Annotated in this window: 55 protein-coding genes, 3 tRNA genes and 1 riboswitch (1 of these 59 running past the window's edge); of the genes, 16 read left to right on the forward strand and 42 right to left on the reverse strand. The window is 38.0% G+C overall.

Features of this window, described 5'->3' with window-relative positions; translation table 11 throughout:
• Positions 1 to 3: 3 nt before the first annotated feature.
• The 11 genes from O3626_RS08170 to O3626_RS08220 form a co-directional block, all read right to left on the reverse strand.
• Complete coding sequence (locus O3626_RS08170; RefSeq protein WP_021154122.1) at positions 4 to 945, reverse strand: YitT family protein; 942 nt, start codon at positions 943 to 945, stop codon at positions 4 to 6.
• A 75-nt stretch (positions 946 to 1,020) separates the two neighbouring features.
• The gene (gene aspS, locus O3626_RS08175) at positions 1,021 to 2,775 is read right to left on the reverse strand and encodes an aspartate--tRNA ligase (RefSeq protein ID WP_371496311.1); all 1,755 of its coding nucleotides are present in this window, start codon (positions 2,773 to 2,775) and stop codon (positions 1,021 to 1,023) included.
• A 97-nt stretch (positions 2,776 to 2,872) separates the two neighbouring features.
• Positions 2,873 to 3,100, reverse strand: a complete 228-nt coding sequence (locus O3626_RS08180) for a hypothetical protein (protein WP_045760041.1) — start codon at positions 3,098 to 3,100, stop codon at positions 2,873 to 2,875.
• Between the two features lie 251 nt (positions 3,101 to 3,351).
• On the reverse strand, positions 3,352 to 4,620 hold the full coding sequence (gene dltD, locus O3626_RS08185; protein WP_371496313.1) for a D-alanyl-lipoteichoic acid biosynthesis protein DltD: 1,269 nt from the start codon (positions 4,618 to 4,620) through the stop codon (positions 3,352 to 3,354).
• On the reverse strand, positions 4,613 to 4,852 hold the full coding sequence (gene dltC / locus O3626_RS08190; protein ID WP_003002265.1) for a D-alanine--poly(phosphoribitol) ligase subunit DltC: 240 nt from the start codon (positions 4,850 to 4,852) through the stop codon (positions 4,613 to 4,615). Before dltC ends, dltD begins: the two co-directional genes overlap by 8 nt.
• Before the next feature lie 14 nt (positions 4,853 to 4,866).
• Positions 4,867 to 6,120, reverse strand: coding sequence for a D-alanyl-lipoteichoic acid biosynthesis protein DltB (gene dltB, locus O3626_RS08195; protein ID WP_049471788.1), 1,254 nt, complete (start codon positions 6,118 to 6,120; stop codon positions 4,867 to 4,869).
• A complete protein-coding gene (gene dltA, locus O3626_RS08200; protein WP_371496316.1) occupies positions 6,117 to 7,667 on the reverse strand; it encodes a D-alanine--poly(phosphoribitol) ligase subunit DltA in 1,551 nt (516 codons plus the stop codon). The genes dltB and dltA overlap by 4 nt, the downstream gene beginning before the upstream one ends.
• Positions 7,668 to 7,685: 18 nt before the next feature.
• A complete protein-coding gene (locus O3626_RS08205; protein ID WP_251457995.1) occupies positions 7,686 to 7,814 on the reverse strand; it encodes a teichoic acid D-Ala incorporation-associated protein DltX in 129 nt (42 codons plus the stop codon).
• A 169-nt stretch (positions 7,815 to 7,983) separates the two neighbouring features.
• Positions 7,984 to 9,243: a S41 family peptidase gene (locus O3626_RS08210; protein WP_371496319.1), complete on the reverse strand. Its 1,260-nt coding sequence runs from the start codon at positions 9,241 to 9,243 to the stop codon at positions 7,984 to 7,986.
• Positions 9,244 to 9,335: 92 nt separating this feature from the next.
• Positions 9,336 to 10,019, reverse strand: a complete 684-nt coding sequence (locus O3626_RS08215; RefSeq protein ID WP_371496321.1) for a DUF4956 domain-containing protein — start codon at positions 10,017 to 10,019, stop codon at positions 9,336 to 9,338.
• Positions 10,012 to 10,791: a polyphosphate polymerase domain-containing protein gene (locus tag O3626_RS08220; protein WP_371496323.1), complete on the reverse strand. Its 780-nt coding sequence runs from the start codon at positions 10,789 to 10,791 to the stop codon at positions 10,012 to 10,014. Before O3626_RS08220 ends, O3626_RS08215 begins: the two co-directional genes overlap by 8 nt.
• A gap of 213 nt (positions 10,792 to 11,004) precedes the next feature.
• Between O3626_RS08220 and O3626_RS08225 the strand changes: the two genes are divergently transcribed.
• Both O3626_RS08225 and O3626_RS08230 read left to right on the forward strand, forming a co-directional pair.
• Entirely contained in the window at positions 11,005 to 12,252 is a 1,248-nt protein-coding gene (locus tag O3626_RS08225; protein WP_371496325.1) for a carbohydrate-binding domain-containing protein, read from the forward strand.
• Positions 12,253 to 12,344: 92 nt separating this feature from the next.
• Entirely contained in the window at positions 12,345 to 13,007 is a 663-nt protein-coding gene (locus tag O3626_RS08230; protein ID WP_371496327.1) for a DUF4947 domain-containing protein, read from the forward strand.
• 88 nt (positions 13,008 to 13,095) lie between these two features.
• Here the strand turns inward: O3626_RS08230 and O3626_RS08235 are convergent, their stop codons facing one another.
• Positions 13,096 to 15,891, reverse strand: coding sequence for a YhgE/Pip family protein (locus tag O3626_RS08235; protein WP_371496329.1), 2,796 nt, complete (start codon positions 15,889 to 15,891; stop codon positions 13,096 to 13,098).
• A 134-nt stretch (positions 15,892 to 16,025) separates the two neighbouring features.
• Here O3626_RS08235 and O3626_RS08240 point away from each other — a divergent pair, with 134 nt between their 5' ends.
• Positions 16,026 to 16,559 (forward strand): TetR/AcrR family transcriptional regulator, encoded by a 534-nt coding sequence (locus O3626_RS08240; protein WP_315375805.1) that lies wholly within the window; start codon positions 16,026 to 16,028, stop codon positions 16,557 to 16,559.
• A gap of 349 nt (positions 16,560 to 16,908) precedes the next feature.
• Here the strand turns inward: O3626_RS08240 and rpsD are convergent, their stop codons facing one another.
• The 13 genes from rpsD to O3626_RS08305 form a co-directional block, all read right to left on the reverse strand.
• On the reverse strand, positions 16,909 to 17,520 hold the full coding sequence (gene rpsD / locus O3626_RS08245) for a 30S ribosomal protein S4 (protein ID WP_003002210.1): 612 nt from the start codon (positions 17,518 to 17,520) through the stop codon (positions 16,909 to 16,911).
• 205 nt (positions 17,521 to 17,725) lie between these two features.
• Complete coding sequence (locus O3626_RS08250; RefSeq protein WP_371496331.1) at positions 17,726 to 18,457, reverse strand: ABC transporter ATP-binding protein; 732 nt, start codon at positions 18,455 to 18,457, stop codon at positions 17,726 to 17,728.
• Positions 18,450 to 19,445, reverse strand: a complete 996-nt coding sequence (locus O3626_RS08255; protein ID WP_371496333.1) for an ABC transporter substrate-binding protein — start codon at positions 19,443 to 19,445, stop codon at positions 18,450 to 18,452. Before O3626_RS08255 ends, O3626_RS08250 begins: the two co-directional genes overlap by 8 nt.
• 57 nt (positions 19,446 to 19,502) lie before the next feature.
• Positions 19,503 to 20,261 carry an ABC transporter permease gene (locus O3626_RS08260; RefSeq protein ID WP_155200082.1) on the reverse strand — a complete coding sequence of 253 codons (759 nt, stop codon included), beginning with the start codon at positions 20,259 to 20,261 and terminating at the stop codon, positions 19,503 to 19,505.
• A 74-nt stretch (positions 20,262 to 20,335) separates the two neighbouring features.
• Positions 20,336 to 20,437: riboswitch (TPP riboswitch) on the reverse strand.
• A 34-nt stretch (positions 20,438 to 20,471) separates the two neighbouring features.
• A complete protein-coding gene (locus O3626_RS08265) occupies positions 20,472 to 20,744 on the reverse strand; it encodes a Veg family protein (RefSeq protein WP_003009183.1) in 273 nt (90 codons plus the stop codon).
• 1 nt (position 20,745) lies between these two features.
• Positions 20,746 to 22,104 carry a replicative DNA helicase gene (gene dnaB, locus O3626_RS08270; protein WP_070449606.1) on the reverse strand — a complete coding sequence of 453 codons (1,359 nt, stop codon included), beginning with the start codon at positions 22,102 to 22,104 and terminating at the stop codon, positions 20,746 to 20,748.
• A 25-nt stretch (positions 22,105 to 22,129) separates the two neighbouring features.
• Entirely contained in the window at positions 22,130 to 22,582 is a 453-nt protein-coding gene (gene rplI, locus O3626_RS08275; RefSeq protein ID WP_003002156.1) for a 50S ribosomal protein L9, read from the reverse strand.
• Complete coding sequence (locus O3626_RS08280; protein WP_371496336.1) at positions 22,579 to 24,558, reverse strand: DHH family phosphoesterase; 1,980 nt, start codon at positions 24,556 to 24,558, stop codon at positions 22,579 to 22,581. Before O3626_RS08280 ends, rplI begins: the two co-directional genes overlap by 4 nt.
• 195 nt (positions 24,559 to 24,753) lie before the next feature.
• Positions 24,754 to 26,664, reverse strand: coding sequence for a tRNA uridine-5-carboxymethylaminomethyl(34) synthesis enzyme MnmG (mnmG, locus tag O3626_RS08285; protein ID WP_003009189.1), 1,911 nt, complete (start codon positions 26,662 to 26,664; stop codon positions 24,754 to 24,756).
• 10 nt (positions 26,665 to 26,674) lie between these two features.
• Complete coding sequence (locus O3626_RS08290) at positions 26,675 to 27,130, reverse strand: NUDIX hydrolase (RefSeq protein ID WP_371496338.1); 456 nt, start codon at positions 27,128 to 27,130, stop codon at positions 26,675 to 26,677.
• Positions 27,131 to 27,272: 142 nt separating this feature from the next.
• Positions 27,273 to 27,887, reverse strand: a complete 615-nt coding sequence (locus O3626_RS08295) for a MarC family protein (protein WP_002894248.1) — start codon at positions 27,885 to 27,887, stop codon at positions 27,273 to 27,275.
• Between the two features lie 19 nt (positions 27,888 to 27,906).
• The gene (mnmA, locus tag O3626_RS08300; protein ID WP_371496340.1) at positions 27,907 to 29,028 is read right to left on the reverse strand and encodes a tRNA 2-thiouridine(34) synthase MnmA; all 1,122 of its coding nucleotides are present in this window, start codon (positions 29,026 to 29,028) and stop codon (positions 27,907 to 27,909) included.
• Between the two features lie 204 nt (positions 29,029 to 29,232).
• Entirely contained in the window at positions 29,233 to 29,775 is a 543-nt protein-coding gene (locus tag O3626_RS08305; RefSeq protein ID WP_371496342.1) for a LysM peptidoglycan-binding domain-containing protein, read from the reverse strand.
• Positions 29,776 to 30,003: 228 nt separating this feature from the next.
• On the opposite strand from O3626_RS08305, the gene sdaAB reads away from it, so the two are divergent.
• From sdaAB to O3626_RS08320, 3 genes are read left to right on the forward strand one after another with little or no spacing between them, the layout of a single operon-like run.
• The gene (sdaAB, locus tag O3626_RS08310; RefSeq protein ID WP_031574774.1) at positions 30,004 to 30,675 is read left to right on the forward strand and encodes an L-serine ammonia-lyase, iron-sulfur-dependent subunit beta; all 672 of its coding nucleotides are present in this window, start codon (positions 30,004 to 30,006) and stop codon (positions 30,673 to 30,675) included.
• Between the two features lie 9 nt (positions 30,676 to 30,684).
• Positions 30,685 to 31,557 (forward strand): L-serine ammonia-lyase, iron-sulfur-dependent, subunit alpha, encoded by an 873-nt coding sequence (sdaAA, locus tag O3626_RS08315; protein WP_371496344.1) that lies wholly within the window; start codon positions 30,685 to 30,687, stop codon positions 31,555 to 31,557.
• 1 nt (position 31,558) lies between these two features.
• A complete protein-coding gene (locus O3626_RS08320) occupies positions 31,559 to 32,188 on the forward strand; it encodes an HAD hydrolase-like protein (RefSeq protein WP_371496346.1) in 630 nt (209 codons plus the stop codon).
• A 24-nt stretch (positions 32,189 to 32,212) separates the two neighbouring features.
• On the opposite strand, the gene O3626_RS08325 is transcribed toward O3626_RS08320, so the two are convergent.
• The 8 genes from O3626_RS08325 to yfmF form a co-directional block, all read right to left on the reverse strand.
• A complete protein-coding gene (locus O3626_RS08325) occupies positions 32,213 to 32,854 on the reverse strand; it encodes a LysM peptidoglycan-binding domain-containing protein (protein WP_023919985.1) in 642 nt (213 codons plus the stop codon).
• A 157-nt stretch (positions 32,855 to 33,011) separates the two neighbouring features.
• Positions 33,012 to 33,809 carry an energy-coupling factor transporter transmembrane protein EcfT gene (locus O3626_RS08330; protein WP_371496349.1) on the reverse strand — a complete coding sequence of 266 codons (798 nt, stop codon included), beginning with the start codon at positions 33,807 to 33,809 and terminating at the stop codon, positions 33,012 to 33,014.
• Positions 33,802 to 34,644, reverse strand: a complete 843-nt coding sequence (locus tag O3626_RS08335) for an energy-coupling factor transporter ATPase (protein ID WP_371496351.1) — start codon at positions 34,642 to 34,644, stop codon at positions 33,802 to 33,804. Before O3626_RS08335 ends, O3626_RS08330 begins: the two co-directional genes overlap by 8 nt.
• Positions 34,629 to 35,453 carry an energy-coupling factor ABC transporter ATP-binding protein gene (locus tag O3626_RS08340; RefSeq protein ID WP_371496353.1) on the reverse strand — a complete coding sequence of 275 codons (825 nt, stop codon included), beginning with the start codon at positions 35,451 to 35,453 and terminating at the stop codon, positions 34,629 to 34,631. The genes O3626_RS08335 and O3626_RS08340 overlap by 16 nt, the downstream gene beginning before the upstream one ends.
• Complete coding sequence (gene pgsA / locus O3626_RS08345; RefSeq protein ID WP_371496355.1) at positions 35,454 to 35,993, reverse strand: CDP-diacylglycerol--glycerol-3-phosphate 3-phosphatidyltransferase; 540 nt, start codon at positions 35,991 to 35,993, stop codon at positions 35,454 to 35,456.
• Between the two features lie 39 nt (positions 35,994 to 36,032).
• Positions 36,033 to 36,431 (reverse strand): helix-turn-helix domain-containing protein, encoded by a 399-nt coding sequence (locus tag O3626_RS08350; protein WP_371496357.1) that lies wholly within the window; start codon positions 36,429 to 36,431, stop codon positions 36,033 to 36,035.
• A gap of 26 nt (positions 36,432 to 36,457) precedes the next feature.
• Positions 36,458 to 37,732 carry an EF-P 5-aminopentanol modification-associated protein YfmH gene (gene yfmH / locus O3626_RS08355; RefSeq protein ID WP_371496359.1) on the reverse strand — a complete coding sequence of 425 codons (1,275 nt, stop codon included), beginning with the start codon at positions 37,730 to 37,732 and terminating at the stop codon, positions 36,458 to 36,460.
• Positions 37,733 to 37,740: 8 nt separating this feature from the next.
• Positions 37,741 to 38,988, reverse strand: a complete 1,248-nt coding sequence (yfmF, locus tag O3626_RS08360; RefSeq protein ID WP_371496361.1) for an EF-P 5-aminopentanol modification-associated protein YfmF — start codon at positions 38,986 to 38,988, stop codon at positions 37,741 to 37,743.
• 155 nt (positions 38,989 to 39,143) lie between these two features.
• Here yfmF and yaaA point away from each other — a divergent pair, with 155 nt between their 5' ends.
• Together yaaA and recF are read left to right on the forward strand one after the other, a co-directional pair.
• On the forward strand, positions 39,144 to 39,506 hold the full coding sequence (yaaA, locus tag O3626_RS08365) for a S4 domain-containing protein YaaA (protein ID WP_371496363.1): 363 nt from the start codon (positions 39,144 to 39,146) through the stop codon (positions 39,504 to 39,506).
• Positions 39,506 to 40,600: a DNA replication/repair protein RecF gene (recF, locus tag O3626_RS08370; RefSeq protein ID WP_371496365.1), complete on the forward strand. Its 1,095-nt coding sequence runs from the start codon at positions 39,506 to 39,508 to the stop codon at positions 40,598 to 40,600. Before yaaA ends, recF begins: the two co-directional genes overlap by 1 nt.
• 45 nt (positions 40,601 to 40,645) lie before the next feature.
• Here recF and guaB read toward each other — a convergent pair whose 3' ends face one another.
• Positions 40,646 to 42,127 carry an IMP dehydrogenase gene (guaB, locus tag O3626_RS08375; protein ID WP_315375755.1) on the reverse strand — a complete coding sequence of 494 codons (1,482 nt, stop codon included), beginning with the start codon at positions 42,125 to 42,127 and terminating at the stop codon, positions 40,646 to 40,648.
• Between the two features lie 142 nt (positions 42,128 to 42,269).
• Complete coding sequence (gene trpS / locus O3626_RS08380) at positions 42,270 to 43,298, reverse strand: tryptophan--tRNA ligase (RefSeq protein WP_049516054.1); 1,029 nt, start codon at positions 43,296 to 43,298, stop codon at positions 42,270 to 42,272.
• A 205-nt stretch (positions 43,299 to 43,503) separates the two neighbouring features.
• On the opposite strand from trpS, the gene O3626_RS08385 reads away from it, so the two are divergent.
• Both O3626_RS08385 and O3626_RS08390 read left to right on the forward strand, forming a co-directional pair.
• The gene (locus O3626_RS08385) at positions 43,504 to 45,126 is read left to right on the forward strand and encodes an ATP-binding cassette domain-containing protein (RefSeq protein WP_368403375.1); all 1,623 of its coding nucleotides are present in this window, start codon (positions 43,504 to 43,506) and stop codon (positions 45,124 to 45,126) included.
• Between the two features lie 52 nt (positions 45,127 to 45,178).
• Positions 45,179 to 47,746, forward strand: a complete 2,568-nt coding sequence (locus tag O3626_RS08390; RefSeq protein WP_371496367.1) for a YfhO family protein — start codon at positions 45,179 to 45,181, stop codon at positions 47,744 to 47,746.
• Between the two features lie 97 nt (positions 47,747 to 47,843).
• On the opposite strand, the gene O3626_RS08395 is transcribed toward O3626_RS08390, so the two are convergent.
• The 6 genes from O3626_RS08395 to rlmH form a co-directional block, all read right to left on the reverse strand.
• Positions 47,844 to 47,917 (reverse strand) — tRNA-Asn (locus O3626_RS08395).
• A gap of 8 nt (positions 47,918 to 47,925) precedes the next feature.
• A tRNA-Glu gene (locus tag O3626_RS08400) sits at positions 47,926 to 47,997 on the reverse strand.
• A 50-nt stretch (positions 47,998 to 48,047) separates the two neighbouring features.
• Entirely contained in the window at positions 48,048 to 48,806 is a 759-nt protein-coding gene (locus tag O3626_RS08405) for a LytR/AlgR family response regulator transcription factor (protein ID WP_371496369.1), read from the reverse strand.
• Positions 48,803 to 50,143, reverse strand: coding sequence for a sensor histidine kinase (locus O3626_RS08410; protein ID WP_371496371.1), 1,341 nt, complete (start codon positions 50,141 to 50,143; stop codon positions 48,803 to 48,805). Before O3626_RS08410 ends, O3626_RS08405 begins: the two co-directional genes overlap by 4 nt.
• A 338-nt stretch (positions 50,144 to 50,481) precedes the next feature.
• A tRNA-Arg gene (locus tag O3626_RS08415) sits at positions 50,482 to 50,555 on the reverse strand.
• 42 nt (positions 50,556 to 50,597) lie between these two features.
• A complete protein-coding gene (rlmH, locus tag O3626_RS08420; RefSeq protein WP_003009233.1) occupies positions 50,598 to 51,077 on the reverse strand; it encodes a 23S rRNA (pseudouridine(1915)-N(3))-methyltransferase RlmH in 480 nt (159 codons plus the stop codon).
• 204 nt (positions 51,078 to 51,281) lie between these two features.
• Here rlmH and O3626_RS08425 point away from each other — a divergent pair, with 204 nt between their 5' ends.
• The 5 genes from O3626_RS08425 to O3626_RS08445 all read left to right on the forward strand — a co-directional run bounded on the left by O3626_RS08425 (position 51,282) and on the right by O3626_RS08445 (position 56,421).
• Positions 51,282 to 52,463: a S1C family serine protease gene (locus tag O3626_RS08425; protein WP_371496373.1), complete on the forward strand. Its 1,182-nt coding sequence runs from the start codon at positions 51,282 to 51,284 to the stop codon at positions 52,461 to 52,463.
• A gap of 71 nt (positions 52,464 to 52,534) precedes the next feature.
• Positions 52,535 to 53,296: a ParB/RepB/Spo0J family partition protein gene (locus O3626_RS08430; RefSeq protein ID WP_049514971.1), complete on the forward strand. Its 762-nt coding sequence runs from the start codon at positions 52,535 to 52,537 to the stop codon at positions 53,294 to 53,296.
• Between the two features lie 266 nt (positions 53,297 to 53,562).
• The gene (gene dnaA / locus O3626_RS08435) at positions 53,563 to 54,921 is read left to right on the forward strand and encodes a chromosomal replication initiator protein DnaA (RefSeq protein ID WP_371496375.1); all 1,359 of its coding nucleotides are present in this window, start codon (positions 53,563 to 53,565) and stop codon (positions 54,919 to 54,921) included.
• 159 nt (positions 54,922 to 55,080) lie between these two features.
• Entirely contained in the window at positions 55,081 to 56,217 is a 1,137-nt protein-coding gene (gene dnaN / locus O3626_RS08440) for a DNA polymerase III subunit beta (protein WP_371496377.1), read from the forward strand.
• A gap of 12 nt (positions 56,218 to 56,229) precedes the next feature.
• Positions 56,230 to 56,421 carry a DUF951 domain-containing protein gene (locus O3626_RS08445; protein WP_003002008.1) on the forward strand — a complete coding sequence of 64 codons (192 nt, stop codon included), beginning with the start codon at positions 56,230 to 56,232 and terminating at the stop codon, positions 56,419 to 56,421.
• A gap of 35 nt (positions 56,422 to 56,456) precedes the next feature.
• Here the strand turns inward: O3626_RS08445 and O3626_RS08450 are convergent, their stop codons facing one another.
• Positions 56,457 to 56,954 carry a DUF1307 domain-containing protein gene (locus tag O3626_RS08450; protein ID WP_371496380.1) on the reverse strand — a complete coding sequence of 166 codons (498 nt, stop codon included), beginning with the start codon at positions 56,952 to 56,954 and terminating at the stop codon, positions 56,457 to 56,459.
• 178 nt (positions 56,955 to 57,132) lie between these two features.
• On the opposite strand from O3626_RS08450, the gene ychF reads away from it, so the two are divergent.
• On the forward strand, positions 57,133 to 57,671 hold the 5' end (the start) of the coding sequence (ychF, locus tag O3626_RS08455) for a redox-regulated ATPase YchF (protein WP_371496382.1). Its footprint extends 577 nt past the window's final position; 539 of the gene's 1,116 nt are visible here — the first part of the coding sequence; it begins with the start codon at positions 57,133 to 57,135; its stop codon lies beyond the right edge, outside the window.

Raw genomic sequence — 57,671 nt, forward strand, 5'->3', positions numbered from 1 at the left:
TTTTTATTCTTCTGTTTCCACAAAGCGTCCGATGATATGAACGTTTTCTGAAATGGTGATAAAAGCCTGAGGATCAGCTTTTTTCATAATATATTTGAATTCATTAAACTCTGCACGCGTAATAACTGTCAACAGAACCGCTTTTTCCTGATGGTTATAGGTTCCTTCTGCATTGTGGATAATGGTTGCTCCACGATGCAATTTTTTATGAATCTTTTCAATAATGGCATCCGGCTGGCTCGTTACGATCATGGCCTGCATCCGTTTTTGCTTGGTAAAGACAGCATCCGTTACTCGACTCGATACGAAGATGGTAATCATAGAGTAAAGAGCATACTTCCAACCAAAGGTCAGACCAGCGATCAACATAATGGTCCCATTGACCAAAAAGGAGATACTGCCGACATTCTTTCCTGTCCGTTTTCGAATCGTCAAACTGACAATATCCGTTCCCCCACTGGAAATGTTGTTCCGAAGAGCAAAACCAATCCCTGTTCCCATGACAACCCCACCAAATAGGGCATTCATGATCGGATCGTTGGTCAACGTAATCACTGGCACGAACTGAATAAAGAGGGAACTCATCGAAACCGTAATAAAGGTAAAGATGGTAAATTTATGGCCAATTTGATACCAAGCCACAATCATCAAAGGGATATTGATGGCATAAAAGGTCAAGGAAACGGGAATCGTAAAGCCAATAAAGCGTTGGCTCAGAACAGATAAAATCTGAGCTAGACCTGTTGCACCGCTGGAGTATACATGTCCTGGTTGAAAGAAGAAGTTGACGGCAATCGCTGATAGAAAACCATACAGCAAGGAAGCTGACACTTTTTCATCGTATTTCTCACGGGAGATGCTCTTCAGCACGCGCAATAATTTAATGTTATAAGCTAGTCGTCGCACATGATAGCGAAATAGCTTATGAAAGCGAGTTTTTTTCATTTTCAATCCATCGATTAGAAGAAAAGGAAAATTTTAGAGCAACTGATTCCTAGACTTTCCCTTTTCTCTCTTGTCCTATTCTTGCTCTGCTACTTCTACTTGAAGATTTAACTCATCCAATTGCTTTTCAGAAACGACAGAAGGAGCTTGTGTCATTGGATCTGTCGCCTTGTTATTCTTAGGAAAGGCAATGACTTCCCGAATATTATCTTCCCCTGCAAGAAGCATCACGAAGCGGTCTAATCCAATCGCCAATCCTCCATGTGGTGGGAAACCATAATCCATTGCTTCTAACAAGAAACCAAATTGTTCATTAGCAGCTTCTTTTGTAAATCCAAGCGCCTTAAACATCCGTTCTTGTAAATCTTTATGATTAATCCGTAGGCTTCCTCCACCTAATTCATAGCCATTTAAGACGATATCATAGGCAATCGCTCGAACTTTTGAAAGATCGCCTTCCAATTCATGCTCTGTTTCAGCTTGTGGAAGTGTAAATGGATGGTGAGCAGACATATAACGGCCTTCTTCTTCAGACCATTCAAACATTGGCCAATCCACTACCCAAAGGAAGTTGAATTGATTGTTGTCAATCAAGTCAAGCTCTTTCGCAAGACGAACACGCAAAGCACCAAGTGTTGCATTGGCTACTTCAAGAGTATCTGCTACAAAGAGGACTAGATCTTTGTCTTCTAATTGTAAAGCAACTGTCAAATCACTTGTCAATTCTGTCAAGAACTTCGCAACAGGACCGTTCAAGGCACCTTCAGCATATTTGACCCAAGCAAGACCTTTTGCACCGTATTGCTTCGCAACTTCTGTCAATTTATCGATGTCTTTACGAGAGTAATGATCCGCTGCACCTTTGACAACGATCGCCTTAACTGCTGGAGCTTCTGAAAAGACTTTGAAGTCTACACCCTTGACAAGCTCTGTCAAGTCTTGAAGCAACATTTCAAAACGTATATCTGGTTTATCTGAACCATACAAGGCCATGGCATCATCATAATTCATCCGTGGGAATGGGAGTGTTACCTCAATTCCCTTGGTTTCTTTCATGACACGTGCAATCAAGCCTTCTGTGATATCTTGGATTTCTTGATCACTCAAGAAAGAGGTTTCCAAGTCGACCTGTGTAAATTCAGGTTGACGGTCTCCCCGTAAATCCTCATCCCGGAAACACTTCACGATTTGATAATAGCGGTCAAATCCAGCATTCATCAACAATTGTTTTGTAATCTGAGGACTTTGTGGAAGGGCATAGAAATGGCCTTTGTTGACACGGGAAGGAACCAAGTAGTCACGTGCTCCTTCTGGAGTTGACTTAGAAAGGAACGGTGTTTCCACATCAATAAACTCTAATTCATCTAAATAATTGCGGATTGAATGAGTTACTTTTGCACGGAGTTTGAGGTTTTCCAACATCTCAGGACGACGAAGGTCTAAGTAGCGGTAACGAAGACGAGTATCATCATTGGCTTCAATTCCGTCCTTGATTTCAAATGGCGTTGTTTTGGCAGTATTAAGAACCGTAATAGCCTCTACCTTAAGTTCTACTGCTCCAGTTGGCAAGTTCGGATTCGCTTGTTCACGAGCTTCCACAAGACCTGTCACTTCTACAACATATTCACTGCGGATGCTTTCAGCTGTGGCCATCACTTCTGCACTAACTGTTTCTGGATTGATCACCAATTGCATGATTCCTTCGCGGTCGCGTAAATCAATAAAGATCAAACCACCCAAGTCACGACGACGGCTAACCCATCCTTTCAAGGTAATATGAGTTCCAATGTGTTCTTCACGAACACGTCCAGCATACATTGAACGTTTCATTTCTAATTAATCTCCAAACTAATATTCTTCCTTCTATTTTACCATAAAGACCAGCAGAAAGTGGCCTTTAGCTCAACTTTTTCAGTTACCAACTTCTTTAGTTATCGTGGCCAACTTCTTCCTTCTTTTTGGGATCATCGTAGAGAGTGGGGGCTATCACCTTCATTAAAGTCGCTGTCCCAAATCTCAAGACAGCTGCTGCTAGTCCAAAAATAGGGGATAAGTAACGGAAAAAGAAATCTCCCCTAAGTGCGTAGGTCATGCCACCCACAATAAAAAAGATCACAATCCCCTGAACAATTGCGTAAAACCAAATTTTTTTCACACTACTTCTCCTTTTCACATGCTAGCTGACTTATCCACCGTTTTTCATCACTTATCCACAAAAATGTGGATAACTTTTACCTATTTTCCCCTTAAAAGAGGAAGGTTCATCAGCATCAGGACCTGTTTTCATCCATTTACAAGTAAGTTTCCCACAGCCTGTGGATAACTATCTTGCTTACTTGTGACTTTCCGTCCCTTTCCTCACAAATCAAGGAGCCAGGATTCGATCCTGCCCCCTTTGATCAAGCATTATTTAAATTCGTCTGGTGCTCCTTTATATTGGGCCCAATCTTTACTGAAGAAGCGATCATTTAGATGGTAAGTTGGTGCTTTTTCAGCCTTTGTGACAAAGGGATTTACCGCTTTATCAAAGGCTAGCCAACCATTCCATCCCATATGAATCGTGTCTTCCATAAAGTAGGGCTGATCACCATCTTTAGAAAAGTCTGCAATATTAGTGAAACCTTGACTTTCTAATTGGTAACGAATCTTTTGAACAGCCTGTTCATACTTTTCTTGGCTCAAGCCTGTGTATTTCATCCATTTGGCATTGACTGGAGGAATCACAAAGATGACATTGGTCCGAGATTTAGCAAACTGGTCTAGAACCAACTGCAAGTCATTGTACTCTGGAGATTGAACATAGGATTCGTTTTTTTGGAAACCTTTTAGTTTCTTCAACTTCATTTTTAAACGAGTATTGTAAAAATGATTGCTGATTCCAAGGTCGTTATTATTGGTTTTGACTTTTGCTTCAGCCGTTGCAATTTCCTCCAATTTCTCATATGAGAATTGGTCTGGCAAATCTTGTAGACGTTTTTTGACCTTCTTATCGTAATTCCCGTTTGTACGAGTTGCAAGATTACTAAACAAGGCATCTTCGCGCTGAACCAGATGGGAAACAAACTGGTTTAAAGACTGATCAAATCCTGAAATTTTCTCTCCTTGAGAAATTTTGCTCACAACACTTTGAAAGGCGACATTTGGATACTGTTGTAACAGACGCTTCGCGGCATACTGGGATGCAGCATCCTGTTGGTGATTGGCAATAAAGCTATTCAACTGATCGCTATTAAAGAATTGTTGAAAGGCAGAGGAATCATAGCCCTTCTTGGTAAACCATTGCGGAGAAACCACATAAACAGCTGTATTGTCCTTGAGTTCTGGCAAAATCTGTTGCATTCCAAAATACTGGTTCAAAGAAGCCGCACCACGTTCTCCTAAAAAGTAGGGTCTGTAATTACGGTCATATTTTTCAGCCAAAACTGCTGGATGCACCACATCAAAACGCAACCACTCACTTGATCCGAAATAAGGAACAAAGCGATGGTTTGGATCCGAAAGTGCTTCTTGCTTCTTTGTACGACTCTTGAAGCCTTCTGCATTCAGACTAACCGCAGCTTTTTTCTCTTCGGTATAGTTGTGCTTATGATTGATTGGATAAAAGAATAATAAAGCTGCTACCATGAGGAGCGCGCAAAATACGGGCCCTAAAATCAGCCACAAACGCTTAAGCATTCTGAAGCTCCGTTACACCTTCTACGATCTTGTTAGCAGTGTTCCAATCATCGCGTCCAAATTCAGATACAGGAACACGGATGCCAAAGCGGTTTTCCAATTCCACGATCAATTCAACTGTTCCCATACTATCAAGAACACCCGCATCAAAGAGATCCTCATCCATCATGTCTGAGACATCTTCCATAAACAATTCGTCAATAATTTCAATTACTTGTGATTTAACATCCATTTTTTATTCTCCTTTTATTTCACTTTTGGGAACCATTGCTGATCCAAGAATCCTGAGAAGATCAGGAAGGACAGCATCACTGTATTAAAGGTGATAAAGATCCCCAAAGCCTTGGTCCAACGATTGTCCGGTATCGGATCCAATCCTTTTGCTTTTCTTTCTTTATTGATGGTCTTTTTCTTGCGAATCCAAGCATCATTGATAACCATTCCAAGCCCATGGAAGAGCCCATAAGCGATATAGTACCAGGTCACTCCATGCCAGAAGCCCATGACCAACATATTAATAATGTAGGCAACATTTGAGGTGGTAATCCGGCTCTTGAACACTTTATTGCGCATCAATACCATCACGAGACGCATAAAGACAAAATCACGGAACCAGAAAGATAAACTCATATGCCAGCGGTTCCAGAATTCCTTTAAATCACGTGATTTAAAAGGACGGTCAAAGTTGATGGGACTTTTAATCCCCATCAAATTGGAGGCCGCTAAAGCAAACATCGAATACCCTGCGAAGTCAAAGAAGAGGTCAAAGCCATAAACATACATGACTCCCAGTGTTCCGATGTTGAAGAATCCACCTTGAGACAAGGCATAGGTCTGCACATGACCTAACAATAAGTGGCCAAAAATATGAGCTAGGATAAATTTATAAAGGAAGCCATACATAATGTACTTAACAGCTTGCTCCAACATATCCAATAATTCTTCGCGCTCAGGAATGGCTTTATAATCCTCATTAAAACGCTTGAAACGATCAATCGGCCCACTTGAGAAGGTCGGCATAAAGAGCATAAAACGTAAGAATTCCCAGAGCGTGAATTCTTTCAAGACACCATCTCGCATTTCGATGATCATTCCGACAGCTCGGAAGGTCAAATAAGAAATCCCTAAAAATCCAAACAAGGATTGGTGTCCATTCTTGATCGCTGGCTCTACCTTAACAAAGATCAAGGGCAAGACAGACAAGAAGGAATGAAGATAGAAAATCCACTTATTGTCCGCTTTCTGACGATAAAATTTGTAGGAATACACAATCAAGATTTGCCAGACTACGTAAAAGAGTAAGGCATAAATTTGCTTGAGATTCGAACCTGTCAGCATCAAAATGATAAAGATCAGACTCACAAGTCCTTCATATACCGGAAACCGCTTTTTGAAAAAGAGACCCACAAAGATCGGCAAAAAAGCTAGAATGAGGTAGATAAAATAGATCGGTGTTCCATAGTGTTCTAAATGAGGGAGCTGTTTCAAAAACTCGATCATCGGTTGTTAACCTCGCTAATCAACCCTTTGATGTCGATTTTCCCGTTTGGTGTTAATGGCAGGCTGTCACGATAGAGGAATTTTGAAGGCATCATATAAGACATCATAATGTTTTCTAAATCTTCCTTAATGGCTTTCGTGATATCAATCTCGCGCTCAAATTGTTCCTTGACCCCATCTTTTAAGATGACATAGGCCAAGAGATTTTGAACCTTGTGATCTTTATTATAGCGCGGTACCGCAACTGCTGAATCAATATATTTTGATTTATTCAAATTTTGAGAGACATCCTCTAGCTCGATACGGTAGCCGTTAAACTTGATTTGGAAGTCCATCCGTCCACCATAGAGAAGAAGGCCTTCATCTGTCATGGTTCCGACATCTCCCGTATGGTAGGCTGGAAGTCCTTCAAATTCGAAGAAGGCTTCTGCTGTTTTCTCTGGATTATTCATATAACCTTTTGAAACGGCTGGACCAGATACGATAATTTCCCCTTGCTCACCATTTGGCAATTTATTTCCTGCCTCATCAATGATGAAGGTTGGAGAATCTTCTTTGGTATAACCGATTGGCAGACGTTTCAAGGTAGCTAACATCTCATCTGTTACGGCTACAGCTGAAAGAGCTACAGTTGCTTCCGTTGGGCCATAAGCATTGATGATGCGCGCATTTGGAAAACGCTCGCGCAGTTTCTGAGCGGTTTTCACGGTCAACTCTTCCCCATCAAAGTAGAAATGGGTGATCCCTGGCATCTTTTCAGCATTGAAATCCTCAGACAACATGGCCATATCTGCGAAAGATGGTGTCGAAGTCCAGATCGCAATCGGAAGAGAAAAGATCGTCGCAAAGAGTTGTTTGAAGTCTTGAGTAATGGCTGATGGAAGGGCAAAAAGCGTTCCTCCAAGAGCTAAGGTCGGTGCCCAGTACATGACAGACAAATCAAAGGAGTAGGGCGGTTGCGCTAACATCTGCGGACGCTCTGGCGTCGCAAATTCCTTGTCTGTAATCATCCAGTTGGTGAAGCTGAGCAAGTTATCATGCGAAATTTGCACCCCTTTTGGTTTCCCAGTTGTCCCTGAAGTAAAGATGATGTAGTAGTTATCATCCCCTTTGACCGGATGTTGCAAATCATAGGCATGCTGAGCCGCATAAGCTTCACGCACTTGCTCCAAGGACATGATCGGAGCAACTGGGTTTTCCAATGGAAATTCATTGATGGCAATAATCAGGCTTGGCTCTGCTACTTCAACAATGGCAGACACGCGCTCCAAGGCAGAGTGGCTATCAATTGGGATATAAGCATGGCCAGATTTGGTCAAAGCCACAAAGGTTGCTAACATTTCATATTCTTGTCCACCAAAGACAACAACAGGTGACTTTTCAGGAAGTCCCATTTGGTCAATATGGGCAGCCAAGCTATCTGAATCAGCCTTCAATTGCCCATAGGTATGCTCCTCACCAAGGACATTGTAGACCGGATAGTCTGGTTGTAGTTGCGCATAACGTTCAATTGTCTCGATCATATCGTGAATAGGTTGGTTTGACACGGCTAGGAGTCTCCTTTTCTAAAATTCGTTGTAGATAAAGCCACCCTGACCTTGACCAAGGTAACTAAAGAAATAAAGTAGGGCTAGGAAAATGGCAAAATACAAGACCGTCTGCCCGATAAATTTATAAAGTGTTTGATGTTTCATAAGTTTCACTCTTCATTTTGATTATTACTCTCTATTTTACCATTTTTTATACCAAGTAAGCAATTTTAAACATAGTGAGAACCCTCTGGAAAACGTTATCATTTCAGACATTTATCCCTTCTAACCAAAGAATTTTTCTTTAATCAGTTTTTCTGATTGAAATCCTGTTTTATTTTACATTTCCCCGATGAATCAACTCCAGACACTTGTCTAGATCTACATCTCTTTCAAAATGATCGGGACTCCAGGGAACCTCTATATCGGGTTCAACACCTTGATCCGTCATTCCTTTTCCTTGATCCAGGCTTAGACAGCGAGAGGTAGGAAACATCAATCGATAATCACCATAATCAACGGTACAACAATTGGAATAGTCTAAAATTCCGAGAGTTGGTCTACCTACCACCGTTACCTTCTTAAATTGCTTCATCATCTGGACAAAATTATCTCCAGAAGAAGCGCAGTAGATGTCTGATAAGACAAAGATCCGCTCGGGATAGTGGCCTCCTCTAACCTCTGGGAAGAATTCCTCGCTTTCTTGCTGATACGGTACATAGCCTTTTCCCCGATGGCGGAGTAACTCCTCTTTCATCTCTTCCAGCAGTTTAATGGTTTCAGGACTAATTTCTTCCTGTTGCATCCAGTCCTCAAAGTCTTTCAAGCGCAGGTCAACATTGCGTTCCGTGTAGAGAATTTCCATGCCATCATCGTCCCAGTCAAGCGAATCATAGCCCTGATCCTTCTCTAAACCTAGATGTAATAGAGGGATATATAAAGAATCTGTCCCTCCGCCGTTCTGTCGGACATCAATGATAAGAAACTTGACTTCCGTCATCATCGGTAAGCACTCTTGATATACCCGACTAATGGCTCCTTCATCCATAAAGTTATCCAGACGAAGATAAAGAATCTCATCGTCTAATCTTTTCCAAAAAATCTGATCTTGGATCGGTTCTCGACTAGGGACTACTTCAATGGTCTTTTCTACCCCTTTCCGGAGAAGAGTGACCCTTCTTGACTGAGAGACCAAATCTGCCCATTCTCGGTAGTGTCTTTCAGGGGTCTTACTGATAAAATAGTCTTTATGAAGAGAAACTATCTGCTCCAAGTCACTTCCATCCAAAGTTAGGATCTGATCTCCTACTTGAAGACCCGTATCTTCATTAGCTTCCTCAACATACAGTTTCTGTCCATTTATTCTCAAAAGAAAACCTTTTTGACTGGCCTTTTTATCTCGAAAGGAAACATGCCCGATCACACCAAAACTAGCTAGGTAAGCCTTAACTTGATAGAGAAAGGCATCATCCGTCATATCATCTGTCATTTTTTCTCGAAAGCGATCGGGGTCGCATCCTTTTCGATCCTTGATGGTAGATGAATCATGGCTCATAATCGAGATGACATCTTCAAAAATAGCAGTCTTTTTCATAAAGGATTCCTTCAATTTTTTAGAAACAGTATACCACTTTTTCTTAAAAAGTTCTTAAAATCCTAAAAAACTATCCTAAAGTAGGATAGTAGTTATAAATTCTTTCTTTTCTTGGCTTTCTTTGTCAGAGCAACATCACAATTTTCAATCTTGTTAATCAATAGATTAGCAAGGGCAAAATCATCGATGTTCGATTTCATATTCACCTCATAGTTCAAGGTCAGTTGTTCTCCAGCTTGGGCCGTTGTTACAGAAATAAAGTCAACTTCTGAACAACTTTGGTCTAACAACTGACTGATTTGTTCTGCAACAGCATCTTGTTTTGAGACTGTAATGGTCAAATCACGGCGCCGTTGATGATCTGCCTTACTCTGTTTGTTCTCCAATACAAGCCAAACCCCTAGTAAAGAGAGGGTTGATAAAATGGCCAATAAAAGATAGCCCGATCCTGCTGCTAGTCCTATAATCATGGCTAGAAAAATCGCAATCAACTCTCTCGAACCACTCGTAGCTGACCGGAAACGAATCAAACTAAAGGTCCCTGCCACTGCAATCGAGGTTCCCAAACTTCCATTGACCAAAAAGATCACTAAGGTCATCATACAAGGAAGCAAGGTCAAACTAATGACAAACTCTCGAGTGTACAGTGTCCGGTATTTATAGGTCCAAGATAGGGCCATTCCTAGAAAGAGGCTGATCAAAAGGGCCAGCAGTAAGCGCAAGGGATCCACCGTTGCTGTGGCATTATTAAAAATAGAATCAAATAGATTAGACATAGGCAGCACCTACCGTTTCTTCCACTGGTCTTGGGGCATAATCCAATCCTTGTGATTTATGATAAGCACAGCTATATTTTGAAAATTTCTGCTTGACCAAACCATACTTCTCTATAATATCCTTTAACCATTGAGGTTCTTGTCCGGGAGCCTTAATTTCCATGATCACGAAGTCATCCTCTAACAAAGGTTCTCCTTTCTTCCCATGAAAAAGACTAACAGCTTGATCACGAAAGACTAAGTTTTGATCGATTGTCACGCGAATTTTCTGATAAGGATAGCCCTGAATGGATTTCTTTTCTTTGAGAGACAAGCGATCATAGTAAATGAACATCCGTGGTTCCAATCGATGACCATAGCGTTTACACAATCTCTGAATCTCTTGCACTAAGTCTGGATCTTGTATCTGCTGATCTACTGTCCCATCTGTCATCAAGTTAATAATGGCTTGTGAAGTAGCGACTAGACGGAATTTATGGCCAATTCCTTCTTCATCTTTTGACTTCACCTCTAGAAATACCGGACTGTCTGCTTGAGGTGTTTCTATATAAGTCCGCATCCGAATTTTTTCACGGCGGTGTTGTTTCGCAAGAGCATCTTGAATGACCTCAAAATTTTCCGTATCAAAATAAATGTTTGAAATAGTTGAAGTTGGGTAATCATCTTCTACGACGTATTCTTTTAAGTCTTTGATCAAGTCTTTTACGTCATCTTTTGCGACGATATATTTTGTTTCGATTCGTTTAAAACTTGTCTCAATTGTTTTTTTCATGTTTCTACTCCTTTAAGGGGGGATATTGCTTCTAATCTTCAGTAAGTATGGATACGACTTACGTGTTTTCTAGTTTAATGGGACTTTCTTAACTGGTCATTAAGCCAAACTTAAAGAAAACTAAAGTTAAGATTCCTTTCAGAAAAACTTTAGGAAACTTTCAGCTAGCAACTTTAGACTAGGAGCATATCAATTGAACGAGAGGAAAAGCTCATGAAATCAAACAAATGGAAATTTTTATTAACGGGGGCCGCAACCCTCACCCTACTAACAGCGTGTAGCCAAGCATCATCTCAATCAGCTACAAAAAGCAATACTGCACAAACAACCGCTACTTCTACTTCAAAAAATAAAACAAACAATTCCAACTATTTTACAGATAAGGACAAGGACACCTCTTATGATGAAAGCAAAGCCTCTACTGTAAAACTGTCTGGATCTTCTGCAAGTGTATCAGGTGACGGCGTAGCTGTATCTGGATCAACTGTGACCATCTCAAAGGCTGGAACCTATGTCATCTCTTGTGAATCCGATGGGGTTCAAATCAAGGTCGAAGCAGGTGACTCAGATGATGTTCACATCGTCTTGAAAGGCATTACCATGACCAACACCAACGCACCAATCTCTGCTACAAAAGCAGGACATGTCTACCTCACTTTAGCAGATGGCACGACCAATACCTTGTCTGATTCAAGTTCAAACAATGATGAAGATGCTGATGCAGTCATCTTCTCTAAAGGAGACCTTACCATCAATGGTTCAGGTACACTCAACATTGATGCCAAGAAGAACAATGGGATCAAGGCAAATGATACCCTCCACATCACAGGTGGAACCTATAAGATCACGGCTGTAGGAGATGCCTTCAATGTCAATGACGAACTCAATATCACTGGCACGACCATGACCATCGATGCAGATGAAGATGCAGTCAAGGTGGATAATGATGAAGATACTTCGGTCGGAACCATGTACCTTTCAGATAACAAAATGACCATCACAGCAGGAGACGATGGCATCCATGCTTCTGGTGATCTGATCATCGATAGCGGAACCTATAAGGTAACCGAGTCTGTCGAAGGTCTCGAAGGAAAATCGATCACCATTAACGGTGGAGATATCACCATCTATGCAACCGATGATGGTGTCAATGCAGCCAATGCCAATGCCAACCAAGATGAAATTTTCTTCACTATGAATGGTGGAACCCTCAACGTTGAAGTTGGCCAAGGCGATACCGATCCAATTGATTCGAATGGAAATATCACCGTTACCGGAGGAACCATTAAATTAACAGGTCAATCTGGATTCGACTTTGATGGTACCGCTACCTACACCGGTGGAGATATCTATATCAATGGTGAAAAACAAACAGAAATTGTCAATTCCATGCCTGGAGGCGGTGGTGCTCCCGGCGGTGGCGGACCTCAAGGTGGTGGACCTGGAGGCGGACATCCATAACAACAAATAAAGGCAGGATTTCTTCCTGACCTTTTTTTGTTACTCTTTTTATGATAGAATAGAAAATCAATCAACTTGTTGAAAGGAATATGATGAAAAAACAGACACTACCTCTTTTCTTCACACTCTTGCTGTCTCTTCTTTTTCTATCAGCCTGTGTGCCGGACCTTAAGATCAATTTTAAACAAGAGCCTACTACTACCAGCTCAAAAAAGAAAACCACTAAAAAAAGTAGCTCGAGTCGTTCAACTAGCTCAACTAGCACAGGTAATTCCTCTAGCTCTCCCTCAACTACTACGGAGACCACTTCTGACATCATCACAACCGAAGGGCTCCCTAGAAATGCCCAAGAAGCACCCAAGGATAAAATTTATGCAACAGGGAACTTAAAAGTAGCCTACTCTAGAAATGACGACAATATTTTTGTACAAACGCCGGATTATGAAGGGTATACCACTGCTCTTGTCCAAAAAATCCTTGGAAATCCAGAGAAACAAATAACAGACCCTGCTTATATTAGCGAATCTTTTCAAAATATTGAACTAGAAAATATTAAAAATCTCTACCGTAAGGGGAAAATTACAGAAGAACAAGCTCATGCCTTTTTATTGGGAGCTGTTGATCTGAAACAAGCTTCTAAATTCGGAGTAGATTACACCATTTACACCTATAAAAACAACACCATCCAACTGGTCTTTGAAAACGACCAACTCCTCTTTATTACGCCAAATCCTGATGTTGTCTTCTTTAAATAATGAATATTCTCGCTTAAACAAGCGAGAATTTTTGTTTCACATGAAACAAAGAACTCTCAACTCCAAATGAGTTGAGAGTTCTTGACGATTAGTCCTCTTCATATTTTTTTGGATTGTAAAACCACATCCCTAGTCCCGCAAATAGAGCAATGGTCATCAAAAGAAAGACCACTTGATTTCCAATTTCTCCTGTCATCGAAATCGTTTGACGAAGACCAGAGACGGTATAGCTCATTGGCAAGAATGGATGAATGGCTTGGAAAAATCCATTTGTCAAAGCAAGAGGATAAGTTCCTGCACTAGAAGCCAATTGCAAGAGCAAGAGGATCAACGAGAGGAAAGCACCGACCTTTCTTTGCCATGTTGTTAAAGCGGTCACGATAGACATGAAGGCTAGACTACCGATCACACAAAGGAAGAGGGTAGCCATCTCATGATTGGCAGATAAACCAATCAAGTGAACAGCACCATAGACCAAGATTCCTGCAACCACCGCAATGGTTCCATTGACCTCAAAGCGAGATTTAAACCATGCCCAACGACTTTCAGGATGACGACCGGATGGCAATTTTGCAAAGATCATATTGGTTGACAAGGCACAAACAAAGAGTGCTACAGAGATCATATAAGGAGCCATTCCGACCCCGTTTACAGGGACATTATCTTGATCTGTTTTAGAAGTCGTAACAGGATTGGCTAATGTTTTTGCGTTTTCTTTTTCAGTTGTAGCAGCATTCAATTGTCCCTTAGCATCGTTTAATCCTTGACTCAAGGTTTGGCTTCCTGTTGCTAATTCACCTAAACCGTTTGTCAATGTTTGGCCACCCGTTGCTAATTTGCTGGATCCTTCTGAGATTTGATTTGCTCCGTCAGCTAGTTTATCAGCCCCCGTCACCAATTGACCTGATTTCTCTGTCAACTGGTTAACACCTGTGACAAGTTTGTTGACACCACCTGCCAACTCTGGAGTTTTGCTGTTCAATTGCCCTACTCCATCTGCTAATTTTCCAGCACCAGCAATCAATTCACCAGATTTACTTGTCAATTGTGTTGCTCCTGAAGCCAGTTGATTCATACCTGATGTCAAAGCAGGCATCTTACCATTTAACTCACCTAGTCCAGAAGTTAATTGATTACTTCCTGCAAGCAATTCCGATGATTTACTATCTAGTTGGCCAACACCTGCTGCTAACTGACTAGCACCATCCGTTAAAGTGCTACTATTGGTCTGAAGTTGGCTTGCCCCACTAGCGATTTTATCAACACCAGCTGTATAAGCGCCGATTCCTTGACTGATGGTTTGACTAGCTGGTAACAATTGTCCACTAACTGCGGATTGGATTTTAGACAAGCCACTTGACAAGTCTGTCAAGGTTGAAGAAGCTGTCGGTAAAACTTGATTGGCTGCAGTTTGCAACTGTGTCAAGCTATTTCCTGTATTCAAACTACTTTGGATCGTTTGGATCGTTGTCAAGATCCCTTGAGCCGCCGTTTCACTAGAGCTTGGGCTAGATGAGATCGCCGCACTGATTTCCGCTTGTTGATCAGCTGTCATTGCTTGATAAGCTGCTGTCCCTTGCACACTTGCAAGGGCATTTGCACGATCCGCTTGGGCTGAAGCAAGGATCGCTTGGGCTGAATTCGCAATACTCGTCAAGCCAGATGAAAGTTGACTGGTATCTACCGAAGCATTTTGAATCGCTGCATTTAATTGGTTCAAACCAGCTGCCAATTGATCAATCTGAGCTGATTGGCTTGTAGAAGCTTGTAGCTGGCTTGATAATGTTTGAATACCTGATTCTAATTGAGAAACTCCATTTCGAAGAGTAGTAGATTGACTACTTAATTGACCCGCTCCCTCTGATAATGTAGCGACTCCATTTGTATAGGTCACTAAACCATTTGAAAAGTTAGATAGACCCGAATTCAATTGACGCACGCCATTAGTATAATTCCCAAGACCGTCATTGAGTGTCCCCATACCGCTGGTTAATCGACCAACTCCTGAGGCCAACTGAGGGGTTTGACTCGCCATTTGATTGAGACCATTTCCTAATTGATCCACTCCGGTAGCGTAAGCCATCAATCCTGTATTAAAAGTGCCAAACCCATTATTTAATTGATTGACTCCAGATACCAAGTTTGGAAGTTGACCGGCCATTTGATTGAGACCATTTCCCAATTGCCCAACACCATCTGTATAGGCTGCTAGACCAGTTCGGAGAGTGGTTGCACCATCTGAAAATGCCAAGCTTGAACGAGCCAATGTATTCAAATTAGTGGTCAACGTTTGACCACCATCTTCCAATTTACTTGCGCCATCTGCTAATTTAGCACTTCCATCTGCCGCTGTCCCCATACCAGTTTTAAGCGATCCCATTTTGGAAAATAAAGCAGTTGTATAAGTATTGGTCACTTTTTCAGCCACCGACTGCTGCATTTTTGTCATCGCAGAGTCACTCATTTTTCCTGCAATGAAACTATGACCACTGGACGTTTGGTAATCAATAGTCATCTGTTCCGGATGATTGGTTAAGATGGAGCTAGCTTTTTTTGAAAGATCCTCAGGTAGCGTTACAATCATATAATAATCGCCATTTTTTAGACCATCTTTCGCAGCTTTCTCATCTACAAAATGAAAATCAAGCGAATCGTTATCCTTTAAATTGGACACCATGTCTTTCCCGATTTCCATTTTTTGTCCATTATATGTAGCAGATTGATCCTTGTTGACAACCGCTACAGGAAGATCCGAAACCTGACCATATGGATCCCACATGGAAGATAGAAAAATAATATTATAAAGAGCTGGAATCAACGCAACTCCAATCATGACAATAATAAATGTTGGCTTTTTAAGAATAGCCTTCCATTCTTTCATCATATTTTTTTGTCTCCTTTTTATACACATTGTCTAAATTTCTGATATAATAGATTATACAGTTTCTAGAAATTTTCACAAGTAGAAAATCTCATTTTTAGACACTGTGTATAATTTTGTGCAAAAAGGATTAACAGATGACTGAGAGCAATAAACGATTAAAAACAAAACGAAATATTGAGGAAGCGATGGTTCGACTACTCGAAAAGGAATCATTCGACCAAATCACAACGGTTGAGTTGGCGCAAGAATCCGGTATTAGTCGCTCTAGTTTTTATACCCATTATCGAGACAAGTACGACATGATCGAGCGCTACCAACAAGCACTCTTTCACAAACTTGAATACATCTTTGACAAACACCAAGACGACAAGCGCCAAGCGATTACAGAGGTGTTTGAATTTCTAACCAAGGAGCCCCTCTTTGCGGTTCTTCTGACAGAGAATGGAACCAAGGAGATTCAAACCTTCTTACGACATAAATTGCAGATTCTTCTGGTTGATAGCTTGCAAGAGCGCTATAGTCATAAATCATTAACAGATATTGAAAGAGTCTACAGTTCTGTCTATCTGGCCAATGCCTTCTTCGGAGTCTGTCAGATGTGGGTTTCTCGCGGAAAAAAAGAAAGCACTCAACAAATGGCTGAGTTTTTAATGAAAATGTTACGGTAACAGTGAGAGTGGGACAGAAATCGGTCATTCATTAGAATTCGATTTCGTCGTCCCACCTCCGCACAGTTGAGTAGGGCTGTAAAAGCTGATGAAATCAGCGTAGTAGAGCCCACTCAACCACTGCGTCTTGCTCGATAATCCAATAATAATTAAGAGGCTAGGACTTTTGTCCCAGGCTTTTTTTATTAGAATATTACGGTTTTAAGAAAACAAAAAAACCGCTTCATTTTATGAAATAGCCTTAGAGAATTTATAACTGAACAAAAAGGGGAGCAAACCCAGAAATCAAGGATTTAAGACAAAACAAAAAGCCCACTGTTGTAGGCTTTCTGAAAGTTTTTTCTTAAAATTAAAGCATTTTGTTATAGAATTCAACGACAAGTGCTTCGTTGATTTCTGGGTTGATTTCATCGCGTTCTGGAAGGCGAGTCAATGAACCTTCAAGTTTGTCAGCATCGAATGATACGAAGGCTGGACGTCCAACTGTAGCTTCAACAGCTTCAAGGATAGCTGGAACTTTAGCTGATTTTTCGCGAACTGAGATCACTTGACCTGGAGTTACACGGTATGAAGGAATATCAACGCGTTTTCCATCAACAAGGATGTGACCGTGGTTAACGAATTGACGAGCTTGACGACGAGTAGTCGCAAGTCCAAGACGGTAAACAACGTTATCCAAACGACGTTCCAAAAGAAGCATGAAGTTGAAACCGACAGTTCCTTCTTTAACTTTAGTAGCTTGTACGAACAAGTTACGGAATTGTTTTTCACCAAGTCCGTAAGAGAAACGAAGTTTTTGTTTTTCAGCTAATTGCAAACCGTATTCTGACAATTTTGAACGGTTATTTGGTCCGTGTTGTCCTGGTACGTAGTTACGACGTGCCAATTCTTTACCTGTACCTGTAAGTGACAAGCCAAGACGGCGAGATTGTTTCCAAGATGGTCCTGTATAACGTGACATGTGAAATGTCCTCCTATAAAAATAATTTTTGTAGGAAATAACGTTTTAGACAAACCTGATTCGTTCAGAAAGCCTTCGCCCAAACAGCAAAGGTTACTTTTCTAGCTGGCTTCCTGTTGACGAGCTTCATTTTGTCCTGCTGTCATTTCGCACAAATTCTATTCTATCACGGAATAGAAACTTTGTAAAGTCCTTCAAAACAATTTCAATGAAATTCAGACAATAATTCTACGATTCGTTTTTTATATTGCAATTGTTGCCAGTCTCTATCCGTTGCTGCATCCCATTTTAAAGGAAGATCTGCAACAATTTCTCCAGGATTATGATTCAAGATATAGACCCGGTCACTCAATGTCAAAGCTTCTTCGATACTATGAGTGATCAAAAGAGTGGTGAGACCAAGATGTTCCTTGCTTTCCAGATACCATTGATAAAGATCCTGCCTTGTCAACTCATCTAAAGCACTAAAAGCTTCATCTAATAAGAAGACAGAATGACCCAGAAGATAGGTTCTCAATAGCGCCACCCGTTGCCGCATCCCCCCACTCAGGGCATTGGGATAAAGGTTGGCAATACTTCCCAATTTAAATTCATCTAACAATTTTAGAGCTGTAGATGTTGCCTCTTCCTTAGGAATCTTTTTTAATTGAAGGGGAAGAATAATATTTCCCAATACTGTCTTATGTTCTAACAAAAGATCCTTTTGTAGCATATAGCTGACTTTTCCAAAGGAGATCGGGGCATCATCTACTTCTATAGCGCCCGTTTGTAAGGGAAAGATCCCAGCAATTAAATTAAACAAGGTTGATTTCCCTACCCCACTTGGACCTAGAATAGAGACGATTTCTCCTTTTTGCACTTCTAGTGATACATTGTTTAAAACTGCTTTATCTCCAAAAGAGAAACTTACATCTTTTACGGTTAAAATATCAGTCACCTACCAATTCATTTGTAAAACCTTTGTCTTCTAAGTCATTTGAAACCAATCCTTGCTCTTTTGCCCAAGCATAAAAAGCATTCCAACGCTTGGAGTCAAACTGCCCCCATTTATCCTTGTCTGAAGCATATTGACTGGAAAGATATTTTTGGGAAGCAAGTACAAAATCACGCTGGTTAGCTAAGGCAGGGGCCTGTTTGATCAAGATATCCGCAGCTTCTTCTGGATGCTCTATAGCATATTGGTAGCCTTTTTTCACCGCCTGAATGAATTTTTTTGCTTCCTCTTTATGAGACTTCAAATAGTCATTGTTAGCAATAATAACAGGCGAATAGTAGTCAAATGCAGGAACAAAATCTTTCATATAGAAGAAATTGGTCTTCATTCCCTTTTGCTCAGCCAAAATTCCATCCCAACCGTGATAAATCCAAGCAGCATCAAAGACCTTATTTTCAATCGGAGTAATGGAATTTGAATCACTATTTGGAACCAATTTTACTTGATTAAAATCAGCCCCTTCTTTTTTCATCATCGATTTGATCATTTCCAACTCAATTGGATCATTCCAGGTGCCATACCGCTTCCCAGCCAAATCCTTGGGACTTGTGATCGCTGCATCTTTTCTTGAAATAATCCCTGACGTATTGTGTTCGACGATAGCTGCAACAGCGGTAATACCCGCACCTTTATCCAATTTCTTGGCCATAGAATCTTGGAAATAAATACCAAATGGAGCTTTCCCATTGATAATCAAATCAGAACTACTGTCTTCCGGAGGAAGTTTTATATCTACATCCAGTCCTGCTTCTTTAAAGTACCCTTTTTCCTTTGCTACATAGAGACCCGTATGATTGGTATTCGGGGTCCAATCTAGAATAAAATCAATCTTTTTCAAACCACTTGACGATTGCTTGACAGAATTTTGACAAGCACTCAAGAAAACAAATCCCAATATTATTGAGAAAAATAAACCTATTGACTTTTTCATTAGCTATACCTCTTTTACATTTTTGTCAATTTAATTTTTACACCATTTACAAGTTTGTCAATCCTTTTTCCATTTTAGAATGTTTTTTTCTAATTGGTCAACGAGAAACATACCGAGTAAACTAATAGCAGAAATCAATACAATGATCGCAAACATCGTATCATACTGAAATAACTTCTTCGATTGGATCATATAGACCCCCAATCCATCAAAACCTCCTAACCATTCTGAAACTACCGTACTGATAAAAGCATAGGAAACGCTCACACGTAAGCCTGCAAAAAAATAAGGAAGCGCTGCAGGAATTTTATAATGAACTAAGGTCTGAAAGCGATTGGCTTGCATAATCTGAAACAATCTCAGAATGTCTTGATCGCAATGCCGAAAACCATCTAAGAAACTAACTACGATGGGAAATACCACCGTAATAATGATCAAAACCAGTTTTGGAAGCATACCATAACCAAACCAAAGAACCAGGATAGGGGCCAAGGCAATCGTCGGAATGGTTTGAATAACAACCATAAAAGGATAGACCAGATCATTCACCCATTGAAAACTATCCATGAGAATCGCAAAGCCAGCAGCAAGAAGAACCCCTATAACAAGTCCGATCAAGGCCACTTGAAGGGTAGACAAACTGTGATGAATCAGGAGAGCTCGATCTCGTACAAAGGCATTCCCAATTTCAAGTGGCGTTGGTAATACAAATTTTGGGAGGACATTTAAAAATCCTGCTAACTGCCATAAGATAAGAAGGCTGCTAAAACCTGCAAATCCTATCAACTGTTTTGAATATCTTTTTACAAGAGACATCGTAACCTCCTTTCTCACAAATAAAAAACGCCTCCAAAATAGGAGACGTATTGCACAAGGTCACTCATAACGAAAAATACATTTCATTTGTTTCCTACGCTGGCATTACCCAGATCAGGTGCGGTCGAAGCTTACACTTCCTCTCAGACTGTACACAGACTCCCATATGTATTTATTATAATAACTGATTTTGACGATAAAAGCAAGAAATTAATCCAAATAACGAATTAAATTCTTCTCTGTCAAAATATCTGAATAGGTGTAAGACTCCACGTAGGTATTGGCCGGTTCACCTGGTAAGCTATTGTCGTTCGTATACTCGATAATAAATAAAGAAGGATAGACCTCAATCAAGCGTCCAAATTTATTTTTTTGACGTTTCCGTCCATTTTCAAGCGTCATTTCAACCACTTGTCCTTCATGGGCCTTAATTTCTTCCTTAATTTTTTTCATTTTTGCAACATCTGTAAATGCATCACTCATCTTATTGATCCTCTCTCTTTGAAATACTTGAGAATTTATTATATTCCTTTTGGAATATTAATTCGACTGTCCCACGCGCACCTGAACGGTTTTTCTCGATAATCACTTCAACCGTATTATTAGGCATTCCGTCTTCTTCCTCTTCACCAGCTCGATCATAATAATCATCACGGTACAAGAAAGCAACAATATCCGCATCCTGTTCAATCGATCCAGATTCACGAATATCAGAAAGAACCGGACGTTTATCTTGGCGCTGTTCCACACCACGTGATAGCTGACTCAAAGCAATGACGGGAACTTTTAGTTCCTTAGCCAAAATTTTTAACTGACGAGAAATTTCTGAAACTTCCTGTTGACGGTTTTCTCTTCCAGTCCCTGTAATCAGCTGCAGGTAGTCAATCAGAATAAGACCGAGATTCCCTGTTTCCTGCGCTAATTTTCTTGCTCTCGAACGAATCTCAGTGATCCGAATTCCCGGAGTATCATCAATGTAAATACTCGCATTGGCCAAATTCCCTTGAGCAATAGCATATTTTCGCCACTCTTCATCCGTCAATTGACCTGTACGAATCGAATGGGATTCAATCAAGCCTTCAGCAGCTAGCATCCGGTCTACCAAACTTTCAGCACCCATTTCTAATGAGAAAATAGCCACTGTCTTATCCAACTTTGTCCCGATATTTTGAGCAATATTTAGAGCAAAGGCTGTTTTCCCTACTGCGGGACGAGCTGCTAAAATAATCAACTCTTCCTCATGTAGCCCCGTCGTCATATGGTCCAAATCGCGATAGCCTGTCGCAATACCCGTAATATCAGTGGTTTGAAGCGAGCGGGCTTCTAAGCTACCAAAATTTATATTTAAGATGTCTCGAATATTTTTAAATCCACTACGATTTGCGTTTTCACTAACATCAATCAGAGCTTTTTCAGCACCCGCAATGATTTCATCTGAAGGACTTGCACCATCATAAGCTTGATTAATACTTTCCGTTAATCGAGAGATCAACCGACGTAAGACAGCTTTTTCGGCAACAATCTTCGCGTAATACTCTGCGTTAGCTGAAGTTGGTACCGAATTAATGACTTCAACCAAATAGGAGAGACCGCCAATATTTTGGAGATCCCCCTGACTATCTAAAATATTTCGAACAGTCGTTGCATCAATCGCATCCCCGCGGTCAGCTAGATCGATCATGGCTTTAAAAATCAAACGGTGCGAGTACTTAAAGAAATCGCCAGGCTCGATATATTCACGAACAAAGACCAATTTCCCCTCATCAATAAAAATGGCTCCCAACACTGATTGTTCCGCTTGGATATCTTGAGGTTGTGTTCGTAATTCCTCTATCTCAGCCATAAAAAAACCTTTCTATCGATCGTGTTTACCCTTCGTTTACACGAATATTAATCACACCTGTAACATCTTGATAAATTTTTACAGGGACGTCAATCAAACCTGTTGAACGAATTGGAGAGGAAACTTGGATATGACGTTTATCAATCTTAATGCCAAATTGTTTCTCAAGTTCTTCTGCAATCTTTTTATTGGTAATAGAGCCGAAAGTACGGCCATCTGGCCCAATTTTTTCCGTGAATTGAACAACAGTTGCTTCTTCTTCTAATTTCGCTTTAATCTTTTGCGCTTCTGCTAACAATTCAGCATGCGCTTTTTCTTCTGACTTTTGCTTTCCACGAAGTTCACCGATTGCTTGGGCATTGGCTTCTTTCGCAAGATTTTTCTTGATCAAAAAGTTTTGTGCATAACCAGTAGGCACTTCTTTAATTTCGCCTTTTTTACCTTTACCTTTTACATCCGCTAAGAAAATAACTTTCATTCTACATTCTCCTTTTCAATAGTTACTTCGTTCTCAATAGTCTCAATCAGTTGTTGACGAATACTCATCAAATCTTGACCCTCAATTTGAGAGGCTGCCGAGTTGAAATGACCTCCTCCGCCAAGCTGTTCCATGATACGCTGTACATTGACTTTGCTTCGACTTCGTGCAGAAATCGAGACAGTCCCACTTTGATTACAAGCAATGACAAAGGTTGCTTCCACCTCAGACATGGCCAGCATACTATCAGCTGCTTTACTAATAGTTACTGAATCATAGGCTTTAGTCGTATTGGCACAAGCTACGATGATATGTGGCAAAATCTTTTCACCAGTCAAGATCAGTTCGTTCACTTCGCGGTACTCATCAAACTGAATCGCAGAGATCTCCTGGATGGTTACACTATCACTACCTCTTGAACGAAGGTAACTCGCCACATCAAAGGTCCGACTCGTAACCCGTGCGGAGAAGTTCTTAGTATCCAGCATAATCCCAGCCATCAAGACACTAGCTTGAATCTTCGTTAACCGATTTTTCTTCGACTTCTGGAACTGAATCAGTTCACTAACCAATTCGCTCGCACTACTTGCTCCACTTTCAATATAGGTGATCAGAACATTTTCAGGGAAATCATCATCCCGACGGTGATGGTCAATGACAATAATCTGTTGAAATTCCTGATAAAACTGTTTTGAAAGAGTCAAGGCTGTCTTAGAATGGTCAACCATAATTAACAAAGAGCGATCCGTCACCATGTGCATGGCTTCCTCTAGGGGAAGGATTTTCGTCACCTGCTCTTCTTCTAGTTTCGCAATTGCTCTTGAAATATCACTAGCCATTGCATGCGGGTCATAGACCACATAAGAGGAAGCCAAAATATTGCTAGAGAAAAACTGCATTCCCACAGACGCTCCTAAAGCGTCCATATCCAAGTTTCTATGCCCAATAATGAAAACTTGATCAACGGATTTAATCTTATCCGAAATAGCTGTCATCATAGCGCGTGTGCGAGTCCGAGTCCGCTTCACAGCTGAAGCTGTTCCCCCACCAAAGAAAATAGGGTTTTTCTGTTCATCATTTTCCTTGACAACTGCTTGATCCCCACCACGAACTTCCGCAAGGTTTAGGTTCAAGAGAGCCACTTTACCAATCTCATCATGCTCCCCGTCACCGTACGAGAATCCCATACTTAAGGTAATAGGTAGCTCACGATTTTTGGCTTCTTCACGGAATTGATCGATGACTGAAAATTTTGATTCCATCAAGTGTTCTAAGACCGTGTAGTCTGTAAACAAATAGAAACGATCCATCCCCACACGTCTGTAAAACATATGGTAATGAGCTGTAAACTCTTCTACAAAGTTGGCAATAAAACTATTGATATTGCTAATATCAGAGTCTGAAATGACATCTTCTAGATCATCATAGTTATCAACAGAAATAATACCGATAACGGGACGAGTTGTCACCAATCCCACAGTTGCTTCATACTCACTTGAAACATCAAAAAAGTAAACAACACTAGACGTCTGATCAAAGTAAACAGAATATTTCTTATCGGCTACAGTGACATAATGTCCTTTATCCTCAAACAAAGTATTGAGTAACTTTTTCAATGATTCAACATCAAAGTCCCCATCATCTGTTGAAAAAATCAATTCAGCATAAGGGTTGAACCACTCTACTTCATTTGACTCTTCATTAATTTTGATAACTCCAACAGGCATTTTATCAAGGAGGGATGCTAATCCGCTTTCTGCCTGATGGTTAACATATTGTATTTGTTCTAATTCATCTAACTCTGAAATTTGTAACTGGTATTCAAATAAAGCAATCAATCCAGCTAAGACTAAAAAAATTGCAATGAGAGTTACATAGCCTTTGCCAAAGATTCTTAAAAAAATTGCTAAAATTGCAAATGAAATAAAACCAATTAACACATAATGGATGAACGATAAACGAAATTTTTTCATCATAAACCTCTTCTCGGAATTATACCATAAATAGAGGTAAAAAGCGAGGTTTCTCTCTATATTACAGAGAAGATCGACCAGTAAAAAGCTCTTCCTCCGCTTCACTACTTTGTAAACAACGTTTACAACTATGTAAACAGTAACAACAAATTTCAATCCATAAAATTGAGGCTGAAACATCATCTCAGCCCCATTTTATTAGTGGTTTGCTTTGTTTTTGGAGATACTCCGAGATTTACCTTCCAAGTAAACCATTAAAATAGAGATATCCGCTGGATTGACACCTGAGATACGACTTGCTTGACCAATCGTTTCTGGATTAATTAATTTAAATTTTTGACGCGCTTCGGTTGCGATGGAGTCAATATCATCCCAGTCAATATTCGCAGGAATTCGTTTTTCTTCCATACGCTTCATTTTTTCGACTTGGTCCATTGCTTTTGAAATATAGCCTTCGTATTTAATTTCAGTTTCAATCAATTCAATGATTTTATCATCCAGTTCTTCAGCTGCAGGACCGATAAATTCTACCACATCTTGGTAAGAGACTTCTGGTCGTCGCAAGAATTCTTTAGCAGTGACAGCATCTGTCAATGGTTTAAAGCCCATTGCAGCAACCTTCTCATTGGTTTCCTTTACAGGCTTTAACTTAATGCTATCCAAACGCTTCATCTCGTTTTCAAACTGATACTTCTTGGTTTCGAAACGTTGCCAACGTTCATCATCTACCAATCCAATTGCTCGTCCCATTTCTGTCAAGCGCATATCTGCATTGTCATGACGCAAAATCAGACGGTATTCTGCACGGCTTGTTAACAAACGATACGGTTCGATCGTTCCCTTTGTTACCAAATCATCGATCATGACCCCAATATAACCATCACTGCGTTTCAAAATGAGTTCCGGTTTTCCTTGGATTTTTAGAGCCGCATTGATCCCTGCAATAATTCCTTGACCAGCGGCCTCCTCATAGCCTGATGTTCCATTGGTTTGACCAGCTGTAAAGAGACCTGAAATTTTCTTGGTTTCCAAAGTTGCGCGTAATTGATGAGGCAAAACCATATCATACTCAATCGCATAACCCGTTCGCATCATTTCTGCCTTCTCAAGTCCCTTAATAGAATGGACGAGATCCCGTTGAACATCCTCTGGTAAACTCGTTGACAGCCCTTGAACATAGACTTCTTCTGTATTTCGTCCCTCAGGTTCTAAGAATAGTTGATGACGCTCTTTGTCAGCAAAACGGACAATTTTATCCTCAATGGACGGACAATAGCGAGGACCCACTCCCTTTACAACCCCTGTAAACATAGGTGCCCGGTGTAAATTATTCTGGATAATTTCATGGCTATGCCCATTCGTGTAAGTCAACCAACAAGGAACCTGATCCTTTACATAATCTTCATCACGCGATGTATAAGAAAAATGATTTGGAGCTTCATCTCCAGGTTGAATTTCCGTTTCGTCATAGTTAATTGACGATGCCTTTACACGAGGTGGCGTCCCTGTTTTGAAACGTCCAATTTCTAATCCTAGCTGTTTGAGATTGTCGGCCAAATTGATAGAAGCTAGACTATGATTAGGTCCTGATGAATACTTGAGATCTCCAATGATAATTTCTCCGCGTAAAGCTGTCCCAGTAGTGACAATAACAGCCTTTGCCCCATACTCTTGGTGAGTCGCAGTCCTTACACCAACAACCTTACCATTCTCCACCAAAATCTCATCAATCATAGTTTGGCGAAGAGTTAAATTTTCTTGGTTTTCAACCGTTTTCCGCATTTCTTTTGAGTAAAGTTCTTTGTCTGCTTGAGCCCGAAGTGCACGAACCGCAGGACCTTTACCAGTATTGAGCATTTTCATTTGGATGTAGGTCTTGTCGATATTCTTCGCCATTTCTCCACCGAGGGCATCGACTTCACGCACGACAATTCCCTTAGCAGAACCACCAATAGAGGGATTACAAGGCATAAAAGCCAGCATTTCAATGTTAATAGTCGCAAGTAAGACCTTACAACCCATACGGCTAGCAGCTAGAGAGGCTTCTACTCCCGCATGCCCCGCACCGATTACAATGATATCGTATTCTTCTATAAAGTTATAATTCATTCTATTTCTCCTATTTATCAAGATGGATGTGTCGTAATTTTCCGTCCCAGTCTGGTAGGGCTGATTTTAAAAAAGCCGGTTTCAGGTCAACAGTATGTAAATCATCTAAAGCAATCCAACGACAAGGTAATTGCTTTGTATCTTCCTGCATGACCAAAGGTGCATCTTCCAGCAAGTCCACAAAATAATGAAATTCAATGTTATGGTAGTGGATTCCAGCTTGTTCAAAGTGATTTTCAACCACGAAAGCTAGTGGACCTGCTTTAGATGTAACACCAAGTTCCTCTTTGACTTCCCGAACTACAGCATCTTCTGTAGTTTCATTGACTTGAATAGCACCTCCGATTGTATAACAGCCGTCCTCATCTTCTATGACGAACAAGCGATTATCTTTTACAATCAAAGCAGTCGCTCTCACACCAAAAACAGTAGAACCTATTTTCGTCCGAAAATCCTGTTGCCTCATTTTACTTCCTTTCGAAATCACACAAAAATAGTCAAAACTCTGAGAAGTGCAGGACAAAAAAGCCTACAACATCCATGAGCTTTGACCATCATGACTATTGTTAAAGTTATTTTATCAAATCAAATCGTTTTGTCAATGCAAATCACTGTTTGAGCAAGGTCTGCACACTGACGATAATCATCTGTATTCCTATCGAGAATAGTAAAAGTCCCATCATTTTCGTTATAATTTTCATCAAATTTTCTCCCAAGAAGCCTGCAATTTGTTTTGCACTTCTTAACAGGAGATAAGTGATGACACATAGTAGAGCAAAAGCAACTACGGTTATCAGTTGATTCTGCAAACCTCCATTAGCCAAACTTAAAGCAGTTGTAATTGTACCTGGTCCCGCAAAAAGTGGCATTGCAAGAGGAGAAATAGCAATAGACATTGGATCTGAATTTACTGCTTGCTGCTCCATTCCTTTATAGCTGGGTGAATGATTACCATTAATCATATGATAACCGATAACGGCCACTAATATTCCACCAGCAATTCTGAAAGAAACAATTGTAATTCCAAATACTTTAAAAATGAAATCTCCTGAAAAGATAAAAACAGTTACAATAACAAAGGCAATCAAAAGACTCCTAAAAGCAATTTTTCGTGAAATTTTTTGACTATCATCTGCTACTAAAGCCATGTAAGCAGGAAGATTTGAAATTGGGTTCATTATAGCGAAAAATGCCATAAATGCATAAAAAAATTGAGAACTCATCGTTTTTACTTAACTCCAGTTAGACATACTGACAAACTTTTCCGTCTTTATACGATTGGTCAATAATACCGCCGCCCAAACATTCCTGACCATCATAGAAAACAACGGCTTGACCAGGTGTAATAGCACGCTGAGGTTCAGCAAAAATAACCTCTGCTTTATCACCTTTAACCTTTACAGTAACTTTGCTATCAGGTTGACGATAGCGGAACTTAGCTGTACATTCTAACGTAAACTCTTCTGGCATCTCTCGTGTAAAGTGAACTTGACTAGCCTGTAAACTTGTTGACATCAATGCTTCATGATAGAAGCCTTGACCAACATAAAGAATATTTTGACTGAGGTCTTTACCAACTACAAACCATGGAGCATTATCTCCACCTTTTTGGCCACCAATACCCATACCACCACGTTGACCAATGGTATAATACATGAGTCCGTTGTGTTCACCCATATCACGACCATCGACAGTCATCATACGACCTTTTTGAGCTGGTAAGTATTGACTAAGAAACTCTTTAAAGTTTTTCTCACCAATAAAACATATTCCTGTTGAATCTTTTTTCTTGGCTGTTGCAAGACCTGCACGTTCAGCAATCTCACGAACTTCTGGCTTTTGTAGATGTCCTAAAGGAAACATCGTTTTCTGCAACTGCTCTTGCGAAAGTTGACTAAGGAAGTAGGTTTGATCTTTATTGTTATCTGCACCACGCAACATATGAACAATGCCGTCTTCATCGCGAACAACTTGAGCATAATGTCCTGTAGCTACATAATCCGCTCCCAATGTCATCGCATAATCTAAGAAAGCCTTAAATTTGATTTCCTTATTACACATAACATCTGGATTAGGGGTACGGCCTGCACGGTACTCTGCTAAGAAATACTCAAATACACGATCCCAATATTCTTTCTCAAAGTTGACAGAATAGTAAGGAATGCCAATCTGGTCTGCAACTGCTGCTACATCTTTGTAATCCTCTGTAGCTGTACAGACACCATTTTCGTCTGTGTCGTCCCAGTTTTTCATGAAGATGCCGATGACATCGTAACCCTGTTGCTTTAACAACAAAGCCGTTACAGATGAATCGACACCGCCACTCATACCAACAACAACACGTGTTTTCGAGTTATCACTCATAGGTTTCTCCCATCTTTTCGTTACTCACGATTGAAGGTCGTGGTTTGCTTCAACGATTGAAGGTCGTTTTGAGCAGTTACCATTTTAACACGCTTTATAGAAGAAAACAAGCATTTGACCGCCCTAGTCCTCGCTAATTAATGATACGTTTACAGAGCTGTAAATTTAAAAAGAGTCCTATTCAAGAACTCTTTTTAAACGAATTTAATACCAGCCATTTGCTAACCAGAAATTTTTAGCTGCTGACCATGATCCATAACGGTTGACAACGTATTGATTGGCCACTTTTTCTTGGTTTGCAGGTGATAAATCACCATTCAAATATGTGAGAGTTAATTGGTAACGACCATAATATTGGCCATTTTGTGCTGTATAACTGCCACTTGATTCTTTTTGGGCAATCCATTCCTTAGCAGCTGCATCTTCTGCACTCAAGCCATCTGAAGCAGAGACAGTCGTTGTTGCTTGTGTAGCATCAGTTTTACTTGTAGTAGCTTGCTCCTCAGTCTTTTTCGTTATATTTGCACCTTCAATCTCAAGAACTTGACCAACTGAGATGAGGTTCACGTTACTAATCTTATTTTTCTTAGCAATTGCATCAACCGTTGTGTTCTTCTCTTTAGCAATAGCAGATAAAGTATCACCTGATTTTACAGTATAAGTATCTGCATTCGCTGCAATTGGAAAGAAAAGTCCTGCAAGTAAACTAAGTCCAATCATACGTTTTATCATTTGTTTTTTATTCATTATTATGTACTCCTTTATTGGTATACCTCTATACTACACAAGAAATATTTCATATTTATTGAAATTATATGTCAAATATTTCATATAGATGTTAGAAATACTAAAGTTTAGATATAATATAAATGTTTTAAGTCTTGCTTAAGATTTCTCAGATATTTCGGGAAAAATAGAAGAAATCATCAGCCATATCTGATATAATGAAGTAAAGTGATCACAAAGGAGCAGAGCATGAACTCTTTAAAATTCCAATCAGTTTTTGATATTATTGGACCTGTGATGATTGGCCCATCCAGTAGTCACACTGCAGGTGCTGTTCGAATTGGTAAAATTGTTTCTTCTATATTTGGAGAGGAGCCAAAAGAGGTTGAGTTCCAATTATTTAATTCCTTTGCAAAAACCTATCGTGGTCATGGAACAGATTTAGCCTTAGTAGCTGGTATCTTAGGAATGGACACAGATGATCCTAGAATTCCAGATAGTCTAAAAATTGCACATGAACGAGGTATTCGGATTGTTTGGTCTATTCAAAAAGAGAGCAATGCTCCTCACCCCAATACAACAACCATTACTGTAAAAAATGACCATAAAACGATTTCTGTCACTGGAATCTCCATTGGTGGTGGGAATATACAGGTTACTGAGTTAAATGGCTTTGCCATCTCGCTAAATATGAATACTCCAACCATTATCATTGTACATCAAGACGTCCCTGGGATGATTGCTCATGTGACAGAAGCCCTTTCTCGCTATGATATTAACATTGCACAAATGAATGTGACGCGGGAAAAAGCTGGAGAAAAAGCGATTATGATTATAGAAGTTGACTCAAGGAGTTGTGAATCAGCTATCGAAGATATCCGTCAAATTCCTCATCTTCATAATGTCAACTTTTTCAAATAAGGAGTTCGTATGTTTTATTCAATTGTAGACCTCGTAGAACAAGCAAGCACGCAATACGAAGGAAACGTCGCAGAGTTAATGATTGCAACTGAATTTGAACTAACTGGTCGTGAACGCGAAGAAGTCCTCCAATTAATGACCCGGAATTTAGAAGTGATGATTGATTCTGTAAGGTTAGGGTTAAATGAAAATCACTCTCGTAGTGGATTAACTGGTGGAGATGCGACAAAATTAGATCGTTATATCAAATCAGGAAAAACTTTATCTGACTTGACCGTCTTAACCGCGGCGAAGAATGCTATCGCTGTCAACGAACACAATGCTAAAATGGGGCTGGTCTGTGCAACACCCACTGCAGGATCTGCTGGCTGTCTTCCTGCAGTTCTCACTGCGGCAACTCAAAAATTAGGGTTAAATCGTCAACAACAATTAGATTTTCTACTAACAGCTGGGGCTTTTGGGTTAGTGATCGCCAATAATGCTTCTATTTCAGGTGCAGAAGGTGGTTGTCAGGCAGAAGTCGGTTCTGCTTCAGCTATGAGCGCGGCTGCATTAACACTAGCTGCTGGGGGAACTCCTTATCAAGCGAGTCAAGCGGTCTGTTTTGTCATCAAAAACATGCTTGGGCTCATTTGTGATCCAGTAGCAGGGCTTGTGGAAGTCCCATGTGTCAAACGAAACGCAATGGGAGCCAGCTATGCCTTCATTGCTGCTGATATGGCCTTAGCAGGAATTGAATCAAAAATACCTGTTGATGAAGTTATTGACGCCATGTACCAAGTTGGTTCCAGTCTTCCAACTGCCTTTAGAGAAACAGCTGAAGGAGGATTGGCAGCAACACCAACCGGTCGAAGATTACAAAAAGAGATATTTGGAGAATAACATGCAAGCCTTATTTTTTGACTTAGACGGAACATTAGTTGACAGTTCCAAGGGAATTACAGAGAGCTTTCAACATACATTCGATACCTTGAAGGTTCCTCAACCCGATCTTAAAACCATCCGAAGTTTTATGGGACCACCTTTGATTTCTAGTTTTGAAGCTACTCTTCCTGAAGCTTTGGTAGATCAAGCTGTAACTATTTATCGTCAGTATTACCATGAAAAAGGTCAATACAAATCAACTCTATTTCCTCAGATCGTAGAAGTTTTGAAAGCATTACAAGACGAAAACATTCCTCTTTATGTAACCACTTCAAAACATGAACCGGTTGCTTTACAGATGTGTCAAGATTTAGGTATCGCTAAATACTTTAAAGGAATTTATGGATCCAATTCAGATCGTATCCACAAAGCCGATGTCATTCGATACGCCTTGTCAATCAATGATCTTCCAAAAGAAGAAACAGTCATTATTGGAGATACAAAATTTGACCTCATTGGAGGTCAAACAATTGGAATAAAAACTATGGCAGTCTCTTGGGGATTTGGAGATCTTGAAGAGCTACTTCTTTACTCACCAGATTTTATTTGTCATTCTCCACTTGAAATCCTAGAGACATTAAAAAAATAGGTTTACAAATTGTAAACCTATTTTTTAATAACCCCAAGCTGACAAACCTTGAGAGCTGTATGCATTATATGCTGCCTGGATTTGATCATCAACTGTTGCAGTTGAACCCCAACCTGGCATTGTTTGGAATAAACCACTTGCACCAGAAGCATTTGCTGCATTTACTTGACCATTTGATTCACGGGCAATAATTGCTTCCCAAGTAGAAGCAGGTACACCAGTCATTTCAGCCATACGAGCAGCTGCATAAGAACCTTGTTCCCCAGCAGTATTTCCATTTGATAGAACAATTCCACCATTTGTTGATTGTGCAGAAGTCACTGCAGCATTTGCTGCATAAGTTGTTTGTTTTTGAGCAGTTTGTGCTGCTGCAGGTGCACTTTCAGCAGGTTTCGCTTGCTCTTGTGGAGCAACTTTATCAATCATAGATTTTGAACGCTCACCTAACTCAATAATTTGTCCTGCATAGATCAAATCTTCATTGGTCAAATTGTTAGATGCAATAATATTTTCTACTGAAGTGTTATTTTCTAGTGCAATTTTTGATAGAGTATCTCCAGACTTCACTTCGTAAGTTTCAGCATTCACTGTAGCAATACCAGAAATGAAAAGCGATGCTGCTGAAAGTAGGGAAGTGACTGTCCATTGGAACTTTTTACTGTTCATGAATTCTATTCTCCTTTCGAACATAATTCTATCATACACACAAAATGTTACAGTTTATTGTAGAATATATTACAAATGTTACAAGAATATGTGAATTTAATGTAAAAAGCGCTTTGTATAGCGCTTTTTCCTTATTTTTGAACCAATACAACTAGCTTTATCCATTTTTTAGATAAAAAATCAACCCCATGAGGCACAGAATAATAAACAATGCTAGGGTATCTTTCACTCCCCACTGTAGACTCCGATAACGTGTTCGTCCTTCACCCCCTTTGTACCCTCTCGCTTCCATTGCAATCGCTAGTGCATCTGCACGTTTAAAGCTAGAGGCAAATAAAGGAATAAGGATCGGAATAAAGGAACGAATTCTTTTTAATAAATTTCCCTCTCCAAAATCAACACCACGCGCCCTTTGCGCATTCATGATTCGATTCGTATCATCCACTAAAGTTGGAACAAAGCGCAAACTCATAGATAGCATTAGCCCAATCTCATGAGCCGGAACCTTAATAATTTTTAGTGGTGTGAGGATCTTTTCAACAGCATCTGCTAAACTTAATGGTGTCGTTGTCACTGTTAAAATTGTCGAATAAAAAATGATTAAAATAAATCTACAAAATATGATGGCAGCCTGCGCCAATCCTTGATCTGTTAATTTAAAAAACCACCATTGATACAACAATGTTCCTTGAGAGGTAGCAAATAATTGGAAAACAGTTGTAAAAGCAATGATAAAAATCATTGATTTTAAGCCTTTGACATAAAAATTAACCGAAATCCTCGTTAAATACATTAAAACAAAGATGAAACCAAAGAGCAGAATATTGGTCTGCAAGTTATTGGCCCAAAAAAGAAGAAAAATGAACAAAAACATTGAGAGCAACTTCCCACGAGGATCCAGTTGATGAATGATGGAATTTCCAGGGATATACCGTCCTAAAATCATATTATTCATGAAGTAACAGCTCCTTTAGTTCCTCAATTTTGATTGGTAGTCTGTCTAGAGGAAGCCCCCTTTTTTTCAATTGAAGAGCAAAATTCGTAATTTGTGGGACTCCTAATTGAAGTTTTTGTAAATAATCAACCTGTTGAAACACTTCCCTTGGGGATCCGTTTAGGACAAGTTTTCCCGCTTCCAAAGCAAATACAGTATCAGCAAAGTTTGCTACATCATCCATCGTATGAGTCACCAAAACAAGAGTCATCCCATTTTTATGCAACCTCTCAAACAGCGCCATCAATTCCTTTCTCCCAGCAGGATCTAGGCCTGCTGTTGGCTCGTCCAATACTAAAATCTCTGGCTCTATGGCTAAAATACCCGCGATCGCAACCCGCCTCATTTGTCCACCAGATAATTCAAATGGACTTTTATCATAGATAGATTCTTCTAAACCAACGATCGCTAATTTTTCTTTGGCTATTTCCTCCGCTTTGTTCTTAGGTACCCCAAAATTCTGTGGTCCAAAGGCTACATCAGCTAGAACGGTTTCTGCAAATAACTGACTCTCTGGAAATTGAAAAACTAAGCCAACTTTTTTTCTCAAGTACTTCATTTCTTTTGGCTCAGAATGATTATCTAAAACAAAATCATCGAATTGAATCATTCCTTCAGTCGGACGAAGTAAACCATTTAGTAATTGTAACAAAGTGGACTTGCCACTACCAGTATGTCCAATGATGGCAGTATAAGAGCCATCCTGTATTTCCAAAGTGACGTCAGAAAGCGCTCGTCCTTCAAAAGGACTTCCCTCTTGATAAGTATAATAGACATTCTTTAAAGAAATTCCCATAGTTGGTCTAATAACTCACTTTCTGTTAAATAATCATGTTTTAGCGGGAAATGCGAGCTCAGAGATTCTTGGACTTGCTTACTAAACGGCTTATCCAGTCCAATCTCGTGCAGATCATTTCTTGAAAACAATTCCCTCGGCGTCATGGAAGACTCTAATGTTCCTTTTTGAAACACTAGGGTTCGATCACTTAGGGCGATTTCAGTTAAATCATGAGTAATGGAGATAATCGTTAATTGAAACTTTTTCTGGAGTTCCCGCATTACTGCCATTAGATCCTCTCGGCCTTCTGGATCTAACATACTAGTTGCTTCATCAAGGATAATAATAGTTGGTCGCAAGGCAATAATACCCGCTATGGCTACTCGTTGTTTTTGACCACCCGACAATCGAGAAGGTTCCCGATCTTTAAACTCTAGCATGCCTACTTGGTCAATAGCCTTCTCTACACGTTGAATCATTTCTTCCCGTGGAATTCCTTGATTTTCCAAGCCAAAGGCGACATCATCTTCCACTGTTGCACCGACAAATTGATTGTCCGGATTCTGAAATACAATCCCAATTTTACTGCGGATTTCCCATATAGTTTCACGAGTCAACTGTTGCCCATCAATATAAATCTCACCAGACTCAGGTTCTAAAAGACCATCCATCAAGCGTACAACGGTAGATTTCCCACTACCATTGTGCCCAACAATTGAAAGCCACTCCCCTTGTTTCACGTGAAACGAAACAGTGTCAATTTGATACTCTTCTATTGTTTTATCGTATCGAAAGGATACATTTTTTAGCTCTATAATATGTTTCATTTATTTAAATGTGTCTTTAAAGAGATAGCTACTTCCTTTAAAGTAGTCGTAACCAGAATAAATTGTGAAAATCAATGCGATATAAAGTAACACTTGCCCAGGAAGGGTCCAATGACAAAGCAAAAAGATAATAGCAAACATTTGGCTAAAGGTCTTAATTTTACCAGGCATGGCTGCAGCAAGAACTGTACCACCCGTCTCAACAAGTAGAAGACGCAAACCGGTGACAGCTAACTCACGACAAATGATAACGGCTGCAATCCAAGCAGGAACCATCTTTAATTCAATCATCATGATAAAGGCTGACATGACCAATAATTTATCTGCCATTGGATCGGCAAATTTCCCAAAATTACTAACTACATTCCATTTTCGTGCAAGGAAGCCATCTAAATAATCTGTAATACTTGCAATTGCAAAAATAACTGCTGCTATAATATGTCCTAGATAAGAGTGAGTTAAACTTAAAATGGCAATAAAAATAGGAATCATTACAACTCGAATTAATGTCAATGCATTAGGAATATTTTCTTTTTTCATATTTCCTCCAAAAATAAACTATCTTTACAGCTATTTTACTCATGCTGTAAACTTATAAAAATATACGATATAAATCACAAAACTAAGAATAGCAAAGCTAACTAGCAGATAATACAGGATTGGTAACCAGCTTGTTTTCTGCCTTAATTTTCTTGAATGAAGCTCTTCATCATTTACAAGTATTTCTTCATCAAATAACAATTCTTTTCCTTCATGAAAAGCTGTCAATAGGATGGACTCATCTAATCCCAAAGCCCATGATAACTTTTTAAGATAGATCTGGGCGTAAAAGGGACTCGGTAGTAGATCAAACTCATCGTTTTCCAACGCTTCTATATAAGGAATTTCGATGGCTGTCTTATTTGAAACATCCTGTAAACTTAAGTGTAAATTTACTCTTGACAATCTTAACACTTGACCAATCGATCTCTTCTTCATGTTTTCCCTTCTTGATACATTGTTTACTACTTTTGAAAAATCATATAGTCAACCATTTCAGCCTGGTCGATGAACTGACGACCTAATTTGATGATATCTTGTAAACTAATACCTTGTAAAATCTTTGGAAGATCATAAGAAGTGCTACCGTCTGAAAAATATTCAAACTGAGTTGCACTATACTCAAGCGAATTTAAACCTTGTAAGAAATCACCAAACATTTCGCTTTTAATCGTATCTAAATGTTCCTGATTCACATCCGGATCCTTATCAAATTGTTTAATAGCTGATCTAAATTGATGAGATAAGGAGACCGGTTCTTGAGTATCCATTGTCAAGACGACGAAATGAAACAATTCTTCAACCTCCACCTCAAGTGTCAATGAGTTGTCAATTTTCCCAGCTTCATATAAATTTTGAAACCGTTGTGAGGTCCAACCAAACATCATCGAAAATAGTAATTTTAACATTAATTTATAGCGAAATTTTTCCTCTTCCTTAATGATATCATTTCCTCGAATTCCAATTGCCAACTTAGGAGTAGCAACTTCCATTCTACAGGATTGATTCAATTTCACTTCATTTTTTTCTACAGGAAAACGTTCTAACTCAATAGAAGGATGAGGTGGAGTCAGATCATATTCCTTCACTACTTGCAATACTTCATCAACATCAAAATTTCCGATCACTAATAAGTGCATTTGAGAGGGATGATAGAATAGGTCAAAGTTTTCACGGAGATTATCTATTGTAATGTTAGAAATAGATTCCCTCGTCCCAGCAATATCGTCTGCTAACGGTGTCTCAGGATATAAATTTTCTAAAGCACCAAAAAATAATCGATAGTCTGGACTATCTTGATACATTCCAATCTCTTGTTGAATGATTTCTCTTTCCTTAGATACAGATTTTTCTGTAAAGGAAGCTTTTGAAACCATCTCCAATAACAATTGAATATTTTCAGGGACTTTTGAAGTTGTCGAGAAAAGATAACTTGTCTTTGTAAAGCTTGTAAAGGCATTGCTTTCCGATCCTAAATGAACGAATTTTTTTAGATAATCTTGGCCTTTTTCATCTTCGAACACTTTATGTTCGAGAAAATGAGCAATTCCTGCAGGATATTTTCTTTCATCCCCATTCACTAGAATTCGTGTGTCCACTGAACCAAACTTAGTTGTGATCATTCCATAAGTTTCATAATAATCTTCTTTTGGAACTAAATGAATGGTCAACCCGTTTGACAAGCGTGTAAAGTAAACCTGCTCACCAACTGATTCATAATATTTTTCTTTAATTTTCAATCTTTACACTACTTTCCTTCCATAAAATAAACAGACTGTAAATTAATTGTTTTTGCCGTTTCAATAATTTCCTCTCTACTAACCTTATTGATAGATTCTAACCATTCTTCTAAGGAAAGTACCTTCGTTCCTAGGATCGTTTTCAGATATTCCCTTTCAATCAAGGTATTTTGTCGATCCTGTGCTAATAAGGTCGTATTCACCAACATTTCTTTTGTCAATCGAAGCTCTGAATCTGTAAACTTACCTCGTTTTAAATCATTCAACTGTCGCATAATCAAGGTCATTACTTTAGTACGAGATTCCTTATCGATACCTGCAAAAACTCTCATAAAGCCTGTGAAAATATCAAAATGGCTAGAGATGGTGTAAGCGAGACCTTCTTTCTCACGAATTGTTTGAAAAAGTCTTGAATGTGAGAATGCTCCCAGCATCCCATTCAATACAACAAGTGGAATATGGAGAGAGTCTCCATACTGGGTAGAGAAATGGTAACCTAATTCTAAAATAGATTGTTGATTTTGTTTTTGCTCTAACTTTTCTCTAACGACATTTGTAAAAGGTTGTTGATAGTTGACAGATAAATGGTTATCACGTGGCTTGAATTCAAAACTATTCACTCGATCAACAATAGCGACTTCATTAAAATCGCCTATGAAAAAGAAGTCAATGTTATCGAAATGAAGCATCTGATGAAACTGTGAAAGAGAAGTTTGAGCTGTCTCTTGTCTCACTAAATCAACTTTTCCCAATCTTGACATCCCGATTGTTTCGTCTTCAAAAAATAGTTGATTCAATTGCCCATGGGCATAATAATACGGCTCTTCAATTTCCGACTCCAAATCGGAAATCGTATTTTTCTTTTCAACCTCAAATGTATCACTGTCAAAGTAATCTGCTACTACCAAAGGTGAAAAGAAGATGATTTCTATAATGTCCAAAACCTCATCAGTAAGAACATTTTTTTTGCTCAAAAAATCATCGCGCACAAAGGAAATATTCAAATCAACATAATGAACACGCCCCCTCTTAGAGACTGAGGTTGACAATTCTACTCCGTATAGACTCGCTAATTTTTCACGGAATAATTGTGAAGTTGGATATTTTTGATTTGCAGTTTCCATCATACAGGCTACTAAAACACGCGCAGCCACGGTATTTTCATCTAATGGCGATGAAAAACGGACCTTAATTTTATTGGTTTTAAATTTTTTTGATTGAAGAAAGTGAAGATTCACGCCCTTTACTAATTCCATTTTCATCCTCGTTCTACTCAATAGTAACTTTCATTATAACACGAAATCACACTAAAATCCTAATTCAAACTGTGAAAAAGCTTCTCAAATCACTCAACATTCTCTACCCTAGATAAACTAAAAATATGGTATAATAACACGCAAAGAGGTGAACTATGAATTACAAATTATTTGATGACTTTATTACATTGCAAGCTATCTTAAAAGAACTTGGTATTATACAGAGCGGTGGTGCAATCAAAGCCTTTCTTCAAGAAAAAGAAGTCTTTGTTAATGGTGAATTAGAACAACGGAGAGGCCGTAAACTTCGTGTCAATGATCAAATTGACATCCCTGAACTGAACATGACTATCACCATTCTTGAGCCTTCCAAAGAGGAGATAGAAGAGCATCTCAAAGAGAGGGAAGAAAAAGAACGTGTTGCTAAACTTGTCAAGCAGCTCAATCAACAACAAAAGAAACAACCGACAAAGATTAACAAAAAGGAAAAAGCGATTCGCTTTCCTGGTATCTCGTAATGTGGTTAAAACAGTTATCCATTCAACATTTTCGTAATTATCAAGAACTTGAAGTCGAGTTTCATCCTGGATTAAATATTTTCTTAGGTCAAAATGCTCAAGGGAAGACCAATATTCTCGAATCCATTTATTTTCTGGCTTTAACTAGAAGTCATCGAACACGAAATGATAGAGATCTTATCTATTTTGAATCCACTGATTTTAAAGTTTCTGGTCAATTACAAAGGGAAACTGGCCCACTTCCATTAGAAATTTCCTTGACACCAAAAGGTCGGATAACTAAAGTAAATCATTTAAAACAAGCCAAATTATCGAACTATATTGGCCATATGAATGTTGTCCTTTTCGCACCCGAAGATTTGCAACTGATCAAAGGGTCACCTGCAGGACGTCGAAAGTTTATTGACATTGAATTAGGTCAGATGAAACCTATCTACTTATCCGACTTATCTCAATACAACCATGTTCTCAAACAAAGAAATAGTTACCTAAAAAATTCAGAAAAAATTGATGCTACATTTTTGGAGGTGTTAGATTCTCAACTAGCTAGTTTTGGAAGTCGCGTCATCCATCATCGACTTGATTTTATAAAAAAATTAGAAGCTAAAGCAAAAGAAAAACACACTCGACTTTCTAACAACAAAGAAAACCTATCAATTCAATATCAGTCAACTGTTTTTTCTGAAGAAGTAAACGATATAGAGGAGCAGTTTCTCTATATGTTGGAAAAAAATCGTCAGAAGGATATTTTTAGGAAAACAACAAGTATTGGACCTCACAGGGATGACTTGGCATTTTTTATAAATAATATGAATGCTACCTTTGGCAGTCAAGGTCAGCATCGAAGTGTTGTTCTTTCTCTAAAATTAGCAGAAATCGAATTGATGGAAGAAATCACAAGAGAAAAGCCTATTTTATTACTTGACGATGTCATGAGTGAACTTGACAATTATCGTCAACTTCAATTACTTGAAACCATCTCTAATAATATTCAGACATTTATTACAACGACAACTCTCGATCATTTAAAAGAACTACCTGAAGAGTTGAAAATTTTTACTGTTCAAGCTGGCCATATCAAAACAACACCTTGACAATATTGTCAAGGTGTTGTTAATTATATTTACATTTTTGTAAACTTATTGTGCCGAGTAGTTAGGAGCTTCGTTTGTAATTTGCACATCATGAGGATGACTTTCTTTCAATCCTGCGCCACTCATTTCAACAAATTGTGCATGATCATGTAAATCTTGAATGGTTGCTGCACCAACATAACCCATACCTGAACGAATACCACCGATCATTTGGAAGACCATATCTGCTACAGAACCTTTATAAGCAACGCGTCCTTCAATTCCTTCAGGAACCAATTTATTGGCTTCATTGACAGATCCTTGGAAGTAACGGTCGCTAGAACCTTTCTTCATTGCTGCAATAGATCCCATACCACGGTATGTTTTAAATTTACGACCTTGGAAGATTTCTGTTTCACCTGGTGCTTCATCTGTACCTGCAAGCATTGAGCCAAGCATAACCGCATTTCCACCAGCTGCGAGGGCTTTGACAATATCTCCTGAATACTTGATACCACCATCAGCAATGATCGTTTTCCCATATTCACGAGCTACAGCGGCTGCATCATAAATAGCAGTAACTTGAGGGACACCAACCCCTGCAACAACACGAGTTGTACAGATTGATCCTGGACCAATTCCGACCTTAACTACGTCTACCCCTGCATCAAATAATGCACGCGCACCTTCAGCTGTTGCAATATTTCCTGCAATCAAGGTACGATCTGGGAAGTGAGCACGAATTTCTGCGATCTTACGAAGAACACCTGCAGAATGTCCATGAGCAGTATCGATGACAATAGCATCTGCACCAGCTTCAAAAAGAGCTTCTGCACGTTCAAAAGTATCTGAAGTAACCCCTACGGCACCAGCCACAAGCAAACGACCAAATTCATCTTTAGCCGCATTTGGAAACTCAATAACTTTTTCAATATCCTTGATTGTAATCAAGCCAGAAAGACGACCATTTTCATCTACCAATGGTAATTTTTCAATACGGTGCTCTTGTAGAATACGTTCAGCTGTTTCTAAATCGGTTCCAACCGGTGCAGTTACCAAGTTTTCACTTGTCATATGATTTGAAATGGGTTGATTGTAATCAGAAATAAAACGCAAATCTCGGTTTGTTAAGATACCAACTAATTTACGATTTTCAAGTGTTTCAACAACAGGAACACCACTGATTCGGTATCGTCCCATGAGCTCATTTGCTTCTAAAATTGTATGAGATGGGGTCAAATAGAAAGGATCAATAATAACACCATTTTCAGAACGTTTTACTTTGCGTACTTCATCTGCTTGTTGCTCAATTGACATATTTTTATGGATCACACCAAGTCCACCAGCACGTGCCATTGCAATTGCCATTTGACTTTCTGTCACTGTATCCATTGCGGCAGTAATGATTGGGATGTTCAAGCGTAAATTACTTGCTAATTGTGTACTTAAATCTGCATCATTAGGCAATACGTGACTTTCTGCTGGAATCAAAAGCACATCATCGAATGTAAACCCTTTTTTTAAAAACTTTGTGTCCCAATTAGACATTAGCTGGATCCTCTTTTCTTTTTATTGAGCAAGGCTCGAATTTTTATTGTTAATATCATACCATTCTATCGCAATTTGTCAATCATTTATTAGTAAATTATCAATGAACAGTAAAGAAATGTTCGCTATTAATGAAGTCGGTTTATTTTTTAAAATAGGTAATTCCCATCGCAGATTTTACTTCATCCAGTGTCTGAGCTGCTACATTTCGAGCGCGCTCACTTCCTTTTTCAAGAATAGAGTATACTTCCCCCATATCCTTTGCAAACTCAAGGCGTCTTTCACGAATTGGTCTTAATTCACGATCTAAAATTTCTAAAAGATATCGTTTGGTCTTTACATCACCAAGTCCACCACGTTGATAATGTTCTTTCATTTCTGCAATTTCAGCTGCATCTTCTGGACGGCCAAATACATCTAGGTAATGAAATACCATATTTCCTTCGATTTTTCCTGGATCCTCTACTTTAATATGATCCGGATCAGTATACATACTCATCACTTTTTTCTTTAAAGTATCTGCATCATCAGCTAGGTAAATTCCATTATTCAACGATTTAGACATTTTAGCATTTCCATCTAAACCAGGTAAGCGACCAGCTCCCTCATTTTCAGGATAAATTCCTTCTGGTTCGACCAAAGCATCTGTGTTGTAAGCATGGTTAAAGGAACGAACAATCTCACGAGTTTGTTCAATCATTGGTTTTTGGTCATTTCCTACTGGAACAAAATTTGCTTTAAATGCTGTAATATCAGCTGCTTGTGAAATAGGGTATACCAAAAATCCTGTTGGAATACTCTCACCAAAACCTTTTTGAGAAATCTCAGTTTTTACAGTTGGGTTTCTTTCAAGTCGTGCCAAAGATACCAGATTCATATAATACATAGTCAATTCTGCCAATTCAGGAATCTGACTTTGAATGAAAATCGTAACCTTTTCAGGATCCAATCCTGCAGCAAGATAATCTAAAGCAACATTTCCAATAGATTCTACAATTGTTTTTGGATCTTTTGCATGGTCTGTCAAAGCTTGCTGGTCTGCTAGAAAAACAAACATATTATACTCGTCTTTATTTTGTAGCAAGACGCGATTTTTTAAAGAACCTACATAGTGGCCAATATGAAGTTTTCCTGTTGGTCTATCTCCTGTCAAAATGATGGGTTTTGTCATACTCTTCTCCTTAATCGTTATCCCTATCATTATAGCACTTTCTAGTTGAAAATGTTAGTCTTCCCTCTATGTTTGTGACGAAATAATACTTTACTATCTTGTCAACTAAATTTACAAAATTGTAAAAATAAATTGACACTAAAAAAGTTGAATTTTCCCCTATTTTCTAGTAAAATGAAGACATTATAGAAAGAGGAGAATATCATTGCTTACAGTATCAGACGTCTCACTACGTTTTAGTGATCGAAAATTGTTTGACGATGTCAATATCAACTTTACAGAAGGAAATACATACGGTCTTATCGGTGCCAATGGTGCTGGAAAATCAACCTTTTTAAAAATTTTAGCTGGAGATATTGAACCAACAACTGGTCATATTTCTCTCGGTCCTGATGAACGTTTGTCCGTTTTGCGTCAAAATCACTTTGACTATGAAGACGAACGGGTCATCGATGTTGTCATTATGGGAAATGAAAAGCTCTACAACATTATGAAAGAGAAAGATGCTATCTACATGAAAGAAGATTTTTCTGATGAAGACGGCGTCCGTGCAGCTGAACTTGAAGGTGAATTTGCCGAACTCGGTGGATGGGAAGCAGAAAGTGAAGCATCTCAATTGCTTCAAAATCTAAATATTTCAGAAGACCTTCATTATCAAACGATGAGCGAGTTAGCTAACGGGGATAAAGTGAAAGTTCTCTTAGCTAAAGCACTTTTTGGTAAACCAGATGTCCTTCTTTTAGACGAACCAACCAACGGTCTCGATATTCAATCCATTACCTGGTTAGAAGATTTTCTGATTGATTTTGAAAATACGGTTATCGTTGTATCCCATGACCGTCACTTTTTGAATAAAGTCTGCACCCATATGGCAGATCTTGACTTTGGAAAAATTAAACTTTACGTCGGAAACTATGATTTCTGGAAAGAATCTTCTGAACTTGCAGCAAAATTACAAGCAGATAGAAACGCAAAAGCTGAAGAAAAAATTAAACAATTGCAAGAGTTTGTCGCACGATTCTCAGCCAATGCTTCAAAATCAAAACAAGCAACATCTCGTAAAAAAATGCTTGACAAGATTGAGTTAGAAGAAATTGTTCCATCTAGCCGGAAGTACCCATTTATCAACTTTAAGGCGGAACGAGAAATCGGTAACGATCTCTTGACAGTAGAAAATCTTTCTGTCAAGATTGATGGAGAAACCATCCTTGACAATATCAGCTTTATCTTACGTCCTGGTGATAAAACCGCTCTTATCGGACAGAACGATATTCAAACAACCGCTTTGATCCGTGCATTGATGGATGATATTGAATATGAAGGAACTGTTAAGTGGGGAGTCACAACTAGTCGTTCTTATCTACCCAAGGACAACAGTCGAGATTTTGCTGGTGGTGAAAGTATTCTTGATTGGCTTCGTCAATTTGCAAGTAAAGAAGAAGATGACAACACTTTCCTTCGTGGTTTCTTAGGACGGATGCTCTTTTCAGGTGACGAAGTTAACAAGTCTGTCAACGTCTTGTCAGGAGGAGAAAAAGTTCGTGTCATGTTGTCTAAATTGATGCTCCTTAAGTCAAACGTTCTTGTACTAGATGATCCAACCAATCACTTGGATTTGGAGTCCATTTCAAGTTTGAATGATGGATTGAAGAATTTTAAAGAATCAATTATCTTTGCCAGCCATGACCACGAATTCATTCAAACACTCGCCAACCATATTATCGTTCTTTCAAAAAACGGCGTGATCGATCGCATTGATGAAACCTATGATGAGTTTCTTGAAAATGAAGAAGTTCAAGCAAAAGTGAAAGAACTTTGGAGTCAATAATAAAAATAAAGAGCCCTGAAATAATGATTTCAGGCTCTTTCAGTAGAAATATATGAATAAAACAAAGCTAAAAACATCCCTTTTTATAGTATCTTCTTTCCTGATTCCAGCTATCATGATGTTCTGTATTTACCTCTCACAAGGAATCTACTGGAACAGTGATACATCCCCATTATTAGGAGATGGTTATCATCAGTATGTCATTTTTGATACCACACTTCGAAATATTTTACATGGGACAGATAGCCTATTTTATAGTTTTCAAAGCGGATTAGGCATTAATTTCTATGCACTCAGTAGCTATTATCTAGGAAGTTTCTTTTCTCCTCTTGTCTACTTCTTTAATGCACAATCCATGCCGAATGCTGTTTATCTCATCACTCTTCTAAAATTTGGTGCAATTGGTCTGAGTACTTATATTAGTCTACATGGGATGTTTTCTAAAATCCCTAGAAGCCTGGTTCTTACCCTTTCAACATCCTTTGCTCTGATGAGCTTTGCCATTAGTCAAATTGAAATTAAAACTTGGCTAGATGTTTTTATCTTAGCACCATTGATTCTTTATGGATTCAAAAAATTAATTCACAATGAGGGAGAGATTCTCTATTTTATCAGCTTAACCAGCTTGTTTATCCAAAATTATTATTTTGGGTTTATGATGTCTATTTTTCTCATTTTATGGTACTTGACACAACTGTCATGGAACATAAAGGAAATTGGAAAACGTTTCTTCCATTTTGTGATTGTATCTCTTTTATCAGTTATAACAAGTCTTGTGATGTTATATCCAACCTTCTTAGATTTACGTACTCATGGAGAAAATTTTTCAAAGGTTGACAGTATCTTTACAGAAAAAAGTTGGTATCTTGACGTATTTGCAAAAAATTTCATTGGAAGTTTTGACACTACTAAATATGGATCCATTCCAATGATCTACGTAGGGCTATTTCCACTGCTACTAGCAATCACCTTTTTCTTTGTAAAGTCGATCAAGTTTCACGTGAAACTTTCTCACTTTATACTATTGACCATTCTTATTTTGAGTTTTCGTTTTCAAATATTAGATCTCCTTTGGCAAGGTATGCACGCGCCAAATATGTTTCTTCATCGATACTCTTGGATCTTTTCTTTGACGATTATTCTAATGGCAGGAGAAGTTCTAAATCGAATGGAGGAGATCACTTGGATTCGTTTTAGTCTTGCTAGTTTCCTCCTTATTCTAGGATTTGGATCAACTATCCTTTTCAGCAGTCACTATAAATTTTTAGATGCTGTCAATTTCATTGTTACTTTTGAATTTTTAATCGCCTTCTATTTAGTCTGTTTAGGATTTATCTTAAAAAAAATACCGCCCAGACTTTTCTATCTTTCTATTATCTTCTTTTCCTTATTTGAATTATCGGTGAATAGTTATTATCAAATGGAAGGAATTGCAAATGAATGGGTCTTTGCTTCTCGGTCATCCTACGAACGCGACTTAAAAGCCATCCAATCCTTAGTAAGAGGGAAGACAGACTCGAATTATCGGACTGAGATTCTACAGCCACAAACGGGCAATGATAGCATGAAGTATGGTTATAATGGAATTTCTCAATTTTCATCTGTACGAAATACGGATGCTAGTTCGACATTGGACAAACTTGGATTTAAATCTGAAGGAACCAACCTCAATCTTCGATACCAAAACAATTCTATTTTAATGGATAGTCTATTTGGTGTTCGCTATAATTTAAGCCAACAACCTGTTCAAAAATTTGGATTTAAAGAGATTGCAACCAAAAATGGAGTCTCACTTTCAGAAAATGAATATGCCTTACCAATCGCCTTTCTCTCAATAAAACCTTATAAAAATACTTCTTTTACGAATTTGACACTGGATAATCAAACACGATTCATCCATCAAATCACAGATAAAAAATATAAATTTTATAAGAAATTAAATATTCTCTCGCCTACTTCACAAAATAGTACATCTTCGTTGCAAACTGCAAAAATTGAAGAAGATAGTCATCTATCCTACGCAAGTATTCAATATGAAGTAACGGTTCCTGCCCATAGTCAACTGTATGTCAATGTTCCAAATTTACATTTTTTAAATGATGATCGAAAAGATATTGAAATCGACTACAATGGACAGACCCAACGCTATACCATTGATAATGCCTTCCCATTCTTTTCGATTGGCTATTTTGACACAGAGGAAACGGTTACTATTCGTATGAGTTTCCCAGAAAATTCGACGGTTTCCTTTGATACACCAGAATTTTTTGCTCTAAATCTCGACCAATATATACAAGCTATTACCACCATTCGTCAGCAAGAAGTTGCTATTCACAAAAAGAAAAATAAATTGGTGGCAGCCTATAACGCAAATAGAGATACTACTCTGATTTTTACACTGCCTTATGATAAAGGCTGGTCAGCTAAACAAAATGGGAAACCTATCCACATTTATCGCATCCAGAAAGGATTAATGGGAGTTCGTGTTCCAAAAGGATCTGGAACAGTCACTTTAACATTTGTTCCTCAAGGCTTCGTTGAAGGACTCATTGCCTTTTTCGTTGGAATCGTTCTCTTTTTCCTCTACGAATGGAGACAGATAAAAAGACGAAAAAGCTAAGGAATATGACTATCGTTCTTATAAATAGAAGGCTAGGATAGCAATTATCCTAGCCTTTTTTCAAAACAAAAAAACACCCAAATGGGTGCTATACTAGCTCCGCCAGTAGGACTCGAACCTACGACATCATGATTAACAGTCATGCGCTACTACCAACTGAGCTATGGCGGAATGAGATATAGTCCGTACGGGATTCGAACCCGTGTTACCGCCGTGAAAAGGCGGTGTCTTAACCCCTTGACCAACGGACCATATATTCATTAACAGAACATATCCCATTATATCAAAATTTAACTAATTGTCAAGCACTAAATTCTAAATTTTGCTCTTCGATTAATTTTTTAACACGTTTGATATTGCTTCTTGAGATTGGACAAGAATACCCTTCTTTCAACAACAACTGTTTCCTTTTCTTATCCATTCCAACGATCATACTTCTATTCACGATATAAGATTGATGGGGACTGAAATATCTCTCCTCCACATCTTTCTCCAAGACATCTGATAAACTTCCTGCAATTTCTTTTTGAAAATTTTTCCCAACTAAGTTTAATTTATAAGCAGAACCAACAGTTTCAATATAAAGAATATCTTTAAATGGAATTTTTATCTTTTTATCCTTAAAGTCATACTCAAAATAATCTGTCAAATCATCATTTCCAATTTGAATAGTTGTTAGGTACTCAATACACTCCTTGATTTTTAATCTAAATAAATCTTCATTCAAATTTTTATCAATAAAATCCAAGGCAGATACTTTATAACGATAGGTAATTGAAGCGAATTCTGATTTTGTAGTAATAAAAACAATAATGGCATAAGGATTTGCTTCTCGTATTCTTTGAGCAATTTCTAACCCACAGTACTCATTATCTTGGATATGAATATCTAGAAAATATAATTGGTGGATATCCGAATGCTGGATATAATTTTCAAATTCCGTAATTTTACCAGTAGAAATCACGTCAATTTTAATTTCTAATTCCTTAGCAATTTCTGCAATGTGTTTTTCTACCCGTATTTGTTGAGAGAGCTCGTCTTCTAATAAAAAAATCTTCATTCTTGTTCATATCCTCCAATCTTCAAAACTTGTAAAAAACGATTTCCTTGCAATTCTGTTTCTAAAAACATCGTTCCATAATTTGCTAAGATTTTTCTTACATTATTTAATCCTAGTCCTCTATTTTCTCCTTTTGTCGAATAGCCTTCTTCATATATTTTCTTGATATCAAAAGTGATTTCATTTGTTGTATTATGAATCACTAAGTAAACAATTTTTGAAATAGAAAAAATAGCAACATGAACTTTCTTTTCTTCCGCTTCTTTTGAAGCTTCCAAAGCATTTGTCACCAGAATTCCAACAATTCTTACGATATCTAATAAATCAACTGGTAGTTGCTCAATTGGTTCACTTGTTTCAAAGGTCATTTCTACCCCAGCATCTCTTGCATCCAACCAGCCTCGAATCAAAATACTTCGTAAAGCAGAATCTTTGATATTGACCAAGTTGAATCCTGATAATTCTTCTGTGTTTATCTCTTTATAACCTTTTTCCAATACTTCTCTATGGATTCTCTGTATTTCTGGAATATTTTCTTCCTTAATAGCTAATGACATAGAAATCACCAAATTTCCCAAATCGTGACGAAATCCCCTAACAATAGAATAGAGGCTTTGAATTTCAGCCATATACCGACTCATTTGTTGCTCAGAAAATTCTTTATACTCCAGTTCTAAATTTTTACGATACTGATCTCGCTCGATTTTCATATGAAATAAGCTAACTACAAAAGAGAAAAAACAAATCGTTGCCAACATACTCCCAAAATTTTTATATTGCGCTTGCTCACTAATCCATAAAGCAAAATTAATCACTACAAATATGGCGAAATAAACACAGATAAGTCTCTTTAAATATTTTTCAAATTCTTTCTCATAAAAAGGAGTGAAATCAAATTCAAATAAGTCAATTAACTTCAAGATGATCACTAAAGAAACCAAACGAATGCACATATTGTAAACAATCGAGTGAGCTGCTACAAAAGCATCCCCTAACACTGAAGAGACAATTATCGTCAGAAAAGTTGCTGTTCCTTCAACCGCTAAATAAGTAAAAAAAGAATAAAAAATGGCGCACAAGCGATTCGTTCGATTGGCAAAATGATAATAAGGATATAAATAAACCGGCCATAAGAGCATATTTAAATCAGAGAGTCGAATATTTGAAAATAAAGTCACATCTAAAAATACTAAGAGACTTTCAAAAAGAAGAACAAAGGTGCTCAGCAGAAAGATAAATGCAAATTGATGTTCCTGATAGATTTTTTCGTCCACTAATGCAAACGTCAGAACAATGATCCCTCCCAAGAGAAAAGACAAGACTAATGACTGAATCACACAAACTCTCCCATTTTGTTTTTTCTATTTTATTATACTCTAGTATTATTATAAAAAAATAAAATTTTATATACAAAAAATTATAATATAAAATAGCCTAAAATTAAAGGGAAACGGTAAAATTGTAATGTTTTTGTTACATAAATGAAAACTATTTTACACAATTTATATAATCTACACTTTGCACTATATAGGGATTGTTAGTTCTTTTTTTAAATATTCCTAATAATTCATTCCATTACTATTTATCTATAGTGAAGTATACAAAAATTAATAGATAATGAAAATTTATACATTTTACAAAAAAGAAAAGATGCAGCAAAAACTGCATCTTCATTTGATCCCAGCAGGATTCGAACCTGCGACCGTTCGCTTAGAAGGCGAATGCTCTATCCAGCTGAGCTATGAGACCGAACTTACTTCATTTTAGCAGAAAAAGGAAGGAGCGTCAAGGTTATTTATGGTAAGGGCTCCCCTGTTGAATCATGAAAGCACGATAGATCTGTTCCACCAACACTAATTTCATCAACTGATGAGGAAGAGTTAATTGACCAAAGCTCATTAATAGATTTCCTCTTTTTTTCACTTCAGGAGACAGACCAAGACTGCCTCCAATAACAAAAGTAAGGTTTGAATAACCAGATGTCATAATCTGGTCGATCGTTTGACTAAATTTCTCTGAAGGAAATTGTTTTCCTTCAATGGCCAGTACAATCACATATTCTTTATCCGAAATTTTAGAGAGAATTCGTTCTCCCTCTTTTTCAAGGATTTGTTGATTTTCGAGTTGACTAGCACGATCTGGAGTTTTTTCATCAACTAACTCAACCTGTTCTACTTTCGCAAATCGACCAAGCCTTTTAATATACTCCGCGATCCCATCTTTTAAGTATTTTTCTTTTAATTTTCCAACGGTTATCAATTTTATTTTCATTCTCCTATTGTAGCATAATTCTTTAATTCCACAAATAATCCACAGGTAAAGAAAGGAAAGCTGTTCTATAAAGTCCTTTTTAAAGCTATTTCTAAACTAAATGTTACAAGTTATCCACAAATTGTGGATAACTTTAATTATTTAAGTTATAATTAAGAAAGTTTTTCTATACTCTAGACAATTTGATAGCCTTAGGAGGAAAATATGAAATCTTCATCTAATTTACTGAAAAAAATTGGAAACATAACCCTCATTTTTGTTGTGGGTTTACTAGGTGGGATTCTTGGAACCTTTTTAATCTTACAAACATCTCATTCTTCTACTTCCAATACTGAAAGTAAGCAAGTCCACTCAACCACTGTTAAAACAGCCTATAAAAATACGACCTCAACTAGTGAGGCCGTCGATAAAGTAAAAAATGCTGTGGTTTCTGTGATCACTTACTCTGATTCTTCGAATCAAGGATTGTTTGAAAAAGAAGACAATTCAGACTCACAAATTTCTAGTGAAGGTTCTGGGGTCATTTATAAAAAAGAAGGAAAATATGCTTACCTTGTTACCAATACCCATGTGATCAATGGTGCAAAAAAAGTAGATATTCTCTTAGCAGATGGTAATAAAGTCCCTGGAGAAGTAGTTGGATCAGATGTCTATTCCGATATCGCAGTAGTTCGCATTAGTGCGGATAAAGCAAAGGCAGTAGCTGAATTCGGAGATTCAAACCAATTAACGGTCGGTGAGACTGCGATTGCAATCGGTAGCCCTCTTGGAACTGATTATGCTAATTCTGTTACCCAAGGAATTATTTCTAGCCAAGGTCGCAATGTGAAATTGAAAGCCGATAATGGACAAAATATCTCTACACGCGCTCTACAAACAGACGCAGCCATCAACCCAGGAAACTCTGGAGGTCCATTAATCAATATTCAAGGACAAGTCATCGGGATTACCTCAAGTAAAATTTCAAATAACGGACAAACTTCAGTAGAAGGAATGGGATTTGCAATTCCTGCAAATGATGTTGTCAATATTATCAAGCAACTAGAAGAAAAAGGAAAAGTAGTTCGACCAGCTCTTGGAATCCAAATGATGGATTTATCCAACCTTTCAACTTCTGATTTAAGCCAATTAAAACTTCCTGAAAAAATCTCTGGAGGAGTACTGGTTCGTTCAACACTTGAAAATATGCCTGCTTCAGATAAATTGCAACGCTACGATGTGATCACAAAGATAGACGATACAACTATCGAGTCAACTGCAGATTTACAATCTGCCCTCTATTCTCACCAAATCAATGATACGATCAAGGTCACATTCTATCGTGATGGAAAACAACAAACAACTTCTATCAAGTTAACAAAATCAACTGAGGATCTTAGTGAGTAATTCTTATCCTATTGACATACTTGTAAACACACCTTTACGAATTTGTAAAGGTGTGTTATTCTATTCATAAGATGGAAAAATTAGAAAAGATAGCGGTAAAGGACATTCGAACTAATCCTTTCCAACCAAGAAAAGTATTTGATCAAGAAAAATTAGAAGAACTGGCTCAGTCAATCAAAGAAAATGGCTTAATTCAACCCATTATTGTCAGAAAATCTCCGATTATTGGTTTTGAATTGCTTGCAGGTGAAAGACGTTTTAGAGCTTCAAAAATTGCTGGATTAAAGCTTGTTCCTGCGATTATTAAAGAGTTAACTGATCAAGAAATGATGCGACAAGCCATTATCGAAAATCTTCAACGAGAAGATCTCAATCCAATCGAAGAAGCTATCTCCTACCAGAAGCTAGTTGATCATGGCTATAAGCACGACCAAATCGCTCAATTTATGGGGAAATCTAGACCTTATATCAGCAATATGCTTCGCTTGTTACATCTAGCTCCCTCTGTTCAAGAGGCAGTCATTCAAAATGATATTTCTTCGGCTCACGCGCGTGTTCTCGTTCCTCTTGATGAAGAAGAGCAGCGCTTTTGGTTGGAGCGAATCAAACAGGATCATTTAAATGTTCGAACATTAGAGAACAAGATCAGTTCAAAAAGAAAACAGAAAAATAAAAAAGTAAAAGAAAATTTCCTACTAGAAGAGGAACAACGATTGAAAAAAATATTGGGAACAGAAGTGACGATACACTCCTCTTCGCAAAATAAAGGAACTATCCAAATTTCTTTTTCAAGTCTCGATGAATACCAACGAATTATCAACAGCCTAAAATAAGGCTGTTATTTTTATTTTTGTATTGACAAGTTTTTCCACCATAATAATCTTTTGTAAATATCATAAAAATAAGGATATTCTCTAGTTATCCCCACTTTGTGGATAACTTTTAAAAACAATGTGAATTTAAATCCACAACCTGTGGAAAAGTTTAAAAATATAATTTTCTTCCCTAAAATTTAGCCTGTGGAAAACTATTTTCGTTTGTGGTAGAATAGGAGTAAGTATGATTTGATACAATTCAAGAAAAGGAGGGAAGTCTGATAGTGTCACAAGAGGAGCAATTTTGGTCTCGTTTTTTAGAATTAGCCCAATTACAACTAAAAGATAGTGCGTATGACTTTTTTGTAGCTGATTCAAAATTAGTCAAAATCGATGGAGAGACAGCTACCATTTATCTTGATGGAAATTATAAAGAATTGTTTTGGGAAACAAATCTAAAAAATGCTTTGATCACAGCCAGCTTTGAAGTCTACAATACAGATTTGAAGTTCCATTTCGTTTTTGAAGATACCGAAGAAATTCCTAGTAATCATAGCAGTGAGAATAGGAGACTGTCTTCAGGTAGCTTAACAACCGAACCGTTACCTAAAATTGATACAGGTCTGAAATCGAAGTATACCTTTGATAATTTTGTGCAAGGGGATGGAAATATTTGGGCGAAAGCAGCAGCGCTTGCAGTTTCTGAAAATCTTGCAACAACTTACAACCCTCTCTTTATCTATGGTGGACCAGGGCTTGGAAAGACTCACCTATTGAATGCAATTGGAAATCAAATCCTAGAAAATATTCCAAATGCACGGGTTAAGTATGTCCCAGCAGAAACCTTTATTAATGAATTTTTAGAGCACCTTCGATTAGGAGAGATGAAGACGTTCAAGAACACCTATCGAAGTTTAGATCTTTTATTGATCGATGATATCCAGTCACTTGGTGGAAAAAAAGTCACGACTCAAGAGGAATTCTTTAATACCTTTAATGCCCTCCATAGTGACAACAAACAGATTGTTCTAACAAGTGATCGAAGTCCGGATCATTTAGATAGTCTTGAAGAGCGGTTAGTTACTCGTTTCAAATGGGGACTAACTCAAAATATAACACCACCAGATTTTGAAACTCGGATTGCCATCTTACGGAATAAAATTGAAAATCTAGACTATATTTTTCCTAATGACACACTAGAATATCTAGCTGGTCAATTTGATTCAAATGTCCGAGACTTAGAGGGAGCCTTAAATGATATTTCTTTAATGGCGAAGGTAAAGAAACTAAAAGAAATTACGATCGATGTTGCAGCTGAAGCTATTCGAGCTCGTAAAAATGATAATAGCAAGACGCTTGTCATCCCTATTGAAAAAATTCAGGAAGCAGTTGGAGCCTTCTATGGAGTCAGTGTAAAAGAAATCAAAGGTTCTCGAAGAGTTCAGAATATTGTCCTAGCACGACAAGTGGCTATGTATCTTTCAAGAGAGATGACGGACAACTCCCTTCCTCGAATCGGAAAAGAATTTGGTGGGAAAGACCACACGACTGTCATTCATGCCTATGAAAAAATTAAAAGTATGGTCGATACAGATGATAATCTTCGACTCGAAATTCAAAGCATCAAGAAAAAATTAAATTAATTTGTGGATAACTTTCTATAAACTTCTTGGGGTTATACACAATTTTTAAACAAGTAACTTTTCAAGTCGTAGATAGGATTCTGAAAGTTTTCCACAACTTCCACACAACCTACTATTACTATTAACTTACTAATAATAAAATAAATAAAAGGAATGACCATGATAAATTTCTCTATTAACAAAACTTTATTTTTACAAGCACTAAATACTACGAAAAGAGCTATCAGTTCAAAAAATGCTATTCCAATCCTCTCAACAATTAAAATAGATGTAACTCCAGAAGGAGTTGCCTTATCTGGATCTAATGGCCAAATTTCAATTGAAAACTTTATTTCTATTAAAGATGAAAATGCAGGTTTATTAGTGACTTCTCCAGGTTCTATTTTATTGGAAGCAACTTTCTTTATTAATGTGGTTTCAAGTTTACCAGATGTTACTTTAGATTTTAAAGAGATTGAACAAAAACAAGTTCTCTTAACAAGTGGTAAATCAGAAATTACTCTTAAAGGAAAAGATGCAGATCAATATCCACGTATCCAAGAAATTGCTGCAAGTAATCCATTAGTTTTGGAAACAAAATTATTAAAACAATTGATTAATGAAACGGCATTTGCAGCAAGTGTACAAGAGAGTCGTCCAATTTTAACAGGCGTTCACTTTGTTTTATCAGATAATAAAGAGCTAAAAACAGTAGCAACAGACTCTCACCGTATGAGTCAAAAAGTGATTACACTGGAGAAAAATGGAGACAACTTTGATGTCGTCATCCCAAGTCGTTCTCTTCGTGAATTCACCTCTGTCTTTTCTGATGATATTGAAACAGTTGAAGTTTTCTTTGCTAACAATCAAATCCTCTTTAGAAGTGAACACATTAGTTTCTATACCCGTTTGCTAGAAGGAAATTACCCTGATACAGATCGTCTCATTCCAACAGAGTTCAATACAGAGGCAACCTTCAATGTGGCCAACCTTCGATTTGCAATGGAGCGTGCTCGTCTTCTTTCAAATGCAACTCAAAACGGAACGGTTAAATTAGAGTTCAAAAATGGAGTAGTTTCTTCCCACGTTCATTCACCAGAAGTTGGACGAGTAAATGAAGAAATCGATACTAACGCTGTGTCAGGAGAGGATTTGTCAATCAGCTTTAATCCAACTTATTTGATTGAGGCGCTAAAAGCTATTGAAAGTGAACAAGTTGTTATTCGTTTCATTTCTTCTGTTAGACCATTTACATTGGTTCCGGAAGGAAATGAACAAGGGTTCATTCAATTAATTACGCCAGTTCGCACAAATTAACATAGGTGAATCATGTATACGTTAGGTGATTTTGTAGAAATGAAAAAGCCTCACGCTTGTGTGATAAAAGAAACAGGCAAGAAGGCAAATCGTTGGGAAATTACGCGACTTGGTGCAGATATAAAAATCAAGTGTAGCAATTGTGATCATGTGGTCATGATGAGTCGCCATGATTTTGAACAGAAAATGAAGAAAGTATTATAAAAGGTTCAGTCACTTATGTGACCGAACCTTTTCAATTATTTTAATTCTTCAAATTTTCCATTTTTAACTTCTTTGAAACCACTTTGTTTCATCATATCAACAGTTGATTTGTAGCTGATATAGTCAACTTTTTTATCTTTTTGTGTCGTTACTAATTTCTTTTCAATTAGCTGATCTAAGTCTGCCTTTTCATAACTTACAGTTGTTTTTTCGACCATATAATCATCTTTGTATTCAGCAGAATGTGTGAATCCTTTGACATCTTTGTATTCTTCGTCATATTTATCGATCATTTCCTTTAATTGATCCTTCGTAACTCCTGCCTCTTTGTAATAAATAGTAGTGGTAGTTTGGTTACTGATCGCTTTATCACCTTTATGTTCTAGTGTAATCCGAACGTCTGTTTTCTTTTCTTGGTTGATTCCTTGAAGGTAGGATTTTTGAACAGATTGTTGTCCACAAGCTCCAAGAAGAAAGAGTGTAAAGATAGCGATTAAAGAAAGGAAAATAGATTTCCATGTTTGTTTTTTCATCTGAAAAACTCCTTTGTTAGTTGTTAAATAGAGTATACCATATTTATCTTTTTTAGAACGTTACAGTTTGATGAAAAAATCTAGTTTCAAAAGTCATGAAATATTTCATTTTTCATCACTTGTCTTTTGAATTATGTTATAATAAAAGAGATTGAAATTTGAACGGAGAAAAAGAAAAATGGCATTAACAGCAGGTATCGTTGGCTTACCAAACGTTGGTAAATCAACCCTATTTAACGCAATTACAAAAGCAGGAGCAGAGGCCGCAAACTATCCCTTTGCGACCATTGATCCAAACGTCGGTATGGTAGAAGTTCCTGATGAACGACTACAAAAATTAACTGAAATGATTACTCCTAAGAAGACAGTTCCGACCACTTTTGAATTTACCGATATTGCTGGGATTGTAAAAGGTGCATCAAAAGGAGAAGGTCTTGGTAATAAATTCTTGGCTAACATCCGTGAAGTAGATGCTATTGTCCATGTAGTGCGTGCTTTTGATGATGAAAATGTCATGCGGGAACAAGGTCGTGAAGATGCCTTTGTTGATCCACTAGCAGATATTGATACTATCAATTTAGAATTAATTTTAGCCGATTTAGAGTCTGTCAATAAACGATATGCGCGTGTAGAAAAAATCGCTCGCACACAAAAAGATAAGGATTCTGTTGAGGAATTTAATGTTCTACAAAAAATCAAACCAGTTCTTGAAGATGG

The organism is Streptococcus sp. 20925_1_77 (genome assembly GCF_041432125.1).
Lineage (GTDB): Bacteria > Bacillota > Bacilli > Lactobacillales > Streptococcaceae > Streptococcus.

What these genes read in the sequence shown, in the direction of transcription:
- O3626_RS08235 (WP_371496329.1), bottom strand. Translation starts at nt 15,891, where the DNA reads ATGATGAAAGAATGGAAGGCTATTCTTAAAAAGCCAACATTTATTATT.
- O3626_RS08305 (WP_371496342.1), bottom strand. Translation starts at nt 29,775, where the DNA reads ATGAATAAAAAACAAATGATAAAACGTATGATTGGACTTAGTTTACTT.
- O3626_RS08295 (WP_002894248.1), bottom strand. Translation starts at nt 27,887, where the DNA reads ATGAGTTCTCAATTTTTTTATGCATTTATGGCATTTTTCGCTATAATG.
- O3626_RS08430 (WP_049514971.1), top strand. Translation starts at nt 52,535, where the DNA reads ATGGAAAAATTAGAAAAGATAGCGGTAAAGGACATTCGAACTAATCCT.
- O3626_RS08350 (WP_371496357.1), bottom strand. Translation starts at nt 36,431, where the DNA reads ATGAAGAAGAGATCGATTGGTCAAGTGTTAAGATTGTCAAGAGTAAAT.
- guaB (WP_315375755.1), bottom strand. Translation starts at nt 42,127, where the DNA reads ATGTCTAATTGGGACACAAAGTTTTTAAAAAAAGGGTTTACATTCGAT.
- rlmH (WP_003009233.1), bottom strand. Translation starts at nt 51,077, where the DNA reads ATGAAAATAAAATTGATAACCGTTGGAAAATTAAAAGAAAAATACTTA.
- O3626_RS08265 (WP_003009183.1), bottom strand. Translation starts at nt 20,744, where the DNA reads ATGAGTGATGCATTTACAGATGTTGCAAAAATGAAAAAAATTAAGGAA.
- O3626_RS08260 (WP_155200082.1), bottom strand. Translation starts at nt 20,261, where the DNA reads ATGTCTCTTGTAAAAAGATATTCAAAACAGTTGATAGGATTTGCAGGT.
- dltB (WP_049471788.1), bottom strand. Translation starts at nt 6,120, where the DNA reads ATGATCGAGTTTTTGAAACAGCTCCCTCATTTAGAACACTATGGAACA.
- aspS (WP_371496311.1), bottom strand. Translation starts at nt 2,775, where the DNA reads ATGAAACGTTCAATGTATGCTGGACGTGTTCGTGAAGAACACATTGGA.
- O3626_RS08340 (WP_371496353.1), bottom strand. Translation starts at nt 35,453, where the DNA reads ATGAAACATATTATAGAGCTAAAAAATGTATCCTTTCGATACGATAAA.
- O3626_RS08255 (WP_371496333.1), bottom strand. Translation starts at nt 19,445, where the DNA reads ATGAAAAAGTCAATAGGTTTATTTTTCTCAATAATATTGGGATTTGTT.
- dltD (WP_371496313.1), bottom strand. Translation starts at nt 4,620, where the DNA reads ATGCTTAAGCGTTTGTGGCTGATTTTAGGGCCCGTATTTTGCGCGCTC.
- O3626_RS08220 (WP_371496323.1), bottom strand. Translation starts at nt 10,791, where the DNA reads ATGAAAAAAACAATTGAGACAAGTTTTAAACGAATCGAAACAAAATAT.
- rpsD (WP_003002210.1), bottom strand. Translation starts at nt 17,520, where the DNA reads ATGTCACGTTATACAGGACCATCTTGGAAACAATCTCGCCGTCTTGGC.
- O3626_RS08320 (WP_371496346.1), top strand. Translation starts at nt 31,559, where the DNA reads ATGCAAGCCTTATTTTTTGACTTAGACGGAACATTAGTTGACAGTTCC.
- sdaAA (WP_371496344.1), top strand. Translation starts at nt 30,685, where the DNA reads ATGTTTTATTCAATTGTAGACCTCGTAGAACAAGCAAGCACGCAATAC.
- yfmF (WP_371496361.1), bottom strand. Translation starts at nt 38,988, where the DNA reads ATGGAATTAGTAAAGGGCGTGAATCTTCACTTTCTTCAATCAAAAAAA.
- pgsA (WP_371496355.1), bottom strand. Translation starts at nt 35,993, where the DNA reads ATGAAAAAAGAAAATATTCCTAATGCATTGACATTAATTCGAGTTGTA.
- dnaN (WP_371496377.1), top strand. Translation starts at nt 55,081, where the DNA reads ATGATAAATTTCTCTATTAACAAAACTTTATTTTTACAAGCACTAAAT.
- O3626_RS08330 (WP_371496349.1), bottom strand. Translation starts at nt 33,809, where the DNA reads ATGAATAATATGATTTTAGGACGGTATATCCCTGGAAATTCCATCATT.
- trpS (WP_049516054.1), bottom strand. Translation starts at nt 43,298, where the DNA reads ATGACAAAACCCATCATTTTGACAGGAGATAGACCAACAGGAAAACTT.
- O3626_RS08205 (WP_251457995.1), bottom strand. Translation starts at nt 7,814, where the DNA reads ATGAAACATCAAACACTTTATAAATTTATCGGGCAGACGGTCTTGTAT.
- O3626_RS08390 (WP_371496367.1), top strand. Translation starts at nt 45,179, where the DNA reads ATGAATAAAACAAAGCTAAAAACATCCCTTTTTATAGTATCTTCTTTC.
- rplI (WP_003002156.1), bottom strand. Translation starts at nt 22,582, where the DNA reads ATGAAAGTTATTTTCTTAGCGGATGTAAAAGGTAAAGGTAAAAAAGGC.
- O3626_RS08170 (WP_021154122.1), bottom strand. Translation starts at nt 945, where the DNA reads ATGAAAAAAACTCGCTTTCATAAGCTATTTCGCTATCATGTGCGACGA.
- dnaB (WP_070449606.1), bottom strand. Translation starts at nt 22,104, where the DNA reads ATGGCTGAGATAGAGGAATTACGAACACAACCTCAAGATATCCAAGCG.
- O3626_RS08450 (WP_371496380.1), bottom strand. Translation starts at nt 56,954, where the DNA reads ATGAAAAAACAAACATGGAAATCTATTTTCCTTTCTTTAATCGCTATC.
- O3626_RS08240 (WP_315375805.1), top strand. Translation starts at nt 16,026, where the DNA reads ATGACTGAGAGCAATAAACGATTAAAAACAAAACGAAATATTGAGGAA.
- O3626_RS08335 (WP_371496351.1), bottom strand. Translation starts at nt 34,644, where the DNA reads ATGGGAATTTCTTTAAAGAATGTCTATTATACTTATCAAGAGGGAAGT.
- O3626_RS08225 (WP_371496325.1), top strand. Translation starts at nt 11,005, where the DNA reads ATGAAATCAAACAAATGGAAATTTTTATTAACGGGGGCCGCAACCCTC.
- mnmG (WP_003009189.1), bottom strand. Translation starts at nt 26,664, where the DNA reads ATGAATTATAACTTTATAGAAGAATACGATATCATTGTAATCGGTGCG.
- mnmA (WP_371496340.1), bottom strand. Translation starts at nt 29,028, where the DNA reads ATGAGTGATAACTCGAAAACACGTGTTGTTGTTGGTATGAGTGGCGGT.
- O3626_RS08405 (WP_371496369.1), bottom strand. Translation starts at nt 48,806, where the DNA reads ATGAAGATTTTTTTATTAGAAGACGAGCTCTCTCAACAAATACGGGTA.
- sdaAB (WP_031574774.1), top strand. Translation starts at nt 30,004, where the DNA reads ATGAACTCTTTAAAATTCCAATCAGTTTTTGATATTATTGGACCTGTG.
- yaaA (WP_371496363.1), top strand. Translation starts at nt 39,144, where the DNA reads ATGAATTACAAATTATTTGATGACTTTATTACATTGCAAGCTATCTTA.
- O3626_RS08290 (WP_371496338.1), bottom strand. Translation starts at nt 27,130, where the DNA reads ATGAGGCAACAGGATTTTCGGACGAAAATAGGTTCTACTGTTTTTGGT.
- recF (WP_371496365.1), top strand. Translation starts at nt 39,506, where the DNA reads ATGTGGTTAAAACAGTTATCCATTCAACATTTTCGTAATTATCAAGAA.
- O3626_RS08425 (WP_371496373.1), top strand. Translation starts at nt 51,282, where the DNA reads ATGAAATCTTCATCTAATTTACTGAAAAAAATTGGAAACATAACCCTC.
- O3626_RS08210 (WP_371496319.1), bottom strand. Translation starts at nt 9,243, where the DNA reads ATGAAAAAGACTGCTATTTTTGAAGATGTCATCTCGATTATGAGCCAT.
- O3626_RS08325 (WP_023919985.1), bottom strand. Translation starts at nt 32,854, where the DNA reads ATGAACAGTAAAAAGTTCCAATGGACAGTCACTTCCCTACTTTCAGCA.
- O3626_RS08215 (WP_371496321.1), bottom strand. Translation starts at nt 10,019, where the DNA reads ATGTCTAATCTATTTGATTCTATTTTTAATAATGCCACAGCAACGGTG.
- O3626_RS08445 (WP_003002008.1), top strand. Translation starts at nt 56,230, where the DNA reads ATGTATACGTTAGGTGATTTTGTAGAAATGAAAAAGCCTCACGCTTGT.
- O3626_RS08230 (WP_371496327.1), top strand. Translation starts at nt 12,345, where the DNA reads ATGAAAAAACAGACACTACCTCTTTTCTTCACACTCTTGCTGTCTCTT.
- O3626_RS08280 (WP_371496336.1), bottom strand. Translation starts at nt 24,558, where the DNA reads ATGATGAAAAAATTTCGTTTATCGTTCATCCATTATGTGTTAATTGGT.
- dltC (WP_003002265.1), bottom strand. Translation starts at nt 4,852, where the DNA reads ATGGATGTTAAATCACAAGTAATTGAAATTATTGACGAATTGTTTATG.